The 55,754-nt window shown below is 62.7% G+C and carries 55 protein-coding genes and 1 pseudogene (1 of these 56 running past the window's edge); 28 read left to right on the top strand and 28 right to left on the bottom strand.

Translation table 11 applies throughout. The features are described from left to right. A protein-coding gene (locus NKH23_RS30270) for a BTAD domain-containing putative transcriptional regulator (RefSeq protein WP_353036168.1) crosses the window boundary here: on the bottom strand, positions 1–1,599 show its 5' portion. The gene continues 414 nt to the left of window position 1, outside the view; the window shows 1,599 of its 2,013 coding nt (coding positions 1–1,599); it begins with the start codon at positions 1,597–1,599; its stop codon lies beyond the left edge, outside the window. A gap of 175 nt (positions 1,600–1,774) precedes the next feature. Between NKH23_RS30270 and NKH23_RS30265 the strand changes: the two genes are divergently transcribed. Beyond that, a complete protein-coding gene (locus NKH23_RS30265; RefSeq protein ID WP_352720778.1) occupies positions 1,775–2,017 on the top strand; it encodes a YjiS-like domain-containing protein in 243 nt (80 codons plus the stop codon). Positions 2,018–2,043: 26 nt separating this feature from the next. On the opposite strand, the gene NKH23_RS30260 is transcribed toward NKH23_RS30265, so the two are convergent. Further along, positions 2,044–2,937, bottom strand: coding sequence for a LysR family transcriptional regulator (locus NKH23_RS30260; RefSeq protein ID WP_352915891.1), 894 nt, complete (start codon positions 2,935–2,937; stop codon positions 2,044–2,046). 120 nt (positions 2,938–3,057) lie between these two features. Between NKH23_RS30260 and NKH23_RS30255 the strand changes: the two genes are divergently transcribed. Both NKH23_RS30255 and NKH23_RS30250 read left to right on the top strand, forming a co-directional pair. Further along, positions 3,058–3,942 carry an NmrA/HSCARG family protein gene (locus tag NKH23_RS30255; RefSeq protein WP_353036166.1) on the top strand — a complete coding sequence of 295 codons (885 nt, stop codon included), beginning with the start codon at positions 3,058–3,060 and terminating at the stop codon, positions 3,940–3,942. 48 nt (positions 3,943–3,990) lie between these two features. Next, positions 3,991–4,263, top strand: coding sequence for a DUF2798 domain-containing protein (locus NKH23_RS30250; protein ID WP_023679921.1), 273 nt, complete (start codon positions 3,991–3,993; stop codon positions 4,261–4,263). A 90-nt stretch (positions 4,264–4,353) separates the two neighbouring features. On the opposite strand, the gene NKH23_RS30245 is transcribed toward NKH23_RS30250, so the two are convergent. The 6 genes from NKH23_RS30245 to NKH23_RS30220 all read right to left on the bottom strand — a co-directional run bounded on the left by NKH23_RS30245 (position 4,354) and on the right by NKH23_RS30220 (position 11,770). Beyond that, entirely contained in the window at positions 4,354–5,001 is a 648-nt protein-coding gene (locus NKH23_RS30245; protein ID WP_352720774.1) for a YiaD family glycine zipper/OmpA-like lipoprotein, read from the bottom strand. A 175-nt stretch (positions 5,002–5,176) separates the two neighbouring features. After that, positions 5,177–5,545, bottom strand: a complete 369-nt coding sequence (locus NKH23_RS30240; protein WP_023679923.1) for a GFA family protein — start codon at positions 5,543–5,545, stop codon at positions 5,177–5,179. A 166-nt stretch (positions 5,546–5,711) separates the two neighbouring features. Next, complete coding sequence (locus NKH23_RS30235; RefSeq protein WP_352468780.1) at positions 5,712–6,098, bottom strand: hypothetical protein; 387 nt, start codon at positions 6,096–6,098, stop codon at positions 5,712–5,714. A gap of 457 nt (positions 6,099–6,555) precedes the next feature. After that, positions 6,556–7,687 (bottom strand): peptide chain release factor 2 gene (gene prfB / locus NKH23_RS30230; protein WP_352451084.1). Its coding sequence is split into 2 segments (ribosomal slippage): positions 6,556–7,620 and positions 7,622–7,687, totalling 1,131 coding nucleotides; the frame shifts between segments, so codons are not numbered across the junction. A 150-nt stretch (positions 7,688–7,837) separates the two neighbouring features. Next, positions 7,838–10,294 carry a penicillin-binding protein 1A gene (locus tag NKH23_RS30225; protein WP_352720772.1) on the bottom strand — a complete coding sequence of 819 codons (2,457 nt, stop codon included), beginning with the start codon at positions 10,292–10,294 and terminating at the stop codon, positions 7,838–7,840. Positions 10,295–10,507: 213 nt separating this feature from the next. Then, positions 10,508–11,770: an N-acetylmuramoyl-L-alanine amidase gene (locus NKH23_RS30220; RefSeq protein WP_352720770.1), complete on the bottom strand. Its 1,263-nt coding sequence runs from the start codon at positions 11,768–11,770 to the stop codon at positions 10,508–10,510. Between the two features lie 664 nt (positions 11,771–12,434). Between NKH23_RS30220 and NKH23_RS30215 the strand changes: the two genes are divergently transcribed. Further along, complete coding sequence (locus NKH23_RS30215) at positions 12,435–15,419, top strand: Rne/Rng family ribonuclease (protein WP_352979165.1); 2,985 nt, start codon at positions 12,435–12,437, stop codon at positions 15,417–15,419. 96 nt (positions 15,420–15,515) lie between these two features. Here the strand turns inward: NKH23_RS30215 and NKH23_RS30210 are convergent, their stop codons facing one another. Both NKH23_RS30210 and NKH23_RS30205 read right to left on the bottom strand, forming a co-directional pair. Then, complete coding sequence (locus NKH23_RS30210) at positions 15,516–16,463, bottom strand: glutaminase (protein ID WP_352720767.1); 948 nt, start codon at positions 16,461–16,463, stop codon at positions 15,516–15,518. Between the two features lie 11 nt (positions 16,464–16,474). Next, a complete protein-coding gene (locus NKH23_RS30205) occupies positions 16,475–17,623 on the bottom strand; it encodes a pyridoxal phosphate-dependent aminotransferase (protein WP_352720766.1) in 1,149 nt (382 codons plus the stop codon). A 144-nt stretch (positions 17,624–17,767) separates the two neighbouring features. On the opposite strand from NKH23_RS30205, the gene NKH23_RS30200 reads away from it, so the two are divergent. The 6 genes from NKH23_RS30200 to aat all read left to right on the top strand — a co-directional run bounded on the left by NKH23_RS30200 (position 17,768) and on the right by aat (position 23,115). Further along, positions 17,768–19,162, top strand: a complete 1,395-nt coding sequence (locus tag NKH23_RS30200; protein WP_353036163.1) for a M48 family metalloprotease — start codon at positions 17,768–17,770, stop codon at positions 19,160–19,162. A 71-nt stretch (positions 19,163–19,233) separates the two neighbouring features. Continuing rightward, on the top strand, positions 19,234–20,037 hold the full coding sequence (locus tag NKH23_RS30195) for a DsbA family protein (protein ID WP_352915897.1): 804 nt from the start codon (positions 19,234–19,236) through the stop codon (positions 20,035–20,037). A 163-nt stretch (positions 20,038–20,200) separates the two neighbouring features. Further along, on the top strand, positions 20,201–20,635 hold the full coding sequence (gene aroQ / locus NKH23_RS30190; protein ID WP_031211260.1) for a type II 3-dehydroquinate dehydratase: 435 nt from the start codon (positions 20,201–20,203) through the stop codon (positions 20,633–20,635). 26 nt (positions 20,636–20,661) lie between these two features. Then, the gene (accB, locus tag NKH23_RS30185) at positions 20,662–21,120 is read left to right on the top strand and encodes an acetyl-CoA carboxylase biotin carboxyl carrier protein (RefSeq protein WP_292662508.1); all 459 of its coding nucleotides are present in this window, start codon (positions 20,662–20,664) and stop codon (positions 21,118–21,120) included. A 19-nt stretch (positions 21,121–21,139) separates the two neighbouring features. Continuing rightward, positions 21,140–22,483, top strand: a complete 1,344-nt coding sequence (accC, locus tag NKH23_RS30180; protein ID WP_023674822.1) for an acetyl-CoA carboxylase biotin carboxylase subunit — start codon at positions 21,140–21,142, stop codon at positions 22,481–22,483. 14 nt (positions 22,484–22,497) lie between these two features. After that, the gene (aat, locus tag NKH23_RS30175; RefSeq protein WP_352720763.1) at positions 22,498–23,115 is read left to right on the top strand and encodes a leucyl/phenylalanyl-tRNA--protein transferase; all 618 of its coding nucleotides are present in this window, start codon (positions 22,498–22,500) and stop codon (positions 23,113–23,115) included. 83 nt (positions 23,116–23,198) lie between these two features. Here the strand turns inward: aat and NKH23_RS30170 are convergent, their stop codons facing one another. The 3 genes from NKH23_RS30170 to NKH23_RS30160 all read right to left on the bottom strand — a co-directional run bounded on the left by NKH23_RS30170 (position 23,199) and on the right by NKH23_RS30160 (position 24,693). Then, positions 23,199–23,567 carry a hypothetical protein gene (locus tag NKH23_RS30170; protein ID WP_352467351.1) on the bottom strand — a complete coding sequence of 123 codons (369 nt, stop codon included), beginning with the start codon at positions 23,565–23,567 and terminating at the stop codon, positions 23,199–23,201. A gap of 89 nt (positions 23,568–23,656) precedes the next feature. Continuing rightward, positions 23,657–24,139 carry a DUF2155 domain-containing protein gene (locus tag NKH23_RS30165; RefSeq protein WP_352467340.1) on the bottom strand — a complete coding sequence of 161 codons (483 nt, stop codon included), beginning with the start codon at positions 24,137–24,139 and terminating at the stop codon, positions 23,657–23,659. Positions 24,140–24,294: 155 nt separating this feature from the next. Then, entirely contained in the window at positions 24,295–24,693 is a 399-nt protein-coding gene (locus NKH23_RS30160; protein WP_023674818.1) for an NADH:ubiquinone oxidoreductase subunit NDUFA12, read from the bottom strand. Positions 24,694–24,951: 258 nt separating this feature from the next. Here NKH23_RS30160 and NKH23_RS30155 point away from each other — a divergent pair, with 258 nt between their 5' ends. The 5 genes from NKH23_RS30155 to NKH23_RS30135 all read left to right on the top strand — a co-directional run bounded on the left by NKH23_RS30155 (position 24,952) and on the right by NKH23_RS30135 (position 29,959). Continuing rightward, positions 24,952–26,112 (top strand): helix-turn-helix transcriptional regulator, encoded by a 1,161-nt coding sequence (locus tag NKH23_RS30155; RefSeq protein ID WP_353036161.1) that lies wholly within the window; start codon positions 24,952–24,954, stop codon positions 26,110–26,112. Positions 26,113–26,319: 207 nt separating this feature from the next. Further along, positions 26,320–27,720 (top strand): ArnT family glycosyltransferase, encoded by a 1,401-nt coding sequence (locus tag NKH23_RS30150; RefSeq protein ID WP_353036159.1) that lies wholly within the window; start codon positions 26,320–26,322, stop codon positions 27,718–27,720. Between the two features lie 94 nt (positions 27,721–27,814). Further along, positions 27,815–28,114 (top strand): hypothetical protein, encoded by a 300-nt coding sequence (locus NKH23_RS30145; RefSeq protein ID WP_352720755.1) that lies wholly within the window; start codon positions 27,815–27,817, stop codon positions 28,112–28,114. Between the two features lie 152 nt (positions 28,115–28,266). Next, positions 28,267–29,475: a hypothetical protein gene (locus NKH23_RS30140; RefSeq protein ID WP_353036156.1), complete on the top strand. Its 1,209-nt coding sequence runs from the start codon at positions 28,267–28,269 to the stop codon at positions 29,473–29,475. Between the two features lie 142 nt (positions 29,476–29,617). Next, positions 29,618–29,959 (top strand): hypothetical protein, encoded by a 342-nt coding sequence (locus tag NKH23_RS30135; protein WP_352720751.1) that lies wholly within the window; start codon positions 29,618–29,620, stop codon positions 29,957–29,959. A 16-nt stretch (positions 29,960–29,975) separates the two neighbouring features. Here NKH23_RS30135 and NKH23_RS30130 read toward each other — a convergent pair whose 3' ends face one another. The 4 genes from NKH23_RS30130 to NKH23_RS30115 all read right to left on the bottom strand — a co-directional run bounded on the left by NKH23_RS30130 (position 29,976) and on the right by NKH23_RS30115 (position 33,461). Then, the gene (locus tag NKH23_RS30130; protein WP_352720749.1) at positions 29,976–30,464 is read right to left on the bottom strand and encodes a GNAT family N-acetyltransferase; all 489 of its coding nucleotides are present in this window, start codon (positions 30,462–30,464) and stop codon (positions 29,976–29,978) included. 1 nt (position 30,465) lies between these two features. Continuing rightward, positions 30,466–31,965: an Asp-tRNA(Asn)/Glu-tRNA(Gln) amidotransferase subunit GatB gene (gatB, locus tag NKH23_RS30125; protein WP_352720746.1), complete on the bottom strand. Its 1,500-nt coding sequence runs from the start codon at positions 31,963–31,965 to the stop codon at positions 30,466–30,468. Between the two features lie 191 nt (positions 31,966–32,156). Further along, positions 32,157–32,588, bottom strand: a complete 432-nt coding sequence (locus NKH23_RS30120) for a CBS domain-containing protein (RefSeq protein WP_023717464.1) — start codon at positions 32,586–32,588, stop codon at positions 32,157–32,159. 102 nt (positions 32,589–32,690) lie between these two features. Next, entirely contained in the window at positions 32,691–33,461 is a 771-nt protein-coding gene (locus NKH23_RS30115; RefSeq protein ID WP_352720744.1) for a rhomboid family intramembrane serine protease, read from the bottom strand. 391 nt (positions 33,462–33,852) lie between these two features. On the opposite strand from NKH23_RS30115, the gene NKH23_RS30110 reads away from it, so the two are divergent. The 3 genes from NKH23_RS30110 to NKH23_RS30100 all read left to right on the top strand — a co-directional run bounded on the left by NKH23_RS30110 (position 33,853) and on the right by NKH23_RS30100 (position 36,088). Next, positions 33,853–34,491: a PAS domain-containing protein gene (locus NKH23_RS30110; protein WP_352720741.1), complete on the top strand. Its 639-nt coding sequence runs from the start codon at positions 33,853–33,855 to the stop codon at positions 34,489–34,491. A 117-nt stretch (positions 34,492–34,608) separates the two neighbouring features. Continuing rightward, positions 34,609–35,226, top strand: a complete 618-nt coding sequence (locus NKH23_RS30105; RefSeq protein WP_352720739.1) for a PilZ domain-containing protein — start codon at positions 34,609–34,611, stop codon at positions 35,224–35,226. A 262-nt stretch (positions 35,227–35,488) separates the two neighbouring features. Continuing rightward, entirely contained in the window at positions 35,489–36,088 is a 600-nt protein-coding gene (locus tag NKH23_RS30100) for a transglutaminase-like cysteine peptidase (protein ID WP_352720823.1), read from the top strand. 214 nt (positions 36,089–36,302) lie between these two features. On the opposite strand, the gene NKH23_RS30095 is transcribed toward NKH23_RS30100, so the two are convergent. Continuing rightward, on the bottom strand, positions 36,303–37,199 hold the full coding sequence (locus NKH23_RS30095; RefSeq protein ID WP_352720737.1) for a LysR family transcriptional regulator: 897 nt from the start codon (positions 37,197–37,199) through the stop codon (positions 36,303–36,305). Positions 37,200–37,295: 96 nt separating this feature from the next. On the opposite strand from NKH23_RS30095, the gene NKH23_RS30090 reads away from it, so the two are divergent. Both NKH23_RS30090 and NKH23_RS30085 read left to right on the top strand, forming a co-directional pair. Further along, on the top strand, positions 37,296–38,483 hold the full coding sequence (locus NKH23_RS30090) for an MFS transporter (RefSeq protein WP_352979177.1): 1,188 nt from the start codon (positions 37,296–37,298) through the stop codon (positions 38,481–38,483). Between the two features lie 30 nt (positions 38,484–38,513). Further along, complete coding sequence (locus NKH23_RS30085; RefSeq protein WP_352915909.1) at positions 38,514–39,260, top strand: SDR family oxidoreductase; 747 nt, start codon at positions 38,514–38,516, stop codon at positions 39,258–39,260. 42 nt (positions 39,261–39,302) lie between these two features. On the opposite strand, the gene NKH23_RS30080 is transcribed toward NKH23_RS30085, so the two are convergent. Further along, positions 39,303–39,851: a gamma carbonic anhydrase family protein gene (locus NKH23_RS30080; protein WP_352720730.1), complete on the bottom strand. Its 549-nt coding sequence runs from the start codon at positions 39,849–39,851 to the stop codon at positions 39,303–39,305. Between the two features lie 18 nt (positions 39,852–39,869). Continuing rightward, positions 39,870–40,214 carry a DUF6949 family protein gene (locus tag NKH23_RS30075; RefSeq protein ID WP_352720728.1) on the bottom strand — a complete coding sequence of 115 codons (345 nt, stop codon included), beginning with the start codon at positions 40,212–40,214 and terminating at the stop codon, positions 39,870–39,872. A 120-nt stretch (positions 40,215–40,334) separates the two neighbouring features. Here NKH23_RS30075 and NKH23_RS30070 point away from each other — a divergent pair. Beyond that, positions 40,335–41,064, top strand: a pseudogene (locus tag NKH23_RS30070) (hypothetical protein). 235 nt (positions 41,065–41,299) lie between these two features. Beyond that, on the top strand, positions 41,300–41,587 hold the full coding sequence (locus NKH23_RS30065) for a GIY-YIG nuclease family protein (protein WP_352915922.1): 288 nt from the start codon (positions 41,300–41,302) through the stop codon (positions 41,585–41,587). Positions 41,588–41,805: 218 nt separating this feature from the next. Here NKH23_RS30065 and NKH23_RS30060 read toward each other — a convergent pair whose 3' ends face one another. Continuing rightward, on the bottom strand, positions 41,806–42,009 hold the full coding sequence (locus NKH23_RS30060) for a DUF3126 family protein (RefSeq protein WP_023674799.1): 204 nt from the start codon (positions 42,007–42,009) through the stop codon (positions 41,806–41,808). A gap of 342 nt (positions 42,010–42,351) precedes the next feature. Then, a complete protein-coding gene (cysE, locus tag NKH23_RS30055; RefSeq protein ID WP_023717455.1) occupies positions 42,352–43,200 on the bottom strand; it encodes a serine O-acetyltransferase in 849 nt (282 codons plus the stop codon). Between the two features lie 159 nt (positions 43,201–43,359). On the opposite strand from cysE, the gene NKH23_RS30050 reads away from it, so the two are divergent. After that, positions 43,360–43,959, top strand: coding sequence for an HD domain-containing protein (locus tag NKH23_RS30050; protein ID WP_352720724.1), 600 nt, complete (start codon positions 43,360–43,362; stop codon positions 43,957–43,959). A gap of 506 nt (positions 43,960–44,465) precedes the next feature. On the opposite strand, the gene NKH23_RS30045 is transcribed toward NKH23_RS30050, so the two are convergent. The 3 genes from NKH23_RS30045 to NKH23_RS30035 are packed head-to-tail and all read right to left on the bottom strand — an operon-like array spanning position 44,466 to position 46,433. Beyond that, positions 44,466–45,233, bottom strand: a complete 768-nt coding sequence (locus NKH23_RS30045; RefSeq protein WP_352720722.1) for an alpha/beta fold hydrolase — start codon at positions 45,231–45,233, stop codon at positions 44,466–44,468. 20 nt (positions 45,234–45,253) lie between these two features. Beyond that, positions 45,254–45,817 (bottom strand): DUF192 domain-containing protein, encoded by a 564-nt coding sequence (locus NKH23_RS30040; protein ID WP_352720720.1) that lies wholly within the window; start codon positions 45,815–45,817, stop codon positions 45,254–45,256. A gap of 19 nt (positions 45,818–45,836) precedes the next feature. Further along, the gene (locus tag NKH23_RS30035; RefSeq protein WP_502903730.1) at positions 45,837–46,433 is read right to left on the bottom strand and encodes a cold-shock protein; all 597 of its coding nucleotides are present in this window, start codon (positions 46,431–46,433) and stop codon (positions 45,837–45,839) included. A gap of 214 nt (positions 46,434–46,647) precedes the next feature. Between NKH23_RS30035 and gloA the strand changes: the two genes are divergently transcribed. Together gloA and NKH23_RS30025 are read left to right on the top strand one after the other, a co-directional pair. Next, a complete protein-coding gene (gloA, locus tag NKH23_RS30030) occupies positions 46,648–47,088 on the top strand; it encodes a lactoylglutathione lyase (protein ID WP_352720717.1) in 441 nt (146 codons plus the stop codon). Between the two features lie 78 nt (positions 47,089–47,166). Beyond that, entirely contained in the window at positions 47,167–47,460 is a 294-nt protein-coding gene (locus NKH23_RS30025) for a DUF2218 domain-containing protein (protein WP_292664826.1), read from the top strand. An 8-nt stretch (positions 47,461–47,468) separates the two neighbouring features. Here NKH23_RS30025 and NKH23_RS30020 read toward each other — a convergent pair whose 3' ends face one another. Both NKH23_RS30020 and ilvA read right to left on the bottom strand, forming a co-directional pair. Then, a complete protein-coding gene (locus NKH23_RS30020) occupies positions 47,469–48,041 on the bottom strand; it encodes a DUF1697 domain-containing protein (RefSeq protein ID WP_352720714.1) in 573 nt (190 codons plus the stop codon). Next, positions 48,038–49,294, bottom strand: coding sequence for a threonine ammonia-lyase IlvA (gene ilvA / locus NKH23_RS30015; RefSeq protein WP_352720712.1), 1,257 nt, complete (start codon positions 49,292–49,294; stop codon positions 48,038–48,040). The genes NKH23_RS30020 and ilvA overlap by 4 nt, the downstream gene beginning before the upstream one ends. A 127-nt stretch (positions 49,295–49,421) precedes the next feature. Between ilvA and NKH23_RS30010 the strand changes: the two genes are divergently transcribed. The 3 genes from NKH23_RS30010 (at position 49,422) to NKH23_RS30000 (ending at position 53,289) form a co-directional block, all read left to right on the top strand. Next, positions 49,422–50,816 carry a hypothetical protein gene (locus NKH23_RS30010; protein WP_352720710.1) on the top strand — a complete coding sequence of 465 codons (1,395 nt, stop codon included), beginning with the start codon at positions 49,422–49,424 and terminating at the stop codon, positions 50,814–50,816. Positions 50,817–50,919: 103 nt separating this feature from the next. After that, positions 50,920–51,993, top strand: coding sequence for an alpha/beta hydrolase (locus tag NKH23_RS30005; RefSeq protein WP_352451120.1), 1,074 nt, complete (start codon positions 50,920–50,922; stop codon positions 51,991–51,993). A gap of 132 nt (positions 51,994–52,125) precedes the next feature. Beyond that, a complete protein-coding gene (locus NKH23_RS30000; RefSeq protein ID WP_352720709.1) occupies positions 52,126–53,289 on the top strand; it encodes an alpha/beta hydrolase in 1,164 nt (387 codons plus the stop codon). A 401-nt stretch (positions 53,290–53,690) separates the two neighbouring features. Here NKH23_RS30000 and ade read toward each other — a convergent pair whose 3' ends face one another. Further along, on the bottom strand, positions 53,691–55,502 hold the full coding sequence (gene ade, locus NKH23_RS29995; RefSeq protein ID WP_353027315.1) for an adenine deaminase: 1,812 nt from the start codon (positions 55,500–55,502) through the stop codon (positions 53,691–53,693). Positions 55,503–55,754: the final 252 nt, after the last annotated feature.

Raw genomic sequence — 55,754 nt, 5'->3', positions numbered from 1 at the left:
CAAGTTCGGGTTGAGCGCGAGCGCGCGATCGATGCAAGCCGCACTGTCATCAAGGTCGCCACCTACGTAGCCGAGGACGTATCCACCGAAGGTAAGCGCAATCGCATCGTCCCTTCCGAGTTCGACCGCTCTCCTGGCCAGTCGAGTAGCCTCGGCATTCTCTTTCGCGCGGTCGACCATCCAGCCGTTGCTTTTTCGGGTGGCGTAGCACCGCGCCGCCCGCGCATGGGCTATCGCGAACTCCGGGTCACGGTCGATCGCCTTCATGAAGAGGCGCAAGGCATCGTCAATGGCCGATCTGCTAGTGATCGTCCGGTCAAAGGCCGCCACCCCGCGGAGATAGTAGTCGTAAGCGTCGAGGCTCTCCGTCGGCTTGCTCTTGGCACGCTCGATCTCGGCCTCCTCCACTTTCGGCGTTATTGCGCCCACTATGCTTGAGGCGACCTGATCCTGCAGATCGAAGACTTCGGCGAGCGTTCCGTCAAAACGGTCGGCCCAGAGATAGGCCCCTGTCGAGGTGTCGATGAGTTGCCCGGCGATGCGCAGGCGATCACCCGTCCGGCGTACACTTCCCTCAACCACATAGCGCACGTCCAACTCGCGCCCGACCTGCTTTAAGTCTACGGCCTGGCCCTTGTAGGTGAAGCTCGAATTCCGGGCGATGGCGTACAGGTGGCGGAAGTGAGTTAAGGCTATGATGATGTCCTCGACTATGCCGTCGGCAAAATACTCCTGCTCCGCATCGCCGCTTAAATTCTGAACTGGCAACACCGCTACCGACGGTCGATCGTGATGTTTCGTCGGGACCGGCAAGACTTGCGGCTGCGGTACCACATCAGATCTAGGTGCGGTCCGCTGATATTCGGCTCCCTTCCGTGATTGCAGCGAAGCCGCCAAGGAGACCGTCTGTGCCTCAGGTTCCGCGCCCAGATGCTTCTTCAAGAGAGCCCGACAGGACTCGAACTGTCGCAAAGCCGCGTTTTCGTGGCCCGTGAGGGTATGGATCCGCATCAACGCCCGATGGGCCGCCTCCACGGTCGGATCCGAAGCGAGCAGCCTCTCCGCGAGCCCTTCGCAGGCCGATTCTTCTGCGGAGCCGGGCTCGGAGAGAGCGAGGCTCAGCCGCTCCACCAGCTGCTGTGCCTTCCGTTGATACTGGCTCTGATAAGGTCCAAACCACTCGTCCAGTTCGTCAGGAATGGCTTGCCCGGCAAGCAGCTCACCGCGGTAGAGATCGGCGGCGACGGCGAGATCGGCGGTTCGGCCCTGCTCTAATTTCCGGTCGAAGATCGAGATGTCCGCCTCATCCGGACCGGCAAAAAGCGCGACGGTTTCCTGATCACCATCGATATAGACGGTTGCATCCGAGCTGGCGGGGAACGTGCGCCTGATGTCGACCAGCGCTTGCCGCAGACTATTGCGGGCCTGCCCGTTGCTTCGCCCCGGCCAAAAAGTTTCGGAAAGCTGCTCGCGACGATGGCCGCGGCGGCCTGCGAGAACCAGAGCAGCAAAAAGAAGCGAAGTCTTGCGTGTGGCGAACCGGACAGGCCGGTGCTCCGGGGAAGTAACCTCCAGGCCACCAAGCAACCGGATGCGCACAAATCCTCTCCAGACTTCGACCGCAGCGACAGAATAGCATCTCGGTGGATCGATTTAACACCGATTTAACGGCCGATCGCCGGACTTCTCCCAGTTGTTCACGCCCAGCCGAACAGCCCGAAAACGCCTGCGTGGCACGCTCCCATCCGCAAACTCGAAATGGGAGACCAAAACAATGGCTCACACGGAACCTCGCGCCGCCCGCAGCATGGCCAAACGCTTGCTTGGGTCTAGCCTTAAAGACGCAGCAATGATGATCGCTGCCTTCAGCGGTTGGCGGCGGACCGTCGCAAGACGCAGGGCACTGGCAGATTTGACGACCGATCAGCTGAAGGACATCGGTCATTCGGAGGTCCATCAGCCCGCACTCGACGCCGTCACAGCTGTTCTGATCACGAACTTGATGTCGATGAGGTAAGATCGGCGTTCAGTTTGGTCTGGGCCCTAAAGGTTCTTGAGCTCCAGGCGGGATGCCAGCAGGTCCAGAAAAGCGCGGACTTTGGCCGAGGATGATCTGCCTTCCGGCCACACGGCGTGTATCGGCACCGGCACTGGCTCGAATTCGGTCAGAACCAGTTCCAAACGGCCATCGTCCACCAAGTGCCTTACCTGCCAAAGCGGCGAGTAGCCCAGACCCAATCCGTGAACCGCGGCTGCATAGATCGATATCATCAAATTCGACCGGAAGGTGCCCGCGACCTTCACCGGCCGGGGCTTGCCTTCAATCTGAAACATCCATTCCCCTGGGCGGCCGTCGACAGTTCGTACGATGCATTCATGCTCACGCAATTCAAGCGGATGGGCCGGTCGGCCGTGTTGCTGGAAGTAGGCAGGTGCGCCGAACACCACGCGCCGCAGCGCCCCCAGGCGCTTCGCACGTAAATTGGAATCCGGCAAATTGCCGATCCTTACCGCCAGATCGAGACCCTCGGCATCAAGATCGACAAATTCATCGGAAAGCTGGAGGTCAACCCCGACCCGGGGATATGTCCGCATATAGTCGGCGATAACCGGCACGAGGAAGTCCGGGCCGAACAGAACCGGGGCACTCATGCGCAGGATGCCGGACGGCTCGGATCGTCGATTGGCCGCTTGAAGCCTGGCTTCGTTAATTTCCTCGACGGCGGGTTTGATGCGCTGGAAAAAGGCCGCTCCGGCTTCGCTCGGCGTCGAGCGGCGCGTCGTCCTGTGCAGAAGCTCGACCCCGATTGATTCCTCCAATGTCGCCAGAGACCGACTGACCGACTGCAGCGAGCGGTTCAGCCGGCGTGCGGCAGCCGTCAGGCTGCCATGCTCGACAATGGCAATGAAGGCTTCGAAATCCTCTATCCGGCTCATTGCCTATTTCTCCCGAAAACCGGGAGAAACTATCGCAAAATCGGTGAATTGTAACGCAGTTCGCTAGATTTTATCTTCCCTGCACAGGCCGAAAGGCAGACTCGAGGGAAGGAGATCGTCATGCGAACACCCAGTCCAACCGTCCTGGTCGTAGGCGCCGCAGGCCGCGTTGCCGGTTTGGTGGTGCCTGAACTCGTCCGCCGCAACGCCAGGGTTCGGGCGCTTGTTCGTGACGCCGCGAGTGCCGAAAAAGCCCGGAAAGCCGGCGCATCAGAGATCGCGATCGGAGATCTGCGCAACCATCAGAGCCTTGAGCAGGCCGTGAAAGGTGTCGACGGTGTCTTTCACATCGGACCGGCCTTTGCTCCCGATGAAGCCGCCATGGGGGTTGCCATGGTTGAGGCGGCGGCGCGAGCGGGCGTTCGGAAATTCGTCTTTTCGTCGGTGATCCAGCCCACAAATACGAGGCTGGAAAACCATGCAAGCAAGATACCCGTCGAAGCTGCCCTCTATTCGACGAACATGGAATACACCATTCTGCACCCGGCCAATTTCATGCAAAATATCGCGGCCGCCTGGCCGTCCGTCGTCGAGCATGGCGTTTTCTCGGAGCCGTTTCCAAAGACGGCGAAGCTTGCCCGCGTCGACTACCGCGATGTGGCTGAAGTGGCGGCGATCGCACTGACCGAAGCGCGTTTGTCCTATGCGACCCTCGAACTGTGCGCCGACGGTATGCACAGCCGCGAAGAGCTCGTTGCCATGATGAGCCAAGCGCTTGGCCGGCCGGTTTCGGCGGGCGAGCCGACATTTCAGGACTGGGCGGCGAAAGCCCGCCTTCCCTATACCGACCGCCAGTTGCAGATGCTGGCCAAAGTACACAGCCACTACGCCAAATACGGCCTCGGCGGGAACAGCCTGGCGTTGCGCGCCGCGCTTGGCCGCGAGCCGCGTTCGCTGCGAAGCTTCATTCGGGAATTGGCGCTGCAGGCGGCATATGCCGCCTGATCGTCCTCACAATAATACTTACGCACATTTTCTGATGGGGAGATTTCGATGCAAGCATCACCGGACCGAGCCTTCAAGTTGAGAAAGCTGCCGCCCTCCTACGGCGCGGTGGTGATGCCGTTGGTTCTTTCGATTCTGATGTCCTCGATTGTCTCGGCGGTTTCGACGGCAATCGGCGCAGGCTGGACGAACGGGTTTATTGCGGCCTGGAGCTATGCATGGGGTGCTTCATGGCTTGTCGCGTTTCCCAGTCTGCTGATTGTGCTTCCGATCGTACGCCGGATCGTTGCCGCGATTGTCGATCAGCCGGCCCGGTCCTGACATCACGAACAAAGGGCGCCGGCGGCCGGCGGTCCGGCATAACCATTAGAGCGGCCCCTTGCGGGGCCGCTCCCGGTTCATGCGCTTGCCTCAGGTGAGCGGCGACAGCTGGATCTCGACGCGGCGGTTCTGTGCCCGGCCGGCAGCGGTCGCATTGGAGACGATCGGACGCGTCTTGCCGAAGCCGGTGACGGCGAAGCGGCGGGAATCGACGCCCTGTCCGGACAGGTAGTTGGCGACCGCCAAAGCGCGGCGCTGCGACAGGTCGAAATTGTGCTCGTCGCTGCCGGTCGAGTCGGTGTGGCCGAACACGTCGACCGTGGTCTGGCGGAATTTTTTCAGCACAAGGGCCACTGAATTCAGCACCGGATAGAAACCGGCCTTCACCGCATCCTGGTCGACGTTGAAGGTTATGTCGGACGGCATGTTGAGGATGATCTGGTCGCCGGTGCGCGTAACGCTGACGCCGGTGCCCTGAAGCTGCCGGCGCAGTTCGGCCTCGTTCTGGTCCATGGTGGCGCCGATGGCACCACCGGCAAGCGCACCGATGCCCGCGCCGATCAGCGCGTTGCGGCGGTCGTTGCCGCCGGCAAGCATACCGAGCCCGGCACCCGCCAAAGCACCGAGACCGGCGCCGGCAGCGGTGTTGGAAACCTTCTGCTCCCCGGTGTAGGGATCGGTGGTGCATGCGCTCACGAGCACAGCCGTCGCCACGACGGCGAGCACAATCTTTTTCATTTGGTGGTCCCTCTCCATTCAACGGCCGCGCAACGGCGCACCGCATCAGCCCTTCCAGCGACTTGTAACATGAAATGCGGCGAAAAGCGGACCAGCAAAAGCCGCTGCCGCGGCTTTCCCCGGCTCAATTCCACACGCCTGCAGCGGCTCGCGCGACCACCGCAATTCGACCCGGCTACCAGAGATTCTTGCCGTCGATGACCACCACTTCGACCTTGTCGAGATCGAAATCGTCGAACAGCCGCGAGTTCACGCTGATTTTCGGATTGTCGAAATTCGGCTCGCCCGTCGACCAGTCCGGCGTCTCGGTGAAGGTGCCGCAGCCGCAGGTGGCGCAAAAACCATGTTTTATGGTTTTCGATCCCCACTGGTAGAACGAAACATTCTCCGGCGGGCTGGTGAGTCTGAATTGCGATGGGGTGTAATAGGCCCACAACGACCCGCGTTTCGAACAGAAGGAACAGGTGCACCGGGTCACTGTCTGCGGCGCTTGCGAAACCTCGAACGTCGTCGCCTTGCAGTGGCAGCTTGCCTTGATGGTCATGAACCAGTCCCTCATAATGCCCGCCGCCCCTACGGCAAGGCACCATAAAGTAACGCTCCTGACAACTCCCCGTCAGCAGACCTGTGGGCCTGCGATGGAGCGCGTCAATCCAAAACCGCTGCACTCCCTGGGGTCAAGCCGTGGGCAAAACTTTGGGTGACATGCACTAATAGGACGAAGGTGGCACGAACAGGCAGATGGTCTTTCCGTCATTGGCGCCGGCGACGGAGCACCAATGATATTCGCCGTCGGGCGAATTCTTGATCCGCTTGTCGCTATAGGCCACGACTTCCCCGGTTCCTTTGATGACATAGCCCTCGGGACGTTCGCTGATCGACGTCTGAGAGACCTCGCGGCAATCATAGCCCGAGCAGCAGGAGAACGGGTAGCTCCAGCCTTGAGGCATGGCCGCGGTCGGCGTGGCATCATGCGCCAGAGCAGGCGCCGCGAATGGAATGGCGGCAGCTATCAAAACCACTGCCGCGACAAGTGAATTCAGGAGTCGGCGCGCCGTGCGGGCGATTGGGGCCGGTCTGGGTGCGAGAGCAGGCATGAGCGCAGTTCCTATCAACGGTTGTCAAGCATTTCGCTTGCCCGTTCCCGGAACGTGTCTTCCCAGTGGCCGGATCGTCAGGTCGCAGATACGCCGCGTCCGGCCATAAATGCTTTTTCCTCCCCAGCGCATGAATGCTGAGCTGATTCGTTGGTTGGCGCAAGGAATTGCTGTTGCAACCGAACGCCGACCTCTGCAGTCGGAACCAACCTGCCGCCCTGATTGACGAAATTTGGTCAACCCCGGCAGCGGGATCGCCAATAACGGGATTTGGCTCGCGCTGGTTCCAGGCTTGGCACCGGCAGGCCCGAGGCATCCACGTCAAAAGCGGAATTCGATTTTGAAAAACTCTACGAAAAACAAAGTTGTAGAACGACAGGTAAGTGCAAATTGAGAGCTCGTCACTCTCGCGCGATGGCCGTAACTCTCGCGTGATGAACTCACATTCCCGGCAGCCTCAGTCGATATCGGCCACCGTTTCACCGGCGCCACCCTCGATCCGCTGCGACAGCGAGGCTTCCATGAAATCGTCGAGGTCGCCGTCGAGCACGCTCGACGGGCTGGTGCTCTCGACACCGGTGCGCAGATCTTTCACCAGCTGATAGGGCTGCAGCACGTAGGACCGTATCTGGTGGCCCCAGCCGATATCGCTCTTCGACGCTTCCGTGGCGTTCGCCACCGCTTCGCGCTTCTTCAGCTCTTCCTCGTAAAGCCGCGAGCGCAGCATTTCCCAAGCCTTGGCCTTGTTCTTGTGCTGGGAGCGCTCCGCCTGGCAGGCGACCGCGATGCCGGTGGCGAGATGGGTTATGCGCACCGCCGAATCGGTGGTGTTGACGTGCTGGCCGCCCGATCCCGAAGAACGGTAAGTGTCGATACGGACGTCGGATTCGGAAACGTCGATGTCGATCGTATCGTCGATGACGGGATAGACCCAGACGCTGGCGAAGGAGGTGTGGCGGCGCGCATTGCTGTCATAGGGCGAAATCCGCACGAGACGATGCACACCGGATTCCGTCTTCAGCCAGCCATAGGCGTTGTGGCCCTTGATCAGCAGCGTGGCGGACTTGATGCCGGCTTCTTCGCCGTCATGCACTTCCAGCACCTCGACCTTGAAGCGGCGGCGCTCGGCCCAGCGCGTATACATGCGCAGAAGCATCGAGGCCCAGTCCTGGCTTTCGGTGCCGCCGGCGCCGGCATGGACTTCCAGATAGCTATCGTTGGCGTCAGCCTCGCCCGACAGCAGCGTTTCGATCTGGCGCGCCTTGGCCTCGCCGCGCATCGAGCGGATCGCCGCTTCGGCCTCCGCGATGACGCCCTCGTCGCCCTCTTCCTCGCCAAGCTCGATCAGGCCGATATTGTCTTCCAGGGCCTGGGTGAGGCCTTTGACCGCGGCAATGCCTTCCTCGAGGCCCTGACGCTCGCGCATCAGCTTTTGCGCTTCCAACGGCTCGTTCCAGAGGCTTGAATCCTCGGCACGCACATTCAGGTACTCAAGCCGCTTTATGGCTTGGTCCCAGTCAAAGATGCCTCCTCAGCAGGGTGATCGCCTGCCTGATCTCGTCGACAATATTTTGCGTTTCCGCGCGCATGGCTGGCTGTTCTGTCCTGTTGTTGGATGGCGGTTTGGTGGCGCGATACATAGGGACGGCACGGTCTCCTGTAAAGCGCCGGCCCCTGTAAAGCGGAGTGGGCCGGGTCGACCATGATCGTCAAGCCGGCCCGACCCGATGTAGTGATTGTCAGTAGAGCCCGCCGCCGCCCGACTGGATGGCCTGGTTGGCCTGCGGCGATAGCGCCCCGCCGGTGGCGTTCGAGCCGTCCGCACCCATGCCGATCACCCAATAGCTGTCGGCGGGACCGGTACCCGGCTTGAAGGCTTCGATGATGGTTCCGGCGTCGCCCGCGTTAGCCCGCATGCCGGTCTTGCGATTGATCGCAATCAGCTTCATGCCTTCCGGAACCTTGAAGTCGACATTGGGCGTGCCGTCCAGCGCCACGCGCATGAAATCCTTGAAGATCGGCGCGGCAAGGCCGCCGCCGGTCGCGCCCTTGCCGAGACCTTTCGGCTGATCGTAGCCCATGTAGAGGCCGACAACGAGGTTCGGCGTATAGCCGATGAACCAGGCATCCTTTTCGTCGTTGGTCGTTCCGGTCTTGCCGGCGATGTGACGACCGAGTTCGTTGATGGTGGCGCCGGTACCGCGTTGCACGACGCCCTCCATCATCGATGTGATCTGGTAGGCCGTCATCGGATCGAGCACCTGCTCGGAATTGTCGACCAGCTCCGGCTCTGGCTGGTTCTGCCATTCTGCGGCGTTGCAGTTCGAGCAGCCGCGTTCGTCCTGCCTAAAGACGGTCTTGCCGTAGCGGTCCTGGATGCGGTCGATCAGCGACGGCTTGATCGACTTGCCGCCATTGGCCATGATCGAATAGGCCGACACCATGCGCATCACCGTCGTCTCGCCTGATCCCAGCGCCATCGGCAGATACGGCGCCAGGTGGTCGTAGACGCCGAAACGCTCGGCATATTCCACGACCAGCTTCATGCCCATGTCGTTGGCAAGCCGCACCGTCATCAGGTTGCGCGATTTCTCGATGCCGGAGCGCAACGTCGCCGGGCCGGCCACCGTTCCGTCGTAGTTCTTGGGCGTCCAGGTCGTGTTGCCGCTCTGGATGGTGATCGGCCCGTCCATGATCACGGAGGCGGGCGTATAGCCATTGTCGAGGGCGGCCGAATAGACGATCGGCTTGAACGACGATCCCGGCTGGCGCATGGCCTGCGTCGCCCGGTTGAACTCCGACTGCGCGTAGGAGAAACCGCCGACCATGGCCAGGACGCGTCCGGTATGCGGGTCCATGGCGATCAGGCCGCCCTCCACTTCGGGAACCTGGCGCAAGCTGTAGCTGTTGTCCGAGCCGTCGTTCTTCTGCACGAAAATCACGTCGCCCGGCTTCAGCACGTCGGCCGGCGACTTCGCCTTGACGGTTCTACCGTCGACGACGTGGCGCATGGCGAAGCTCATGTCCTCCCGGCTGACGGTGCCTTCGACACGGTCCTTGACGATTTCGCCGGAGATCTGGCGCGTCGGCTGCAGGCCGATCGACAGGCCGGTGGCCGAGCTGTCGAGCACGACGGCGAGCGACCATTCCGGCACGTCTTCCAACCGCTTGACGTTGCCCAGCGGCACGCCCCAATCGCCGGAAATGTCGATGCTCGTGACCGGCCCGCGATAGCCGCGCAGTGTGTCGAACTTCATGAGACCATTCTGCATGGCCTTGCGGGCAATCAGCTGCATCTTCGGATCGAGCGTCGTGCGGACGGAAAGGCCGCCCTCGTAGAGCGCATTCTCACCATAGCGCGCGATGATCTGGCGACGCACTTCCTCGGTGAAATACTCCCCGGCGAAGAGATAGTTGCCGGTGCGGCGCGGCGAGACGCCGAGCGGCTCGGCCTTGGCCTTCTCGCCTTCTTCATGCGTGACGTAAGCGTTCTCGACCATCTGGTCGATGACCCAGTTGCGGCGCTCCAAGGCGCGATCGGCATGCTTGAAGGGATGATAGTTGTTCGGCCCCTTCGGCAGAGAGGCAAGATAGGCAGCCTCGGCCACGGTGAGCTCGTTCACCGATTTGTCGAAATAGGTGAGCGCAGCACCGGCGACGCCATAGGCACCGAAACCGAAGAAAATCTCGTTGAGATAGAGCTCGAGAATGCGATCCTTCGAATAGGCCTGCTCGATGCGGAAGGCGAGGATCATCTCCTTGATCTTGCGCTCGTAGGTCTGGTCTGAAGACAACAGGAAGTTCTTCGCCACCTGCTGGGTAATCGTCGAGGCGCCGACCTGGCGCTTTCCCGAGCCAACATTCTGCAGGTTGACGACAATGGCGCGACCAAGGCCGGTCACGTCGATACCGGGGTGGTTGTAAAAGTTCTTGTCCTCGGCCGACAGGAAGGCCGCCTTGACACGATCCGGGATCGCCTGAATCGGCAGATAAAGCCGCCGCTCACGCGCATATTCGGCCATCAGCGCGCCATCCGACGCGTGGATGCGGGTCGTCACCGGCGGCTCATATTTGGCCAGCACCTCGTAATCGGGCAGGTCCTTCGACAAATGGCCGATATAGATCGCCACGCCCGCCGCGACCAAAAGGGCCAGCGTCGTGCCGATGCCGAAGAAATAGCCAATGAGACGAATCATACCCGCTCCAGTCCTTGGTTCGGGAATTTCCTAAACGAAGCCGCCCTTCACGCAAGCTTTCGGGACGATCCCAAACCGTAATCGCAAACCCATGTCGCGACCATGTGGGCAAAATACGGCAGCGTGGAATTTCGGTTTCGAATGCCGGAAATAAAAGCACAGGGTGTTGTCGCCGTGCAACGCTGCTTCAGGTTGTGGGCGCCGGCGGGCATTTCAGCCTCCGGCCCCCGTTCCGCTCTTGGCCGAAGCAAACAGTGCAACGGCGTTGGTTATGCTCTGGGTCGCCTTGTTGCGCCAATCGGCGCTGAGCAACTGCGCTTCGTCCTTGGCGTTCGACAGATAGCCGAGTTCGACCAGCACGGATGGAACGTCCGGCGCCTTCAGCACCTTGAAGCCGGCAGAGCGCTGCGGGTTGTTTATCAGACCGACGCTGGTGGAAAGCTGGCCGACGAGTGTATGGGCAAAGCTCATCGAAAAATTATGCGTCTCGCGGCGGATCAGGTCGATCAGGATATCGGTCACTTCCTTGCTGTCGTCCTTGATCTCCATGCCGGCGAACTGGTCGGAAAGATTTTCACGGTCGGCAAGCGCCTGCGCCTCGGGATCGGAAGCCTTGTCGGACACGGTGTAGACGGTTGCGCCGCGAATGCCCTTGAGGCTGATCGTGTCGGCATGGATCGAGATGAGCAGGTCGGCCTCATGCTGGCGGGCAATGCGGACGCGGTCGTCGAGCCGCAGGAACACGTCGGTCTCACGCGTCAGGAACACGTCGTATTTGCCGCTGGCGGCGAGCTTGTCGCGCAGTTCCATGGCAAAGGCGAGCGTCACGTTCTTTTCGACCGTACCGTTCAGGCCCCCGGCACCGCCGTCGATGCCGCCATGGCCGGGATCGATGACGACGGTGAATCGATGGCCCGGATTAGAGACCGGCCCGGTACCGACCCTGCCGGCCTTGTCGGCGGAGACCGTCGAACCGGTGGTCAGCGCCTGATTGGCGAGCGCCGCATCGAATTCCCGCTGCGACGCCGCCGACATGTCGATGGCGATGCGGTAGCCGTTGCCGTCATCGTTCTTGAGCACGTCGAGATTGTTGACGGCGAACGGTCCCTTGCCGGTGAGAATCAGCCGCGATTTCCCCTCGCCGAGTCCACCGTAACGCACGGCGCGGACAAGCCCGCGCGGCTTCACATCCTTGGCATTGAGGGCGAATCTCGTGGCCGGCAGATCGACGACCAGACGATTTGGGCCGCGCAGCAGGAACCATTTGATGTCGGGCTCGCGGTCGAAATTGATGACGATACGCATCTTGGTGGCATCGCCGGCCATCTTGTAGCTTGTGGCACCGAGCGGTGCGTCGGCAGCACGCGAAAGCGGCGAAAGGAGCAGGCAAGCCAGGATCAGCGGCAGCAGGCAGGCGGTGCGGAAGAACCGGCCTCCATTATGACGGCCCTTGTCTGCGAAGCCTGCCAGTCCCATCTTTCTACCAGTCGCTCCCTTTTTGGCGTCATGCGATCGCTTGTCGAAGCGCCTTATTGCTTGTCAAAGTTCTGGCAGGCCGCGAACTCGATTAACGATTGGTATCCAGAGAAGGTTAACCAAGCCTTCATGGAAGGCTTGGGACCTGTGCTTCCGCTGCGGAACGGCTTTTTGCCGGCATCGGGAATCGGGGTTGCCTTCCAACCCGCCAAATCATAAAAGCGATGGTGGATCACTGCAATCCTGGAACCGTCCTCCTCCGCAGCTTACTGCTACAGGTCAGACGCAAGACGGCTCCTTTCGCTTCAGGCGAAGAAGGCATCGGTGATCGCGACGATTTTCGCAGGCGTGCTCCCGTGGCGGGGGAATCGCCTGCGTGAGCAAAACGGCCGGGATTGTCCCGTGCCGGCTCTGTATGAGCAAACAAGCTGGTCCGGTTTTTCCCGGGCTTTGGTTCAAAAGGTTCTGCTGGTGACGATGGCTTCAAGCGCAATCATGGAAAGGTCCGCAACAAACCGCGCCACTACGGCTGCGGGCGGCACCGCCATGGCGCTCAGGCAGCGGCCGGCGGACGTTCAATTGTCCGGCACCCATGTCCCGGGTCCACGGCAGCGGGCATTGCCCCGCAAGCCGCGGCCGACGGCTGCCGGGAGGAAACGAAATAATGCCCAACAAAATGCTGATAGACGCCTCCCACCCGGAGGAAACACGCGTTGTCGTCGTTCGCGGTAACCGTATTGAAGAATTCGACTTTGAATCCCAGGACAAGAAGCAGCTCAAAGGAAATATCTATCTCGCCCGCGTAACGCGCGTCGAACCTTCCCTTCAGGCAGCCTTCGTCGAATATGGCGGCAACCGTCACGGTTTCCTCGCCTTCAGTGAAATACACCCCGACTACTACCAGATTCCGGTCGCCGACCGTCAGGCGCTGCTGCGTGCGGAAGCACAGGAGGCCCAGGACGAAGAGGACGAGGAAGCCGCCGAAGGCGAGGACCGCCAGAGCCGCGACCGTGGCAAGCGCGGACGCCGGCGTGGCGGCAAGAGCCGCGACCGCGGCGAGCACAGGCGCGAGGCAGGCGCGGCCGACGGTGAGAATGGCGAGAACGGCGAAGATGCCGTCGCAGAAAACCTGGATGCCGCTGCCGACGACACCATGTCCGACATTGCCGGACAGAGCGAGGATGCCGCCGGACAGAGCGATGAGGTCGCCGATCGCGGCGAGACCGAGCCATCCGAAGGCGGATCCAGTTCCATCGCTGCCAGCGTCGATGCCGACGTAATCTCGGAAGCCGTCCCGCAAGTCGAGACAAGCGGGGCCGAGACAAGCGGGGCCGAGACAAGCGGCGAAGCAACCTCCGAAGACAATGATCGCGGCATGCTGGAAGAGGTGCAATCCTCGCATCCGGACGATCACGAGGTCGAATCGGTCGGCGCCGAAGACGCGCTGGAAGAAGTGCGCAACCGGCGCAAGCCGGTGCGCCGCCAGTACAAGATCCAGGAAGTGATCAAGCGCCGGCAGATCCTGCTGGTGCAGGTCGTCAAGGAAGAGCGCGGCAACAAGGGTGCAGCGCTGACCACTTATCTGTCGCTGGCCGGCCGCTATTCGGTGCTGATGCCGAATACGGCACGCGGCGGCGGTATTTCGCGCAAGATCACCAATGCGCAGGACCGCAAGCGGCTGAAGGAAGTGGTCGCCGATCTCGAAGTGCCGCAGGGCATGGGTGTCATCCTGCGTACGGCCGGCGAAAGCCGCACCAAGGCAGAGATCAAGCGCGATTACGAATATTTGATGCGGCTTTGGGAAAACGTCCGCAATCTGACGCTGCAATCCACGGCCCCTGCCCTGGTTTACGAGGAAGGCAGCCTGATCAAGCGCTCGGTGCGCGACCTTTACAACAAGGATATCGACGAGATCCTGGTTTCCGGCGAAGAAGGCTACCGCGAGGCCAAGGACTTCATGCGCATGCTGATGCCGAGCCACGCCAAGGTGGTTCAGCCGTTCCGCGACACGACGCCGATCTTTGTGCGCAACGGCATCGAAGCGCAGCTCGACCGCATGCTGCAGCCGCAGGTGACGCTGAAGAGCGGCGGCTACATCATCATCAACCAGACGGAAGCGCTGGTCGCCATCGACGTCAATTCGGGCCGTTCCACCAAGGAGCACTCGATCGAGGACACCGCACTTCACACCAATCTGGAAGCCGCCGAGGAAGTCGCCCGGCAATTAAGGCTGCGCGATCTCGCCGGCCTCATCGTCATCGACTTCATCGACATGGAGGAGAACCGCAACAACCGCTCCGTCGAGAAGCGGCTGAAGGATCACCTCAAGAACGACCGCGCCCGCATTCAGGTCGGCCGCATCTCGCATTTCGGCCTGATGGAGATGTCGCGCCAGCGCATCCGTGCCAGCGTGCTGGAATCGACGATGAAGCCTTGCCCGCATTGCGGCGGCACCGGCCATGTGCGCTCCGATTCGTCGGTTGCGCTGATGGTGGTGCGGGCAATCGAGGAATTCCTGCTCAAGGATTCGCGCAGCCACATCACGGTGCGGACGCCGGCAGCGACCGCGCTCTATGTGCTCAATCACAAGCGCGGCACGCTGGTGGAATTCGAGCACCGCTTCGGCGTGACCATCACCATCGAAGCCGATGACGCGGTCGGTGCACAACACTATGCCATCTTCCGCGGTGCGTTGGCCGAAAAGCCTGAAGGCTTTGTCGAGGCGCGCACGTTCCCGGCCTATGTCGAGCCGGAAGAACCCGAGGACGAGATCGTCATCGAGCAGGAAGACGAGGCACCGGTGCAGGCCGAGCAGCCACGTCCTGTCCAGCAGCCGCAGCAGCCAAGGTCCGGCGAGGACGGCGAAGGCCGCGATCGCAAGCGCCGCAAGCGCCGCAGACGGCGCGGCGGCAAGGATCGTGAACACGGGGAACGCGAGCACGGGGACCGCGAACATGGGGACCGCGAGCATGGCGCTGCTGTGGAAGGTGCTTCCGTTTCGGCGCCGGCAGACGACGCCTTCGTAGCCGCGGGCGACCAAGCCGCCGAAGCGGACCGTGAAGCGCCGGCCGGTGTTGCCGAAACGGCGGAAGCGGCGGACGACGGTCACGGCAAGAAGCGCCGGCGCGGCAAGCGCGGCGGCAAACGCAATCGCCGTGAAGACGGCGAGGACGGCGTCGAAGCCGGCGCCGGCGAGCCAGCCGCCATGACGGAAGATGCCGTGTCGGAAGCAGAGCCCGTGACCGGCGAGCCGGAAGGTGCGCCGCCGGCCGAAGAGCTTGCGGTGCTTGCTCCGGCGAACGACGACATGCCGAGCGCCGAAAAGCCGAAGAAGCCGCGCCGCGCCGCCAAGCCGAAGAAGGTTGCGGCGGAAGCAGTTGCCGAGATTGCGGGCGCCGAGACATCGGCTGCCGAGGCCGCCTCCGTGGCTTCCGGCGAGACCCCCGCGCCGGTGTCGCAGGAGACCGAAGTGGCGGCTGCCGAGGAAACGCCGAAGGTCCGGCCGTCGCGGCGCAAGCCCGTACCGGTGGATGCTCCGGTCGTGCCGGTCGTCTCCTCGATCGTCCCCGACGAGGCAAAGACCGAGGAAGCAAAGGCCGAGGACAAGCCGAAACGTGCCGGCTGGTGGCAGCGGAAGGGCTTTTTCTAAGCCTTTCCGTGCATTAGCCAGACTTTCTGATTAAAAAAGTCCCGCGTGGCCGATCGGCTGCGCGGGATTTTTTTGCCCCAATTCCAGGCGACAACACTATGGTGCGAAGATCGACCAGTTCATTATCTTCGCCAGTTTTTCCAGCGCGATCGAGCCCAGCCTGGAATTGCCGTTGGCATTGAGGCCAGGCGACCAGACGGCAAGCGAGGCGATGCCCGGCACGATCCCCAATATGCCGCCGCCAACGCCGCTCTTGCCGGGAATGCCGACGCGGAAAGCGAAGTCGCCGGAGCCGTCATAGTGGCCGCAGGTCAGCATCATCGCGCCGATGCGGCGGGCGCGCTCGGCCGAGACGACGGAATGCCCGGTCGCCGGGTTGTTGCCGCCATTGGCGAGGAAGCGGCCGGCCAGGGCCAGTTGCCGGCAGCTCATGGCGATAGCGCAATGGTGGAAGTAAACGCCCAGCGCCAGTTCCGGCGCATGGTGGAGATTGCCGAACGATTTCATGTAATTGGCAAGCGCGAAATTGCGAAAGCCGGTGGCGCGTTCGGACGCCGCGACCTCGCGGTCGATGATGATCGTGTCGTCATCGGCCAGGAACTGGACGAAGCGCAGGATCTCGCCGATCGCCTCGCGCGGCTGATGGCCGGCGAGCAGGATGTCGGAGACGACGATGGCGCCGGCATTGATGAACGGATTGCGCGGAATGCCGTTCTCGTGCTCGAGCTGGACGATCGAGTTGAACGGATTGCCCGACGGCTCGCGCCCAACCCGCTGCCATAGCGCATCGCCGACATTGCCAAGCGCCAGCGTCAGCGTGAACACCTTTGAGATACTCTGGATCGAAAACGCCTCGTCGGCATCGCCCGCGGTCAGCACGCGGCCGTCATTGGTCACCGCGGAAATGCCGAATTTTTTCGGGTCGATCTTGCCGAGCTGGGGAATATAGCTGGCGACGTCGCCGCGATCGGTACGCTCCGCCATTTCGGCGGCGACCTCGCGCAACGCATGTTCGAGTTGGGGCGCCTGATCAAACTCCGGCATGGTCGCCCCCGCTACTTCAGCCAGCGTTCGATGCGCGCCATCGCCTCGACCATATCGTCGTGGCTGCCGGCATAGGAAAAGCGCATCGTGCGATGGCCTTGCAGCGGATCGAAATCGCGGCCCGGCGTCGCCGCCACATGCGCCTCGGCCAACATCCTGCGCGCAAACGCCATGCTGTCATTGGTATGCCTGGTGACGTCGCAGAAAGCGTAGAAGGCGCCGTCCATGGGCGCGGCCAAAGCAAAGCCGAGCTCCGGCAGGCGTTGCATCAGGATCTCGCGGTTCCAGGCATAGCGCGCCTTCACCGCTTCCAGTTCTGGCGTCGCCTTGAATGCCTCGATCGCGGCAATCTGGGACAGCTCGGGCGGCGAGATGTAGAGGCTCTGGGCGATGCGCTCGACCGGCCGCACCAATTCCTGCGGCAGCACCATCCAGCCGATGCGCCAGCCGGTCATGCAATAATATTTCGAGAAGGAATTGATCACCGTCACATCCGCGCCGAAAGAAAGCGCGGTCGTGTCGGGCGCCGCATAGGCCAGCCGGTGGTAGATTTCGTCCGAGATGACGGCGATGCCGAGCTCTTGCGCCGTCTTGACCAGCGCCTCGAGATCGCCGGCGGGAATGACCGCGCCGGTCGGGTTGGCCGGGCTGGCGAACAGCACGCCCTTCAGCGGTTTTTCGCGATGCGCGGCTTGCAGGTGCTCGGCATGGAGATAGGCGGCGCCGTCCAACTCGATCTCGGCGATGTCGATGCCGAGCGCGGCCATGATGTTGCGATAGGCAGGATAGCCGGGCGCCGCGATGGCGACGCGGTCGCCTGGATCGAACATTGCCAGGAAAGCGAGGTTGAAGGCAGCCGACGATCCGGTGGTGACGGCTATCCGCTCGGGCGAAACGTCAAGCCCGTAATGCTCGCCATAATGGGCCGCGATCGCCTTGCGGAGGCCGGTGAGGCCCAGCGCGTCGGTATAGCCGATGCGGCCTGCTTTCAAGGCGATCGTCGCCGCTTCGCGAACGCCGGCCGGCGCCGGATCGGAAGGCTGGCCGACGGCCATGGAAACGACCGGCAGGCCCTTGGCCTTCAGCCGATTCGCCTCGGCCAGGATGTCCATGGCATGGAACGGTTCGACCGCGCCGCGGCGCGAAAGCGAAACAACCATTTTTCAATCCACCACACTTGTCCGCACGTGCCGCCATGCTGGCTGCGCCGCACAAATGCCCGATTGGTGTGGGGATCACAAGTTCGGTAAGTTTAAGCTGCCGACTTTTCATCCTTCGCCCACTCGTCTACCAGTGGACCTGCCATGTTGAGCCGACCCAAATCGACGATCGCCAGGACAGCGCGCGCCTTCGCGACGCTTTCGCTTGCCGCGGTGGTCGCCATGGCCGGCTCGGTCAATGCGTTTGCGCAGAATGTGCCGGTGGTGCGCGATGCCGAGATCGAGGCGCTGGTACGCGATTACGCGCGGCCGATCTTCAAGGCGGCGGGCTTGTCGGGCGACGCCATCAACATCGTGCTGGTCAATGACCAGAGCTTCAACGCCTTTGTTGCCGGCCGCCGCATGTTCATCAATACCGGCGCGCTGATGACGGCCGAAACGCCCAACGAGATCATCGGCGTCATCGCCCACGAGGCCGGCCATATCGCCGGCGGGCACCAGCAGAAATTGCGCGAACAGCTCGAGCGCGCCAAGACGATGGCGATCCTGGCGACGCTGTTGGGCGCCGGCGCCATGGTGGCCGGCGCCACCAGCAACAGCCGCGGCCTCGCCGGCGCCGGCATGGGCGTGATGGCCGGCGGCGGCGAGATGGCGCAACGCAGTATCCTCGCCTATCAGCGCACCGAAGAGATGACCGCCGACCGCTCGGCAATCGCTTATCTCAATGCTACCGGCCAGTCCGGCATGGGCATGCTGAAGACGTTCAGCCGTTTCCAGAACGCATTGTCGCTCTCGGGCGCCCAAGTCGATCCCTACAGGATCAGCCATCCGATGCCGCAGGAGCGTATCGCCAATCTCGAAGTGTTGGTGAAGCAGAGCCCTTACGTCGACAAGGTCGACCCCCCTGCACTGCAGCAGCGCCACGATATGATGCGCATCAAGATCGCCGCCTATATGCAAGGCCAGGCCGCGGCGTCGCGATTGATGCGCAAGAACCCCGGCAGCCTCGCCTCACGCTATGGCGACGCGCAGATGACCTATCTTTTCGGCAATCTGGCCTCGGCGCTCACCAAAACCAACGCGCTGATCAAGGAACAGCCGAAAAATCCCTATTTCCAGGAATTACGCGGCGACATCCTGATGAAGGCGAACCGGCCGAAGGATGCGGCGGACGCCTATGCCAAGTCGGTCAGTCTCGATCCGGCGCGATCCGGGCTGCTGCCGGTCTCTTACGGCCAGGCGCTGATGGCCATCGGCACGGCGGATTCGCTGAAGAAGGCGGTGGCGCAGATCAACACCGGCCTCGGGCGGGACCGCGAAAACGCCGCCGGATACCGTTATCTGGCACAGGCCTACGGGGAACTCGGCAACATCCCGGCCGCCGAGCTTGCAACCGCCGAAGGGCATTTCTATTCCGGCGACTACAAGAATGCGAAAATCTTCGCCATGCGGGCGCAGCAGAGCATGAAGCCGGGCGAGCCGGGCTGGCTTCGCGCGCAGGACATTATAAACTACGCACCATCAGGTAAGAAGAAGTGAACCTTTTCGGACGCACGCTGCGACGCAGCCAAACCGAGCGGACCCGAACACAGGCAAGAGGATCGAGGATCATGACCAAGGCAATTCTGCTGGGCACTACCGGAGTGGCAGCGGCTCTCGCCATGCTGGCTTTCGGCTTCGTCGCCGGAAATCCGCAGACGGCGAAGGCCGGCACGGCACAGCTTGCCCAGACGGCGTCCTCGGGTACCAAGCTCGACCGTGCCGAAGTCGAAGGCATCGTCCGCGACTATCTGCTGAAGAACCCGGAAGTGCTTCTGGAGGCCCAGCAGGCACTCGAGGCCAAGCAGAAGGAAGAACAGCGCGTCGCCAGTCTCGGCGTCATCAAAGACGCCAAGGACCAGATCTTCAATTCCTCATTCGACGGCGTTGTCGGCAATCCGAACGGCAAGGTCACCATCGTCGAGTTCTACGATTACAATTGCGGCTACTGCAAACGCGCCATCGACGACATGCGCGCGCTGACCAAGGCCGATCCGGACCTGCGTTTCATGCTCAAGGAGTTCCCGATCCTCGGCCCGGATTCGCAGAAGGCGAGCGTCGTCTCGATGGCCTTCCATTTGATGAAGCCGGAGAAATACGGCGAATTCCACAATGCGCTGCTCGGCGGCCAGGGGCGCGCCACCGAGGCGGCGGCAATCAAGGTGGCGCTGTCGCTCGGCGCCGACGAGGCGGCGCTGCGCGAAAAGATGAAAGACCCGAGCATCACCGAGGCCTTCTCCAAGACCTATGACCTCGCCACCAAGCTCGCCATCACCGGAACGCCGTCCTATGTCGTCGGCAACGAGGTGGTGTTCGGCGCGCTTGGCCAGGAAGTGCTGGCCGAAAAGATCGAGGCGGCGAAGGCCGCGCTCTGATTAGCGTTCGGGTTTCGATTAGGCTGCGGGTTTCCGGCACGGGCCGTTTTCCGGCTGTTGTGGACGGCGAAAGAACGCACTTGCGCTCTTTTCGCCAGCGTCTATGCCCATTATAGAGGGTCCGGCGCGCCGGCTTAGCCGCGCCGGGAAAGGTCGGCATTTTTTGAAAACGGTTTTCGTCCTGAACGGCCCCAATCTCAACGCGCTCGGCAAGCGCGAGCCGGGCATCTATGGCGGCAAGACGCTTGCCGCGATCGCCGACGACTGCAAGCAGGCGGGTGCCGCACTTGGGCTGGAGATCGATTTCCGCCAGTCGAACCATGAGGGCGACCTCGTCGACTGGATCCAGGAGGCCGCCGACAAGGCCGCCGCAATCGTCATCAATCCGGGCGCCTACGGCCATACGTCGATCGCCATTCACGATGCCATCCGCGCTGTCGCGCCGCTGCCGGTCGCTGAGGTGCATCTTTCCAACATCCACGCGCGGGAACCATTCCGCCACGTTTCCATGGTCGCGCCGGTCGCCGTCGGCATGATCTGCGGGTTCGGGCCGCTCGGCTACACGCTGGCGCTGCAGGCGCTGGCTGCACGCCTATGACCGGCCAACAAACAGAAGGCTCGAAAATGTCGATAAAGAAGAACGGTGTTGACCAGCAGCTGATCCGCGATCTGGCGGGCATACTGAACGACACCAACCTGACCGAGATCGAGGTCGAGCTGGGCGATCTGAAGGTGCGCGTCTCGCGGCAGGCGCCGGCCGTCCATGCGGTCGCCGCAGCCCAGCCGGCCTATGCGCCGGCAGCCGCGCAGCCCGCGGCAGCGGCCGCCCCGGCGACGCCCGATGTGTCGAAGAACGCCGTCGCCTCGCCAATGGTCGGCACCGCCTATCTGGCACCGTCGCCCGACGCCAGGCCGTTCATCGAAATCGGCCAGAAGGTCAAGGAAGGCCAGACGCTGCTGATCATCGAAGCAATGAAGACGATGAACCAGATCCCCTCGCCGCGCGCCGGCACGGTGACGGCGATCCTGTTTGAAGATGCGCAGCCGGTCGAATATGGCATGCCGCTCGTCGTGATCGAGTAGAGCCGGGAACAGGCGAAAGATGTTCCAGAAAATCCTCATCGCCAATCGCGGCGAAATCGCCCTCAGGGTGCTGCGCGCCTGTAAGGAGCTGGGCATCCAGACGGTGGTGGTGCATTCGACCGCCGACGCCGACGCCATGCATGTGCGTCTCGCCGACGAGAGCGTCTGCATCGGCCCGCCGCCGTCGCGCGACAGCTATCTCAACATCCACCAGATCGTCGCCGCCTGCGAGATCACCGGCGCCGACGCGGTGCATCCCGGCTACGGTTTTCTGTCGGAGAACGCCAAGTTCGCCGACATCCTCGCCGCGCACAACATCACCTTCATCGGCCCGACGGGCGACCATATCCGCATCATGGGTGACAAGATCGAGGCCAAGCGCACCGCAAAACGCCTCGGCATTCCCGTGGTGCCCGGCTCCGACGGCGCGGTCACCGAGGACAAGGAAGCCAAGCGCATTGCCGCCGCGATCGGCTACCCCGTGATCATCAAGGCGTCGGCCGGCGGCGGCGGGCGCGGCATGAAAGTGGCGCGTAGCGAGGCCGACCTCGAGGTGGCGCTGCAGACGGCACGCTCGGAGGCGGGTGCGGCCTTCGGCGACGACGCCGTCTATATCGAGAAATATCTGCAGAAGCCGCGCCATATCGAAGTGCAGGTGTTCGGCGACGGCGCCGGGCGCGGCGTGCATTTCGGCGAGCGCGACTGCTCGCTGCAGCGCCGTCACCAGAAGGTCTGGGAAGAAGCGCCCTCGCCGGCGCTCAATGCGGAGGAGCGCGCGCATATTGGCGGCGTCTGCGCCAGGGCGATCGCCGATCTCGGCTATTCCGGCGCCGGCACCATCGAATTCCTCTATGAGGACGGCGAGTTCTATTTCATCGAAATGAACACGCGCCTGCAGGTCGAACATCCGGTGACCGAGGCGATTACCGGCATCGACCTCGTGCACGAGCAGATCCGCGTCGCCTCGGGCGGCGGGCTTTCGGTGCGCCAGGAAGATATCCGCTTCCATGGCCATGCCATCGAATGCCGCATCAATGCAGAGGATCCGCGCACCTTCACCCCGTCGCCGGGCACCATTACCCATTTCCACACGCCGGGCGGCCTCGGCATCCGCGTCGATTCCGGCGTCTATTCCGGCTACAAGATCCCGCCCTACTACGACAGCCTGATCGGCAAGCTGATCGTGCATGGCCGCAACCGCGTCGAATGCATGATGCGACTGCGGCGCGCGCTCGACGAGTTCGTCGTCGACGGCATCAAGACGACGCTGCCGCTGTTTCGCGACCTCGTCGGCAACGCCGACATCGCCAATGGCGACTACGACATCCACTGGCTGGAAAAATACCTGGCCGAAGGCGAGTGATACAGGGCGAAGCGATGACCCGTCCCTACGCACCCGGTTATCGCATCCCGACCGACCTTTTGCTCAAAGCCTATGCCTCCGGCGTCTTCCCGATGGCCGAAAGCGCCAATGACCCCGAAGTGTTCTGGGTGCGGCCGGAGACGCGCGGCATCATTCCGCTCGACGGGTTCCACATACCGAAAAGCCTGAGAAAGACGATCCGCAAGAACCTGTTCGAGTTCCGCATCGATTTCGACTTCGAGGCGACGATCGAGGCCTGCGCCGAAAGGCGCGAGGAACGGCGGTCGACCTGGATCAACGCACCGATCCGCGAAGCCTATATCGAGCTGCATCGGATGGGCCATTGCCATTCGGTCGAGGCCTGGCACGACGACCGGATGGTCGGCGGCCTCTACGGCGTATCGCTCGGCCGCGTGTTCTTCGGCGAGAGCATGTTCGCCAGGGAGACCGACGCGTCAAAGGCCTGCCTGGTTCACCTCGTCGAACGCCTGAAGGCGCGCGGCTTTGCGCTGCTCGATACGCAGTTCACCACCGAGCATCTCAAACGCTTCGGCGCAATCGACGTGCCGCGCGGCAAGTACGAGAAGATGCTGGCCGGGGCGCTGAAGGGCGAGGCCGTGTTTTTTCCATAACCTGGAATGGTTCATCGTTTCACAGAAACGCAATTCCGGACGGAAACCGTTCACACTTTTCCTGGAATTGCTCCAGCGGCCGGTCAGCCTTTTGATGCCGTCACCAGCGGCGTCTGTGCGTGGAACATCATTTTCCAGCCATTGACGCGGTGGACATAGCCGGTGCTGACCAGCGCCGCATAGGCTTCGCCATCTTGCCGCGTCGCACGCGCCTCGTAGGTCAGCATGACGATGTCGCTGCCAGGCTCGATGATGCCTTTGAGGTCGATGTCGAGATCGCGCCAGCGGTTCGGGTCCGTCGCAGTTGCGGCCAGATCGGTATTGCTCATCACCCGCGCCATCTGCGGGAAGGCCACCAGGCATTCGGTATCGGCGTTGGCCTTGAAATAGTCGGCACCGCCGCTCCAGAATCCCCTTTCGATATCGAGAAGTTCGTTCTTGTTGGCCATCATCATGGCAACCTCCACCGTAGAGAGGCACCAACGCTCGGGCAACACGGCGGTTCCGCAAGGCGCGGTATCCGCCGCCGCGCTGACAGATTCTAGTTGGTTTTGGGGGCAGTGGGTGCCGGCACGTCGGACTTCTGCTTGCAGCCCTTCAGCCAGATATCATAGACGGCATGCTCGACGGCGTTGATCCCGGGGCTTTCGGCGAACATCCAGCCGGTGAAGATACGGCGTATTTTCCGGTCGAGCGTGATCTCGTCGACCTCGACGAACGAATCCGTCTTCGGCTCTTCGTTCTCCGGCCGCGAATAGCAGATGCGCGGCGTCACCTGCAAAGCGCCGAACTGCACCGTCTCGTCGATATAGACATCGAAGGTGATGATACGGCCGGTGATCTTGTCGATGCCGGCGAATTCAGCGACGGGATTGGTGATGCGCTCGGATACTGCGGGTGCTGCAGGCGCCACGGACGCGTCCGGTGCAGGCGGCGCCAATTCCTGCGCAGCAGCAAGCGCCACCATAGAAGCGAGAACGACCGCGGTTAATCCGCCCGTCAAAATTCGGCTGAACATGCTCATGCAAGGTCCGGTGGTTTGCGCCCGGGTGATTCTCTTAACGCCAAGGCTAGTTGCTGCTGTCGGATCAGCAAACAGCTAAACAGCAATTGTGGCGACAAAGGACCGCCCCGTGGGGACCGCGCCCGTGGAGACCGCGCGCGTGTCGCGGCGATCGATCACGAACCAGGCGTCCAGGCGTCGTAGTCGCCCGTCACCTGCGGACGATGCTGGTTGGTCAGCACCGAGCCTTTCGGCCGATAGGCTGCGGGGCTGCCGGTGAGGTTCGGCACATGCGGCTTTTGCCAGTCGCGTGGCTTGTAGTCTTCGCTTGGCGGCGCAACGTCGACACGGTGATGGATCCAGCCATGCCAGCCGGGCGGAATCGCCGAGGCTTCCGAATAGTCGCGGTAGATGACCCAGCGGCGCGTGCGGCCTTCCGAATCGACGCCGCCCTCATAGTAGACGTTGCCGACCTCGTCCTGCCCGACCTTCTTGCCATGCCGCCAGGTGTGGAAGCGCGTTCCCAATGTCTGGCTGTTCCACCAGGTGAAAAACTGCAGAAGGAAAGTTTTCATCCAAATCCTCGTGGCAAGTCCTTGTAGCAAGTCCTCGCGGCGGCTGCGGCGGCGCCTGTTCCTGCTTATGGCGTCACGGCATTGCGAAGGCAAGGGTCTTGCCGCAACCGGCGAGCAAATGGCTGGCGGGAAAGCGAAACGTTCATGCGATTTTCGCGTCCGCCCGAAGCAGATGAAATGGGTTGTTGGCGACCTTACGCAGCGTTATTCTAGGAGTTGATGCTTCGTTGCCTCAAGGACGGCAAATGAGAGGGGCTCATGTCATCGCTGGCGGGCACGGCCGGTCGCGCATTGCCGCAGGTCGTTGAGGCGATCTACGATTCGATTGCCGACGTCGACCGCTGGCAGGCGACACTCGAGGCCATCTGCAGCCTGGCGGAAGGCCAGCTTGCCATGCTCGCCGTCATCGACACGATCAGCAGTTCCGCGCGGTTTTCGGTGTCCTGCGGCGATCCCGCAGTTCTTGAGCCGTTGAAGCATGACTACGGCTCGCAAGTGCCGTTCTATGCGGCGGTTCCCAAGATGGAGATCGACGTGCCGTTCACCGTCGATTCGATCTACGCCCTGCAAGGCCCGGATACGCGACAGAGATGGCTCGAAAGCCGCATCGTGCGCGAATGGGTGCAACCCAACCGCCTGGACGATTTCTTCTGGGTGGCGTTGATGAAGCGGCCGACCCGGATCGGCACGCTAATGGTGGTGACCGACAAGGACAGGCGCCAGATTTCCCGCGAGGATCTCGAGCTTGTCTGCCTGCTGGCGCCGCATGTGCGGCGCGCGGTGACCATCGGCGACCTGTTCGAGGCCGAGCGGCGGAAGGCCGAAATCTTCCGCTCCATCATCGAAAGCCTCGACCATCCGGTGCTGATCGTCGCCGAAGACATGACCATCATCTTCGCCAACCCGTCAGCCGAAGCGCTGCTCGCCGAAAACATTTCGGTTGCTTGCGTGCGCGGCCAGCTTTCCTTCACCTATGCCAACGCCAATGCCGCGATCGGCCGCGCCGTCCAGCTCGGCACGCGCGACGAATTCGCGCTCGGACCTTGCGGCATCAACATTCCCCTGGCCAAGACGGCCGTTCCGGCGGTGGCCCATGTGATGCCGCTGGCGCGGCGTGAAATCTCGGCGCGCATCTCGCAGCGCGCCGCCGCAGCAATCTTCATCGCTGCGGCCGGTTCGGCACCAATCCCGGCGCTGGACGCCATTGCGGCGCTGTTCGGACTGACCGCGGCAGAAAGGCGCGTTGCCGATCACGTTGCCGCCGGCCTGATCCGAAAGGAAATCGCCGCGGCCGGCGGCGTCTCGGACGGCACCGTCAAGTCGCAGCTGGCGACGATCTTCGACAAGACCGGTACCGGCGATCAGCGCGAGCTCGAACTCTTGATGCGGGAATTGTCGCCGCCGTTGCGCTCCAGTTAATTTGCGCAGATTCCCCGGACCGGCGGCGGTCCAAAAGGCTCGGCCGGTCAGTTTTCCAAGCCTTTAAGACCATCGTCCGCAAAATCTGCGAAACGAAACCGGCAACGTTGCAATTCGGCCAAAATCATGGTGCGGTCGTTCGCGGTCCAGAAACGCGGCACTATGCTCGGCTGGAAAGAAAATGGTTTCTGGCGCGGATCTCGACCTTTGACACCGACATCTACCGAGCGGCTGCTCCCCTACCTCTTTTTGCTTGGGCTGATCGTAATCGCGGTCGCTTTCCGGCCACTGCTGCCCGTCGACGAAACGCGATATCTCAGCGTCACCTGGGAAATGTATCTGAGCGGACAGATCTTCGTCCCGACGATGAATTTCGCGCCCTATCTGCAGAAGCCGCCACTGCTGTTTTGGCTTATCGACCTTGTCTGGACCGTTTTCGGCGCCAGCCGGCCGGCGGCGATGTTGGTCATCTTCGCCGCCTCCTCGCTCGTCATCTGGCTGACCACGGCGTTGGCAAAGACCCTGTTTCCGGGCCGCGACGACATCGCGCGGCGCATCCCCTGGCTGGTCGCCGGAAGCAGCGTGTTCGTCATCTATTCGACGCTGATCCTGTTCGACCTGTTGCTGACGGTCTTTGTGCTCGCCGCGCTGTTGTCGCTGATTGCCTTTGCCCGGAGCGGCAACCGCTGGCAGACCGTTCTGGCCGGGCTGTTCATCGGCATGGGCGTGCTGACGAAAGGCCCGGTGGTGCTGATCCATATCGGCGCGCCCATCCTGTTCTACCCGTTCTGGCGCGACCGGCGGGCGGGACTGGCGACACCGAACTTCCTCGCTGGAGTGGGCCTGGCATTGCTCGCCGCGCTGATTCCGGTTGCGATCTGGCTGGTGCCGGCGACGATCCTGACAAAAGGCAATTTCGTCTATGATCTCGTCTGGAACCAGTCGGCGGGGCGCGTCACCGGCAATTTGCGCAATTCGCACGGCCGGCCGTTCTATTTCTATCTGCTGCTGCTGCCGGTCATGTTCATACCGTGGATCTTCATACCCGAGGTCTGGCGGTTGAAGCTGCGCACGCGGATACGCAGCCTGATCGACGCGAAGTCGCCGGATCTGCGCGCCTTGCGCCTGCTGTCGTTCTCGTTCGTTGCCGTGTTCTTGGTGTTCAGCGCGATATCTGGCAAGCAGCCCCACTATGTCGTGCCGATGTTGCCGTTCGTGGTCATCCTGTTCGGCTATTTCATGGCGGAGATCCCGCTCGCCAGGCTGAAGAGCTCGGCCGTCGTCATGCTTGTCATTTTCGGCATCGGCCACGCGGTGGCATCGGCAACCGCGTTCAAACGCTATGACCTGACGCCGCTCGCCAACTTCATCGACGAGCGAAAGGATGCGGACTGGGCCGTGGCTTTCGACTATCAAGGCGAAGTCGGCTTCCTGGCCCGGTTGCAAAGGCCGTTCGAAAGCACCGACAAACCGGAAGAATGGCTTGGTTCGCATCCCAGCGGCTATGTCATCGACAAAGTTTCCAAGGATCCCGGCACTGCAGGGCAAATCGCGTTCCGGCTTCGCGTCGAACGCGGTTATCTCGTCGTGCTGAAGGGACAGCATTGACGATCGTCACCGGTATGCGAGTTCGTCCCCCACGCGGGAGATGAAGGCGTTGCTGCTTCGTGGTTCCATCGCTCGATAGAACCGGGAGGTATTCATGTGCAAGCTTATCTCGACGATGCTTTTTGTCCTATCGCTCGCCGTGGCCGGCCTTGCCGCCGATCCGGCATGGAGCTTCAAATGTCAGTCCGGAACGATTGGGCAAGGCAGTTGCTCCTGCTCCGGGACCGCCGACTGCACCGACATGCGGCATTCCAAAATGTGCAAGGGCGACCTGAACTGCGGTTCGGGCAAATGCTCCTGCACGGCCGCACTGGTAGTCGACCCAGGCCCGAAAACCCCCAAGCCGAAGGTCGTCGCGCCGAAGGCGACAACCGAAGGCGCCGTGAAGCAGTAGCCATCCGATCCGAAAGGACGGCGGCGGCTCAACGTCGCTGGGCCCGCCCGACGTTTCGCGGTTCATCCCCCGTGCGGGCGATGAACCGCCATCGAAGAAATGCTGCTGTCTAGGCGGAGGGTGGTTTCCAACGACAGAGCGAGGATACCATGTTGAAAACCTGCACGATGCTGTTCTTCTGCCTGATGGCGGCCACCGCGGCCGCCCAGCCGCCGCCTTCGGGGCCGCCGGTTCCCAGTGCGGCACTTGCCCCATGCAACCCCACACAATCGAACAGGCCCTGCAAAGCTGAACTCGGCGTGTTCCTGATCACCAACACCGTCCGCAACCTGGCGCAAGCCAAGGTCGACGCCACCAACGCACAGCTGGCCGCCCAGGGACGATCGTCGCGCGCATCGATCGAATCGCTGAAGCAATGGCGGCCGTCGCGCTTTGCGACGCAGATGCTGAACCAGCCGAACAGCTGGTTTGTCAAAGTTCCTTACATCCTGACCATCAAAGTCTCGATCCCGGTGACCTCCGACCGCCACATCGGCATTCCCATAGACGTCAACGTCTTCTGCAGCGGCTGGCAGACCGATTCCAGCCAGGTCATCATCCGCTCGCAACCCGGCCCGGCGAGCTTCGAAGGTGGCAACATCCTCGAAGACGTTTTCAACGTCGGCAATTACATCGACGCCCAGGTACGCAGCTCGTTTTCGGCACCCCTGCCGGTGACGACGCCGGTTCCGAATTCGAAATGCTGGGCCATAGACGGCTCCGATGCCGGCACGCAGGCCACCGACGATGATCTCATCTTCTGGACGGTGCCGCGACGCAACCTGGTGGTGACGGACGCCATAGCCAAGCCGACGATAGAAGTGACCTTCGACAGCCTCACACGCCTGGCAGCCCGCGACTTCCACAACAATGTCGTCTATGCGGAATCCGAGGCCATAAACCTCAACGTCTATGCCAATGAGGATGGCCTTCAGAAGGCGCTGACGATGCGCGAAGGCGACGTGGCTGCGCTGAACCTTCCCGCAGTACAGCTCGACGCGCGAAAATACGATTCGCTGGTCGTCATCGGCAATGTCGATCAGCCGCCGAACGATCCCAGAGACAGCGCCTTCGCAGTAGCGGCCAAGACTGCGGGATTCGGTGCCGGTTCCAAGATCATGCAGATCCCGAAGTGGTATTCGAGGCCTCCGGACCAGTTCAATCACAAGCCTACATGGATCAGAGTTCCGGGCTATGAGCTGCACTATACGGTACGCTATCTCAACAGCGGCGGGCTGGCCGTCGACGGTGGGGCCAGTACGGTCCGGCCACCAAAAGTCGCTGTTCCGATAAAGACGCTCATCAAGCCGAAAACGCCCTGACGCGGCCGCTCGCGGATGACGGCGGCGGTTCCCGCCATCTCCCGCGCGGCCGATGCGGCAGCGCCGGCTTCATGGCCTGATCTTGCGGGAACAAACGCGCCGCTGCGCCACGAGCGAGCGGCGCCATCGATGGAGACAAACGATGCTGCACTTTCCCCACACCATGCCCGCCGTCCGGATCATTGCGGCAATCTCGCTGCTTGCCTTCCCGAACTTCCTGCCGCCGGTCACGAGCCCGGCGAACGCGCTGCCGGTCAGCCAATCCTGCAGGATCACCACGTATTTCAAGACTGCGGCAAAGGCGACGGAGGTTGGCCTGCGCTCGACGTGCCAGGGCGTCAAAAAATGGGGCGTCACCTCGAAATATTACGAGGTGGAAAAAATCGAAGCCGCCACGCCCCCGCACACGTCGGGTGGCGGCGGCAGCCTGCCGTGCGAGTTTCTCGCTGCCGGCTGCTCCAACCTGCCCGTGAAACGCAACTGAGCGCCAGGCGAACGAGCTAGCCGATCGCCTTCTCCAAAACCAGCGCCGGCAATCCTGAGGCGCCGCCGCAATCGGCCGTGTTGCCGGCGGGCAAGAACCCTCTCGAGCGGTAAAAGGCGATGGCCGGAGCATTTGCTTCCTCGACCTCGACGCGCAGCGTCCGGGCCTCCGGAAAGCTGGCCTCGATCTCGTCCAGCAGCGCCTGGCCGATGCCTTGCCTCTGCCAGGCCGGATGCACGTAAAGCTGGTTCAGCATGACGATCCCGGGATCCGTGGTGGCGGCGGCGAAGGCCATGCCGCCGATGCTCTTGCCGTCGTCGGCGAGCAGGAACTCCGAGTTCGGCCGCGTCAGCCGTGCTTTGAGTGCGGCAATCGAATGCCATTCATCGGTGATTTCGGTGACCCGCGCCGCGCCGTAGATGGCGTCATAGGTGGCATGCCAGGTCTCGATCAGCAATGCGCGTACCGCCGCAAGATCGCGCTCGCCGGCGGTACGGACGAACATCCTACTCGATCCCGAGCCTGGCCTTGACCAGCTCGTTGACCGCCTGCGGATTGGCCTTGCCGCCGGTCGCCTTCATCACCTGGCCGACGAACCAGCCGGCCATGGTCGGCTTGGCGCGCGCCTGTTCGACCTTGTCTGGGTTGGCTGCGATCACCTCGTCCACCGCCTTTTCGATGGCGCCGGTATCGGTGACCTGCTTCATGCCGCGGCTTTCGACCAGCTGACGCGGATCGCCGCCCTCGTTCCAGACGATCTCGAACAGATCCTTGGCGATTTTGCCGGAGATGGTGCCTTCCTTGATCAGGTCGATGACGGCACCAAGCTGGTTGGGCGAAACAGGAGCGTTTTCAATATCCTTGCCGGCTTTGTTCAAGGCCCCCAGGAGGTCGTTGATGACCCAGTTGGCGGCGAGCTTGCCGTCGCGCCCGGCCGCCACCTTCTCGAAATAATCGGCAATCGCCTTTTCAGAAACCAGGATCGAGGCATCGTAGGTCGACAGGCCGAGCGAGGTGATCAGCCGCGCCTTCTTGGCGTCCGGAAGTTCCGGCAGGTCCTTTGCCAGCGCGTCGACATAGGCCTGGTCGAATTCCAGCGGCAGAAGGTCGGGATCGGGGAAATAGCGATAGTCGTGCGCTTCTTCCTTGGAGCGCATCGAGCGCGTCTCGCCCTTGTTGGGGTCGAACAGCCGCGTTTCCTGTTCGATCCTGCCGCCGTCCTCGAGGATGGCAATCTGGCGGCGCGCCTCATAGTCGATGGCCTGGCCGATGAAACGGATCGAGTTGACGTTCTTGATCTCGCAGCGCGTGCCGAATTCACCGCCGAGCCGGCGTACCGAGACGTTGACGTCGGCGCGCAACGAGCCTTCGTCCATATTGCCGTCGCACGTGCCGAGATAGCGCACGATCGTGCGCAGCTTGGTGACATAGGCCTTGGCTTCATCGGCGGAGCGCATATCCGGCTTGGAGACGATCTCCATCAGCGCCACGCCGGAGCGGTTGAGATCGACATAGGACATCGTCGCATGCTGGTCGTGCATCGACTTGCCGGCATCCTGCTCAAGGTGCAGGCGCTCGATGCCGACCTCGATGTCCTCGAACTCGCCCTGCCGGTCCGGGCCGACCGAGACGATCACCTTGCCCTCGCCGACGATCGGCTGCTTGAACTGCGAGATCTGGTAGCCCTGCGGCAGATCAGGATAGAAATAGTTTTTCCTGTCGAAGACCGATTTGAAATTGATCTCAGCCTTCAGGCCCAGCCCGGTACGGATCGCCTGCTTGACGCATTCTTCGTTGATGACCGGCAGCATGCCGGGCATCGCCGCGTCGACCAGGCTGACATTGGCATTGGGCGCGGCGCCGAAAATGGTCGAGGCGCCGGAAAACAGCTTTGCCTGTGAGGTCACCTGCGCATGGACCTCGAGGCCGATGATGATCTCCCAGTCGCCGGTGGCGCCGGGAACCAGGCGCTTGGCGTCGGGCGTGCGGGTATCGATGATGCTCATAAGGGCCTGCATATTGAAATTGCGGATATGCGAGAACGCATATTTTGATGTGCAACTTCGCTAGTGCAAACCGCCAAAAGAGACAAGCGCAAAGCCGCAGGCGCCGACGCGGCACAGGCCCGCACCTGCCGCGATGGACTGCTATAGCGGCTTGAAAAGATTCAATGGCCGGCAACCCGGCCGCCGTCGCCTCATGCCGTGGCGATGTAGGCCCTGATCTCCTCGGCCTCGCGCTCGACATCCTCGATGCGCCGCTTGACCACGTCGCCGATCGACACGATGCCGTCGAGCAGCCCGTTCTTTTCCACCGGCAGATGGCGGAAGCGGCCCTTGGTCATGATCTCCATGACCTCGTTGACGGTGTGGTTCTCATTGCAGATCTTCACCTTGGGCGTCATCGCCGAGCGGATGGCGAGGTCGAGCGCCGCGGCCCCCTCTTTGGCGAGAACCCGCACCACATCGCGCTCGGAAAGAATGCCGACGATCTTGTGATCGCCGTTGGTGATGACCAGCGCGCCGATCCTGTGTTCGGAAAGCATGCGGATGGCTTCGCTGAGCTTTTCGTTCGGCCCGAGCGTCACCACGTCGTGGCCTTTTGCCTCGAGAATTGCCTTAACAGTCATGGCGTCCTCCTCTGCATTTCCTTGCCGGCTCCTGCCCTGGCCGGCTTTTCCCTGGGATGAACATGGTGCGCCGCGATCGGTTGCTTTTCAAGTGCGGAGGTCTCAGGTCTCCGGCTCGTCCGCCTGCCGGGGCACCTGCTCTCGCCGATCAAAAAACCGCAGGCCGAAGAAGCCGGCAAGAAAGCCGCCAATATGGGCTTCCCAGGCGATCTGGCCGTCAATGCCGGGCGCCAGGCCGAAGAGGCCGGTCGCGAGGTTGATCACCATCCACATGGCGAGAAAGGTGACGACGCCGCGCGAGCGCAGCACCGCCGCCATCGGCAAAGGCTGGCCGGCGAAGGCGGCCTTGCCCGACGAGCGATCGATACGGAAGCCGTAGCGTGCCGCCGCGCCCATCATGCCGGAAATCGCGCCGGAGGCACCGACCAGCGGCGCCTCGCCAAGCGGATGCATGGCCCAGAACAGCGCCACCGCCGCCAATCCGGTCGCGGCGAAGAACAGGCTGAAGCGCAGCGCGCCGAAGCGGTTGGCCAGCGGTGAGCCGAAGGCCGCAAGCCACACCATGTTGATGGCAAGATGGGCAAAGCCGCCATGCAGGAAGGCATACGTAAAGGGCCGAGAAAACAGGAACCAGTCGAAGCCGTATTGGCCAGTATAGAGAACAGGAATGAAGGCCCCGTCGTACAATAGTGTCAGCTGCTGGTCTTGGCTAAGCACATACTGCTGCATCAGAAAGACGAGGACGCAGATGCCGATCACCGCCAGCACGACGGGCGGCAGGTTGAACACCGGTTCGCGGCGCTGCTCCGGTTCGCGGGCGACAGGCTCACCCTGGCCCTGCTCGATCTCCGGTGGGCTTTCTGGGTCGCTCATATGGCTTGCACTCAGTCGCTGGATTGGACTTCGCGAGCATGTAGATCACGGCCAACCGAATCACAAACGACGAATCAGCAGCCCCGAATCAAAAAAGAAGCCGTCCAAGGTTTCCCTTGAACGGCTGGTCGAGCCCCCTTGCTCCCCCGAACTCTTGACTGAAGTGCTGCCGATCGTCGCAAAACGACTGCTTCTGGAGTGGTTTTGGTGTGCCACAGGCCTGGCAGGCACGCAACGTAAACCAGTTGTTAACCTTAACCGCCCCGACCCGTGAACAAGTATTAACGATGCTGGCACGCATCCTGCTCCGCAACGCATGTAGGTCTTCGGAGGGCGCCCTTCTGTTCACCGATGGGACATCAGAAGACAGAATGCGCGGAGCAGCATTAGCATGAACCAGACCGGATCGATCACGCTGTTCCATTATTGGAACCGGTTGCGTGACGGACGCCCTGCCCCGAAGCGCTCGGAAGTCGAACCGGCCGATATCAAGTCGCTGCTGGCCGACACGTTCATCCTGGAAAAGGACACGCGCGGCGAAGCGGTGTTCCGGCTCGCCGGCACCAGGCTCTGCGCGGTCTATGGCCGCGAACTCAAGGGGTTTTCATTCCCTTCGCTGTGGCGCGAGAAGGACCAGCGGCTGATTTCGAAGCTGACCGACGGCGTCTTCGACCTGAAATCGGTGGCCCTCATCACCTATGAGGGTTTCAGCCGCACTGGTCGCTCCAACAGGTTCGAGCTGCTCGCGCTGCCGCTCGACGGCGGGGTCGAGAGCCCGCGCTGCCTCGGCGTGATAAGCGCCGTCGAAAAGCCTTTCTGGCTGGGTGCCGACCCGGTCCTCGACGCCTTGATCGATTCGATCCGTGTCGTCGATCCCGACAAGGAGCCGATGTTCCTGAAGAACCGGCCGGCGATAGAGGTTCCCTCGCTCGCCCCATCGGAATTCGACCCGCCCGAGACGATTTCGGCGCTCGGCCAGGCCCGCCGCATCCGTCACCTGGTCGTCTTCGACGGCGGACGCGAGGAATGATGCCCAAAGATTAAAGCAACAGCGCCGGGCTTTCCCCTTTGTTAACCTGCTTTGTTGTAGTTTTCCGCTGAAATTCCCCGCATCCATGCGCGGAATGCCGAACGGGGTATGGCAGTGATGAGGTCAGCGGCGGTCGACCATGCGCCGTCCCAAGCTGAAAGGCGTAACTTTCAGCGCGTCCGCGTGAAGATTTACGGACGCTTCATGCTGGAAGACCGCACCGAACATCCCTGCCAGGTGGTCGACATGTCGCCTGGCAACGTTGCGCTGCGCACCGAGCGCGCCGGCCTGGCTGGCGAAAAGGTCATTGCCTATATCGATCACATCGGCCGCATCGAAGGCGTCATCACCCGCACCCTGCAGGATGGCTTTGCGATGACCGTCATCGCGTCGGAGCGCAAGAGGGACAAGCTCGCCGCGCAACTGACCTGGCTTGCCAACAAGCACGAGCTCGACCTGCCGGAAGACCGCCGCCATGAACGCGTCGCACCGCGCAACCCGACGAGCGTGCTGCAGCTTGCCGACGGACGGCAGTACCAGTGCCGCATCATCGACCTGTCGCTGTCGGGCGCGGCGATCGAGATCGACGTCAAGCCGGCCATCGGCGTCCAGGTGACGCTGGGCACCATGCGCGGCCAGGTGGTGCGTCATTTCGAAGATGGCGTCGCCATCGAGTTCGCCGTCATCCAGCGGCCGGAAACGCTCGATACCGAATTCAGCTCGCCGCGCGGCTGACGCGGAAGCGTTAGCGCCATCGGGAAGAGAGGCTGGCGATCCTTCGCGCCCCCCGTCTGTCCTGCCATCCTAGCTGTTCGAACGATGCGACGAAGCATGGGAACGCACCGGCTGGAATCCTTAAACAATTCTATACTCAATTGCATCAAATTTTATGTTTATTCTATTGGCGTTTTACTTAATGTCTACTTCGCGCTTTTGCGTCAAATAAATCCAGCCCTGTCATTGTCTCCTCAAACGGGGAGACTGAATAATGAACAGGATGAGGGGCAAGCTGTTGCTGGCGGCAATAGCGATGCAGCTTTTCGGCTGGGGGACTGCAAACGCGGCGGAGCCGGCCTTCATGCACACCGGCGGCCGCACCACACAGCCGGTCGGTCACTACGAATTGTGCCAGCAGCTTCCGCAGGAATGCAATCAGAGGACGCCTGGCCGGGCACCCGTCGAGCTCACCCGCAAGCTGTGGGCGATGATCGTCAAGGTCAATAATTCGGTCAACAGCAAGGTCGCGCCGCGCACCGACATGGAAATGTGGGGCAAGGAGGAAGTCTGGTCCTTTCCCAATAACGGCTTCGGCGACTGCGAGGACTATGCGCTGGAAAAGCGCCGCGAGCTGATGAGCATCGGCGTGCCGGCCGGCGATCTGCTGATGACGGTGGTGCGCCAGCGCAATGGCGACGGCCATGCGGTGCTGACCGTGCGCACTAGCCTTGGAGAGTTCATCCTCGACAATCTCCAGCCCAAGGTGCTGTCCTGGACCAATACCAGCTACACCTACCTGAAGCGCCAGTCCGAGCGGAATTCCGGCGCCTGGGTGACGATCAACGACGGCCGCTCCGACGCGGTCGCCAGCGTCCGCTGAGGACGCGACGCAAAACCCGGTCGAGTCCCCACCCTCCCCGTCCCCAACGACCGGGTTTAAGGAGCCGGCCCCGTCCCCGGGCCGGCTCCACCATTTCCGGCGGAACACATCTCGATACAGTTATCTCGGCTTTGCCTCCAACCGCGCTTCGTCATCCAAGCTGTCGCACGACCGTTTGTGCGATACCTAGCTGTCGTTCGCCGTCGAAACGCTGTTACTTGCCCCTGATACGGAACGCGTCGACAAAGGCGGAAAACGCCGGAGAGGGATGGCGTCGGCTTGGATAGTACAGGTGGTAACCCTGGAACGTCGGGCACCATTTGGTCAGGACTTCCTGGAGAAGGCCACTCTCAATGTGTAGAAGGACGAGTTCGCGCGGTAGATAGGCCAAGCCCACACCGTCAAGCGCGGCCTGGATCGCCGGCCCCATGTTGTTAAGCGTCAGTTGCCCCTCGACCCGAGCGCTGAACTCGCGCGCGCCTTCCCGCAATTCCCACGCATAGACCGATCCTGACGTCGGCAGCCTGTAGTTGATGCAGTTATGGTCGGTCAGCTGCTGCGGCGTCTCCGGCGGTGTCCGGTGGGCGAAGTAATGGGGTGAGCCGACCACAGTGTAGGTCACGTCCGCTCCGATGCGCACGGCTACCATATCCCGGGCAATGGACTCGCCCAGCCGCACGCCGGCATCGAACTGGCGCTCGACGATGTTGGTGAAGGCGTTATCGACCACCAGCTCGACATTGATATCGGGGAAGTCGCTCAGGAACTTTGGCAGCCGGGCGCGGAAGACAATGTCGACCGAATCGTCGGTGCACACCAGGCGAATGTTGCCGGACGGCCTGTCGCGCAGGACGCCGAGAGCGCTGACCTCAGCCGCGATCCCTTCGAAATGCGGTTCGATGCCTTCCTTGAGGCGTTGACCGGCCGCCGTCGGGGCCACGTCGCGCGTGGTGCGAGACAGAAGACGAACGCCAAGCCGCGACTCCAGCGACTTGATGGTGTGGCTAAGAGCCGAAGGAGTGACGCCGAGCTTGGCGGCTGCTCGGGTGAAGCTCCGCGTCCGGGTGATCTCCAGGAACGCGCGCATTTCGGCGAACTCGTCGCGTGGCATTGATGAGCCTCATTCACAACCACATCAAAATTATACCCGCTAGTCGCATTTGACCAGCCCGACTACTTAGTTCGCGAACGGACAGGAGACTGCCTTATGACTTTTGAACTCGCGCTGGACGAGGCCGCCGCTGCTGACGGCGGGACGACCCCATGGTCTGCGGTGGTCTGCCTGTCGCTGCTGACCTTCCTTCTGGTCGGACTGGAGTTCCTGCCGGTCAGCCTGCTCACCCCGATCGCTCAGGATCTGGCCGTCTCAGAGGGTCAGGCAGGCCAGGCAATCGCGGTGTCCGGATTCTTCGCCGTGGTTACCAGCCTCTTCGGCAACTCGCTCTTGCGAAACGTCGATCGACGGACGGTGGTTCTGCTCTATACGGCAGTGCTGGCGGTATCGAGCCTGGCGGTGGCGCTTGCTCCCAACTTCCTGGTCTTCCTGGCCGGGCGGGCGTTGGTCGGCATCGCGATCGGCGGTTTCTGGTCACTGTCGACGGCCATTCTGGCCCGCCTGGCCGCGGGACCCGACCTGCCCAAGGCCATTGCCTTGCTCCAGGGTGGCACTGCCTTCGCATTGGTGATCGCCGCGCCTGTCGGCAGCTTCCTCGGATCGCTGATCGGATGGCGGGGGACCTTTTTCGTCACTGTCCCCATCGGCTTTGCGGCGCTCGTGTGGCAGTTGGCCGTTCTCCCGAAGATGCCACCGATGGAGGCCGCCTCGGTGTCGAGCATGTTCGGCCTGCTGCGGAATCGCAGATTCGCCATCGGCATGGGCGCGACCGGGCTCGCTTTCATCGGGCAGAACGCGCTCTCGATCTATCTGCGGCCGTTTCTGGAAAACGTGACGGGCCTTGAGGTGAACACCCTCTCAATGGCTCTATTGGGCGTCGGCCTCGGTGGCCTGGCGGGACTGTCGATCGTCGGCCTCATACTCCGGCGGCACCTCACAGCCGTGCTGATCGGGCTGCCGAGTGCAATCGCGGTCTTCGCTCTACTGCTGATTGCCTTTGGACCGTATGCACGCGCTACGGCCGGCCTGCTGGTTCTTTGGGGACTGTTCGCGACCCCGATCCCGGTGGCGTGGAACACCTGGATGACCACGCTCATCCCTGAAGACCTGGAGGCCGGGGGCGGACTCCAGGTCGCCCTGATCCAGTTCGCGATCGCGGGCGGCGCTATTGCAGGAGGCCTGCTGTTCGACGTGGCCGGCTGGTGGAGCGCCTTCCTTCTCGCCGCGGTCCTGCTCACGGGCTCGGCCTTGCTCGCCGCCTCGGCCGGCCCCCGCACCTGAACTCTTTCAATTCTTGTCTAGGAGAATCTCATGTCCGAAGGAATCGAGAACAAGGTCGTCGTCATCACCGGTGCCAGCAGTGGCCTCGGTGAAGCGACGGCACGCCATCTTGCCGCACGAGGCGCTTCCGTGGTGCTGGGTGCACGCCGGTCACACCGCATCGACGCCCTTGTCCAGGAACTGACCGCCGCTGGGCTCAAGGCCAAGGCCGTTACAACGGACGTCACCGACGCCGGCCAGGTCCAGAACCTGGTGAACACGGCGGTCCGGGAATTCGGCCGCATCGACGTGATGCTGAACAATGCGGGCCTCATGCCGTTAGCCCCGCTCGAACGGCTCAAGGTCGACGAATGGGACCGGATGATCGACGTCAACATCAAGGGCGTCCTTTACGGCATCGCGGCCGCGCTTCCGTACATGAAGGAGCAGCGATCGGGGCACATTATCAATGTCTCGTCCGTCTACGGCCATGTGGTCGACCCGGGTGCGGCAGTCTATTGCGCCACCAAGTTCGCCGTGCGTGCGCTGTCCGAGGGTCTGCGGAAAGAGGTGAAGCCCTACAATATCCGGACTACGGTGATCTCGCCGGGCGCTGTCAGCACAGAGTTGCTCGAGCATATCAGCGAGCAGGATATCCAACAGGGCACCAGGGACTTCGTGAGCAAGATCGCCGTGGGGCCAGATACGTTTGCCCGCACGGTCGCCTTCGCGATCAACGAGCCCGACGACGTCGATATCAACGAGATCTTGTTCCGGCCGACCGCCCAGCCGGTTTGACTTGGAGGGGCTATGCTTTCGGTATCCTAAGGCCCGGCTCCGTTATTTCATGGGCATCGCCGATTGTTCTTCCTTCAACCCCGCCCTGAACCGCCTGCCGTTTGCCACATAGTGCGCGGCCGAGGCGCGCAGCCTGGCGATTGCGGCCTCGTCGAGCATCCTGACGACGCGCGCGGGCGAGCCGACGATCAGCGAATTGTCGGGAAATTTCTTGCCTTCGGTGACCAGCGCACCGGCGCCGACCATCGAGTTGTTGCCGATCTTCGCGCCGTTCAGAACGATGGCGCCCATGCCGATCAGGCTGTTGTCGCCGATCGTGCAGCCATGCAGCAGGGCACGGTGGCCGATCGTGCAGCCTTGGCCGACGGTCAGCGGAAAGCCGGCGTCGGTGTGCATGATTGTGTGCTCCTGCACGTTTGTGTCGGCGCCGATGACGATCGGCTCGTCGTCGCCGCGGACGACGACGCTGAACCAGAAGCCGGCATTGCGGCCGATCCTGATATTGCCGATCAGAGTGGCGTCGGGCGCGATCCAGTTGCTGTCGGGGTCCTCGAAGGCGGGCGCTTTTCCGTCAATCGCGTAGATCGGCATTGCTGTCTCCAGATCGTCTCACACCGACAAGCTGCCAGACCCTAGAAGCGAAGCCGCCCAGGACGCAATGGCGATCACCACCATGCCCAGCGCCAGCGCCCAGATGGTTGCGGTACAGCCGCAGGAGATCAGCCCCAGCACCGAGATGCGACGCTCGCGCCAGGCGTCCAGCGCCTCGTTGACGAACATCAGCGGCCCGGCGCAAGCCGTCGCGGCGAGCGAGCGCAGCATGTGCTTCGACGATACATAGGGCTGGACGAAGGCAAGCCTACGGCCGGCGATCAGCTCCATCGCCGATCCGGCCAGGCCGCAAGCCGTCAGCCCAGCCATAAAACTGAAGATGATTTGTTCGACCGGGCCCATCTTTACCTTCCGTTTACCATGAAATCGCACAGTCGCCTGCAAAAGCTGCGAAGCAAGAGCCGTGCCGCGCCGAGATGTGCCGCCCAGGCACACCCGGCGGGACGGCAAACGAGGATCGCGATGAAGCAGGCAGCCGCCACAGAGGGCCCGCAACTCAGCGTCGTCGATTCGACGCTGATGAAGCGGGTGTTTTATGCGTTCGCGACGCTGGCGCTGCTTTCGGTGGCGATCAGCCTCGGCGGCAAATGGTTCGGCCGCTCGATCGCCATGGCCGGGTACACCGACGACACCACGGTCTACGAGGTCGTCATCGGCAACAACATCATCGCCGTGCCGGCCAATGTCATCCGCTTTGCCCAGGCCCGGCGCGACGGCATCGCCTCGCGGCTCGACCTCTACCTGCGCTATCCCGAGATGGACGGCTACAGCGAGGCTGCCCGCAACGACTTCAATCACACCGGACCCAGCAAGGACATCGTCTTCCTGTCGTTCGAGCCGCAGATGATGTCGCGCGACATGAGCGGCCGCTTCGCGCCGATTTACAGCGCGCTGATCGCCAAGCCGGGTACGCCCGGCCCTGGCGGCACCACGCTTTACGCCTTCAGCGAAAAATCAGGCTATCTCAACGAAGTGCTGGCGGTCGCCGACCGCCCCGGCAGGGATCCGTTCGTCGCCCGCTGCCTGAGCGGCCCGAGCGCGGACGAATCGCTGGCGCCCTGCGAGCGCGACATCCTGGTCGGCGACAATCTCAGCCTCACCTACCGCCCCCCGGGAATTCCTCGGCGACTGGCAGGCGCTCGACGCGGCGATTTCGGGCGAGGCAGCGCGTGTGCTGAAGACTGGGCGTTAGGGCTTGGTCCTTTGACCGGCCCTGAAGGGCTTTGGGCTGGAGCCCCGCCAATCGGGCTACCAATCTCCAGGGTTTGCGATTAGCTGTAGGCCCACCACGCCTTCGTCATCCTAGGGCGGAGCAGGAGCGAAGCGACGTCGCGGAGACCCTAGGATCCATGCCGTTACGCCAGTCGAAGAATGCAGCGGCTCAGAACGGTGCTTGCGTACGCAACAATGCCTACTACCCTTCAGCCATGACCGGCTATGCCTACATGACTGCAAGCCAGAAGCGCGGCACGATCTACATCGGTGTCACCAACGACCTCGGCCGCCGCATGCCGGAGCACAAATCTGGCGAAGGCTCGCGCTTCACCAGCCGCTACGGCGTACAGCGTCTGGTCTGGTACGAGGAACATTTCGACATTCGCAACGCCATCCAGCGCGAGAAGTCGCTGAAGCGCTGGCCACGCCGGTGGAAGATCGAGCTGATCGAGAAGACCAATCCAGAGTGGTTCGAACTTTTTCGCGGGACTGGTTGGTAGAGGACGCTCAGCCGGTGCCAAGAAGCATTCGATTCTGGTCAGAACGGAGCACTGCCGCGAGGTAACGGCATGGATCCCAGGGTCTGCGCCGCGTCGCTTCGCTCGTTGCTCCGCCCTGGGATGACGAAGGGAGGGATGCTCCAGCCAGTCTCCGAGGTTTGCGCTCCGTCAGGCGGTCCCGCCTGCAACAAGCAGGTCCGGCCAGCTAAATTCCCGGCTCAGGCCAGATCGATGTCGAGGATCGCCATCGAGAAATTATAGTCGCCGTCGTCCTCGTCCTTGAAGACGATGCCGAGGAACTCGTCGCCGACATAGACCTCGGCCGAATCTTCCTTGCGCGGCCGCGCCTTCACTTCGAGTTTGGGGTTCTGGAAGGTGCGCTTGAAATAGGCGTCCAGCTTTCTGATTTCGTCCGGCTTCAACAGTCTTCTCCGATCGTCGCTTGCTCGTTTGAGCGCGCTTCTGACACGTCGACAATGACCATGTAAAGGCAAAGCCGACGAGAGAAGACGGGCAATCGCCTCAAGTCGGCGCCGCCCCTCATCGCCCTGCCGGGCACTTCTCCCCGTATAGTGACGGGGAGAAGGAACGCCTTCACAAAGGATTTCGCCAATCTCCAGCGTTGCTGAAAGGGCGCCGACGCTACGGTCAGCCCCTTCTCCCCGTCACTATACGGGGAGAAGATGCCGGCAGGCAGATGAGGGGCGGCGCCGACATCGTTGGTCCGACGCGACAAGCCCTTGCCCAAGCCCCTGCCCGAGCGCTCAGATGTCGAAGCTGACGACGTGGTCCATCGTCTGCGATGGCAACAGCTGGTCCATCTGCCGCGAAGGCTGGTCGCAGCCGGTCTCGCCGACGACGCGGGCCGGCACGCCGGCAACCGTCTTGTTGTGCGGCACCGGCGACAGCACCACCGAGCCGGCCGCGATCTTCGAGCAATGGCCGATCTCGATGTTGCCGAGGATCTTGGCGCCGGCGCCGATCAGCACGCCGTAGCGGATCTTGGGATGGCGGTCGCCGCCGGCCTTGCCGGTGCCGCCCAGCGTCACGCCGTGCAGGATCGACACGTCGTCCTCGATCACCGCCGTCTGGCCGACGACGAGGCCGGTGGCGTGGTCGAGGAAGATGCCCTTGCCGATGCGGGCGGCCGGGTTGATGTCGGTCTGGAACACCGAGGACGACCGGCTCTGCAGATACAGTGCGAAATCCTGGCGGCCCTGGTTCCACAGCCAATGCGCCAGCCGGTGCGTCTGGATGGCATGAAAACCCTTGAAGTAGAGCACCGGCATGATGAAGCGGTCGCAGGCCGGATCGCGGTCGTAATAGGCCTGGATGTCGACGCGCACCGTCGTCGACCAGTCCTTGTCGTCGGCCGCCATCGCCTTGAACGTCTGGCGAATGAGGTCGGAGCCGATGTCCTGGTGGGCGAGGCGCTCGGCCAGCCGGTGAATGACCGCTTCTTCCAGATTTTCCTGATTGAGGATGGTCGAATAGAGGAACGCCGCCAGCAGCGGATCGCGGTTGACCGCTTCCATCGCTTCGTCGCGGATCGAACGCCAGATCGGATCTACCGGCTGCACCCTGGTGGGACGGGAAATCGTAACGCTGTTCATCTGATGTCTCCGGCCATCCAATGTCTCGGCCATCCAATGTCTCGGTTGGCGGCTTGCCTATTCTCCGGCCGCACCTATAAGCCAGATCATAGCACGGGTGAACTCAATTTTCCTTAGTGCTTCGTCAAATGGATTTGGTTGGCGGAATTTCAAGCAGCCATGGAAAACGCAACCTTGATCGACGAGACGCTGAAGCGCGAGCTTTCCGCGCTCTATGAGGCCGAAGATCGCCACTACCACGACCTTGGCCACATCGAGGCGATGCTGGCGCTGGCCAATGATTACAAGGCGTTGCTGCATGATCCTGAAGCAGTCGAAGCAGCGATCTGGTTTCACGACGCGATCTACGACAGCCGCGCCAAGGACAACGAAGCCAAGAGCGCCGCCCTTGCCGAGAAAAAGCTCGCCGGCCGCACGGATGAGCAGCGCGTCGGCCGCATTACGGCGATGATCATCGCCACCGCCACGCATGAGTTGCCGCACTTTGGCGACGGCAATGCCGTCCGCGACGCAGCGCTGTTCCTCGACATGGACCTGGCGATCCTGGGTGCGACGCCTGACGCCTTCGATGCCTATGAACAGGCGGTTCGCCGTGAATATGGCTGGGTGGAAGAGCCGATGTGGCGTGCCGGCCGCAGTGCTGTTCTGAAGAGTTTCCTCGCCCGCCCGCATATCTTTCACACCGAGGAGTTCCGGCAGCGGTTCGAAGCACAGGCCAGGCAGAACATGGCGCGGTCGATCGAAGCGCTTGAGGCATGACTCGGACAGGTTCTAGTGGCAGGGTTCGACCCTTTGCGGACCCTCAAGGCTTGCGTGTTGCGCGCCCGCTATGTTTTCGCATGTTCCGGGCCGCACTGACCATTAGTATTACAACGGCCACGAACCAGAATGCCGAAATGACATAGGCGGTAGCTGTTGCGCCAACGCACTCGCTCTCGTCGATGAGGCAGCTTTGATTAACACCCCCACGAAGAACATATCCGCCCACAGCCAGAACAATCCCGGTCATGGAGAGGGCGATCCAGAGGGGAAGCCCAAACCGCAAACCAATAGCGGAGCCGACGATTAGGACCGCTGGCGCAATGAGGGTGATCAGTAGTGGGTCGAACGTCATGCCTTAACCCTAACGAAGCGAATATCAGCTTTCCACCCTGAGCGGTAGTTGAGTTTCTGGTACCATGCGTCAGGCTTTCACCACTAGCTGCCTGTTGCGATCGCGCCCGACAGCGCGCTTTCCCAATGGTGGCAATGCACCTGTCGCCAGTTCACAGCGGATTTTCGGCATAAAACTCCAACACACGCTGCTTGAAGGTCTTGTCGCCGACGGCCAGCATATGGTCGCGGCCCTCGATGTGAAAAGCCCTGGCGTTGGGCATCAAGGCGGCAAGCTCATCCGGCGAGCCACCGATGTCGTCCTTGGTGCCGACGGCGATCAGCGTCGGCTGGGCAATGCGGGCAATGTCGGCCTCGCTCAGCAATTCGCGCGAGGTGGCGATGCAGGCGGCGAGCGCCCGGCGATCGCTGCGGGTCTGGTCGGCGAAGGCACGGAACGAGCGGCCGCGCGGGTCGCTGGTGCCTGCCGGGTCCTCGGCCAGAAGGGCGTCGGCTATCGGATCCCAGTCGCCGACGCCGTCGACCATGCCGATGCCGAGACCGCCGAAGACCAGCGTCGCCACCTTGTCCGGGTCGGAGAGCGCCAGGAACGCCGATATGCGCGCGCCCATCGAGTAACCCATGACATGGGCGCGTTCGATGCCGAGATGGTTCAAAAGCGCTGCCGCGTCGGACGCCATTTTTGCCGGCGTGTAGTCCGCTTCGTCATAGCTTTTCGACGACGAGCCATGGCCGCGATTGTCAAAGGCGATCGCGCGGTAGCCGGCGTCGTTCAGCGTCTTGAACCAGCCGGGCGACACCCAGTTGACGTAATGGCTCGAGGCAAAGCCGTGGATCATCAGCACCGGATCGCCCTGCCCCGATGCCGGCTGGCGGTCAAGGAAAGCAAGGTCGAAACCGTCATGGGAGAAGAACTGCATCGGCCGAAGATCCTGCCCGTTCAGTCGGAATCGACATTCGGCGCATCGCCCTTGTGGAGCGGCGGCACGGCCGGCCCGGGCGCCGTGCCGATGGCAGGATGGCGCAGCAGGTCGCCGTCCTTAAGGCCCTTTTTGGCGGCGGTGCCTGCCTTGAGCTCGAGTACGAAGCGCACTGGCTCGTCCGGCGAGATGATCGCCTCCGACTGCGGCTCGCCTTGCCTGATCGCCCGGATCCGGCCGTCCTGGCCGACGAAGATCAGGTCGAGCGGCAACGGCGTGTTCTTCATCCAGAAGCTCACATCCTGCGGCATACCAAACACGAACAGCATGCCGTGATTGTCCGCCATGTGGCGGCGGAACATCAGGCCGGCCTCGCGCTCGGCGGGCGTGTCGGCAATTTCGACGGAAAAAGAACGCTCGCCGGCCTTCGTCACCGCGACAAGCGGCGCCGGGTCGATGGGAAGGATCATCGCCTTGCCGTCGGCCGAACTCGGTTGCTGAAAATAGAAGAACGCACTTGTGGCGACGATGAGGAAAATCCCGGCGCAGAGCGCGCCCGCCGTCAGCCGGTTCCTGTGAGCCATATGAAATCCTCGGCCGGAACTAATGCGAGACCGGCAAGGTACCCATATCGGGATGAATTTCGGCAGCCATAAGGCCTTTGTCGCCGCGTCCGAAGCGGACCAGCACCACCTGGCCCGGCCGGAGTTCGGTGATGCCGTAGCGGCGCAGCGTCTCCATGTGGACGAAAATGTCCTCGGTGCCCTCGCCCCGGGTCAGAAAGCCGAACCCCTTGGTGCGGTTGAACCATTTCACCAGCGCCCGTTCGAGGCCGCTTTCCGGCGTTACCGCGACATGGGTGCGCTGCTCCTGCATCTCCGCCGGATGCACCGCCGTGGAGACATCCATCGAGAGCACGCGGAAGGCCTGCAGCCCGCGCTCGCCCTGCTTGACCAGGCAGACGACGCGGGCGCCTTCCAGGGCGGTCTGAAAACCGTCCTTTCGAAGGCACGTCACATGGAGGAGGATGTCGCCCGAAGAACCATCATCGGGAAGGATGAAACCGTAGCCCTTGGCCACGTCGAACCATTTGATGGCGCCGGCGATTTCGACGAGATCGGCCGTATCGGCGCTCTCATCCCGCTTCAACGCATCGTTACCGGCCCCGTCCCGCCCCATGAAAGAGGCCTTTTCCCCCATAAGAACGCCCCCTTTTTCAAGAAACACTGCAACTGATTCTTGGTATCAGATTAACACCGCGGCTTCCGGTGTGTGCAAGACCTGACGTGCCTTTTTTCACGGTTCCGTACAGGAATAGCGGATTTGCCGTTTGCCGGCGCCGGCAAGCGTGGCCAATTGCCCTTTGGCCGGGCCGCCCCTATGTTGCGCCGCAACGCAACATAAGGAGGAAATCATGCGCTATCTGCACACCATGGTCCGCGTCGCCGACATCGATGCCTCGCTCGATTTCTACTGCAACAAGCTTGGCCTCAAGGAAGTGCGCCGCCATGAAAACGAGCAAGGCCGCTACACGCTGATCTTCCTCGCCGCGCCTGAAGACGAGCGAAGCGGCATCTCCGAGAAGGCGCCGCTGGTCGAGCTGACCTACAATTGGGATCCGGAAGACTACAAGGGCGGCCGCAATTTCGGCCATCTCGCCTATGAGGTCGACGACATCTACGCCACCTGCCAGCGGCTGATGGACAATGGCGTTACCATTAACCGGCCGCCGCGCGACGGCAACATGGCGTTCGTCAAATCGCCGGACGGCATCTCGATCGAGCTGTTGCAGAAAGGTCCGGCAAAGCCGAAGGCCGAGCCGTGGGCGTCGATGCCGAACACGGGCAGCTGGTAGCCGATCACGCCATTTTGAACGGACGTAGGAGGGCCCTGGTTCGGTTTTCGCGTCCGCATTCCCAGGGAGAATTCATTCATGCCGAGCAGCCATGTCGACGTCGCCACCGAACATGCCAGCCGCTATCTGCAGCAGCTGTGCAAACATTGGGCGCACAAGTTTCCCGTCGAATTCGACCCGAACCACGGCACCATCGATCTGACACTCGGCCGCACGGTTCTCGATGCCGACCCGGCAGCGCTGCACATTGCAGTGACGACCGATGAAGCCGGCTCGCTCGAGCGCCTGGAAACGGTCGTCGCCGAGCACATCAAGCGCTTCGCCTTCCGTGAAGAGCTGGCATTCGACTGGAAACGCGCTCCGGCCGCGTAGAAGACCTATCAACGGCCGGCGTTGGCCATCTCCAGCAGCATCAGCACGGTGCGCCAGTTTCGCGCCGTGCCGGGCACCTTCAGAACGCGCGGAATGAGATTGGCAAAGACCGATTTGCCGAGCCCGTCGGGCGCATGCAGGTAGAGCACGTCGCCCCTGATCTCGAAGCGTTCAGGCCCGGTGCATTTTTCCGCCAGCCGGGCGATCTCTTCGGCGGTCGGCTGGTGCTCCAGCGCATAGGCGTGCAGCTTGGTCGGCTCGCCGGCCACTTCCGGATAGGGATTGTCCGCCGCCAGCCGCTCGAGCCAGCCGAGATCGCGCACCATGATGCGCGAATGGAACCCCCATTTCTTCTCGAATTCCGCTTCGAGCTGCCTGGTCAGCGTGACTGCATCGCCTTCTGGCGACCGGAAGACGGCGTTGCCGCTCTGCACATAGGTGGCGACATCGGAGAAGCCGAGCTGCTCGAAGAATGACCTGAGTTCCGCCATTTTGACGATGCGGTTGCCGCCGACATTGATGCCGGAGAACAGCGCGATAAAAACCTTCGCCGGAGTGTTCGGAAGATCGTTGCTGCTCATATGATGAACCCGGCGAGCGTCTCGTTGTCGGTGATGTCCTGGTAATGGACGCTCTCGGCATCGAAATTCGCCTTGAGCAGGTCGAAGTTGCGGCGGTCCTTGGTTTCGATGCCGATCAGCACCGAACCGAAATTGCGCGCCGATTTCTTCAGATATTCGAAGCGGGCGATGTCGTCGTCAGGGCCAAGCAATTCGAGGAAATCGCGCAACGCGCCGGGCCGCTGCGGAAAGCGGATGATGAAGTATTTCTTCAAGCCCTCGAAGCGCAGCGCCCGTTCCTTCACATCCGGCAGCCGCTCGAAATCGAAATTGCCGCCGGACACCACAGCAACGATGGTCTTGCCCCTGATTTCCTTCCTGGAAAAATCCTTGAGTGCATCGATCGCCAGCGCGCCCGCCGGCTCGAGCACGACGCCTTCGACATTGAGCATTTCGATCATGGTTGCGCAGAGCCGGTTTTCCGGGATCAGCCGCACGGTGTCGGCGGCAAATTCCCTGAGGTGGCGCAGCGGCTCGCGGCCGATCTCGGCCACCGCTGCGCCGTCGACGAAATTGTCGACCTTGGCGAGCTTGATCCGCTTTCCGGCGGCAAGGCTCTCGCTCAGGCTCGGGGCGCCGGCCGGCTCGCAAAAGACGAAACGTGTCTCGCGGTGCTGGTCGGCGAAATAATGGGTGACGCCAGCGGCCAGGCCACCGCCGCCGACCGGCAGCATGACGATATCAGCCATGCGCGCGCCGGGCATCTGGCCTGATATCTCGTAGGCGACGGTCGCCTGCCCTTCGATGATGTCCTTGTGGTCGAAAGGCGGCACCATGTGTGCGCCGGCAGTTTCGGTGAATTCGAGTGCCGCGTGGTAGCAGTCGTCGAAGAAATCGCCGACCAGCCTGATCTCGACGAATTCGCCGCCGAACAGCCGCGTCTTGTCGATCTTCTGCTGCGGCGTCGTCACCGGCATGAAGACAACGCCCTTTTTGCCGAAATGGCGGCAGACGAAGGCAAAGCCCTGCGCGTGATTGCCGGCCGAAGCGCAGACGAACAGCTCGGCAGCGTTGCCGGCGGCGAGCGTCTTGCGGAAGAAGTTGAAGGCGCCGCGGATCTTGTAGGAGCGCACCGGCGTCAGGTCCTCGCGCTTCAGAAGCACCCGCGCGCCGGTCTTCTTCGACAGATAGTCGTTTTCCTGCAGCGGCGTTTCCGGAAAGATCTCGCGGATCGCGGCAGCGGCGGCAGCGACGCGAGAGGAGAAACTGGTCATGGCAAGAGCACCCCACAGGCTAGCCGAATTCGGTCCCGCTATTGCATATCCGGCCTCGCGAAGCCATTGTCCGGCCACCCCGAAAGGGTGTTCCCAAAACTTCGTTGGCCGCTAGGAGCGCCTGTTCATGCCTGTCGCATCGGTGGCCCAGAAAACCGTGTCGCTGCCGGAGTTCGGCGAGCCGACGGTGATGCCGCTGGTTACGCGCGCCACCTATGAGGCCCGCATCGCGGCACTAGTCGCGCGCGGCGGATTCGATGCCTTCGTCGTCTATGGCGACCGCGAACATGCGGCCAATGTCGCCTATCTCTGCGGCTACGATCCGCGCTTCGAGGAGACGCTGCTGGTCATCGTTCCCGGCAAGTCGCCGAAACTGCTGGTCGGCAATGAGGGCTGGGGCTATGCCGAGATCTGCGACGGGCCGTATGAGCGCGTGCTCTACCAGACGTTTTCGCTGCCGGCGCAGCCGCGCGACCGCTCGCAAGCGCTGGCCGACATCCTCGTCGATTGCGGCCTGAAGGCCGGCCAGCGCATCGGCGCCATCGGCTGGAAGCCGTTCGGCTCCGGCGATGCCGGTTTTGGCGAAACGACGCTCGACCTGCCGTCCTTCATCGCCGACACTTTGCGCAGCCTTGCCGGCGATAGGGGCGTGATCGTCAACGCGGCGAACCTTTTGATGAACCCTGCCGACGGCCTGCGCGCCATCAACGAGGCCGACCAGCTGGCCGCGTTCGAATTCGCCGCGACCTATTCCTCGCAAGGCCTGCGCAATGTGCTGCAAAGCATCGAACCCGGAATGACCGAATTGCAGGCGGCGCGGCTGATGGGCATCAACGGCCTGCCGCAATGCTGCCACCCGATGCTGTCGGCCGGCAGGCGCGCGGCCTATGGCTTGCCAAGCCCGCGCCTCGAAATCATCAAGCGCGGCGACCCGATCACCATGGCCTACGGCATCCGGGGCTCGCTCAACGCCCGCGCCGGTTTTCTGGTCGAGGACGCGGCCGAGCTTCCAAGGGGCATCCAGGACTATGTCGAGAGACTGGTCGCGCCCTATTTCTGCGCCGTCGTCGACTGGTACGAGACGGTCGGCATCGGTGTTCCCGGCGGCGCGTTGTGGCAAGCGGTGCACGACCGCATCGGCGATCCGTTCTTCGGCGTATCGCTCAATCCCGGCCATCTCATCCATATCGACGAATGGATGCATTCGCCGGTATTTTCCGGCTCCGACATCAGATTGAAGTCGGGCATGGCCTTGCAGGTCGACATCATTCCGGCGACCGGCACCGATTACTTCACCACCAACATCGAGGACGGCATCGCGCTGGCCGACGAGGCGCTGCGCGAAGAGATCGCCGCGCGCTATCCCGAAGCCTGGCGCCGCATCGAGGCGCGCCGCGCCTTCATGACCGACGTGCTCGGCATAAGGCTGAAGCCGGAAGTGCTGCCGTTTTCCAACATCCCGGCCTTCCTGCCGCCGTTCTGGCTTTCGCGCAACACTGCGATGGCCGTCGCTAGGCGCTGAGCGCATTTCGGCGCCTGCGACTTACTTCTGCCGCACTTCGCCTGTCCGGGAGGTGCGGCGGAGGTGGATGGGCCTTTGGTTAGGCCGGAGTGGAATTGCTTAAGTGCCCTTGAAGACGATTTGCATCATTGTTCTTGCCGCGCTGCTCGCCGGCTGCGGCGGCCGCCAAACCGAGGAACTGCTCGGCAGCGCCATGATGGCGGTGCCGGTGACGGAAATCGCCGGCAATCACTCGATCTTCATCGCCACCACGCGCAAGCGCTCCGACGACCCCAACAAGGTCTTCGACGGCGAGCGCTCGGCGACGCTGAACTATGCCCGCGTCAACGTCACCGTCCCCGGCATCCACAAGACAGGCCAGATCGAGCGCCGCTCGCGCGGCAAGTCGGACGATCCGGCCAAATACTTCATGGCTTCCGAGGTCGTCGGCTACGACACCCAGCCGAAATTCTCCAGTGCGCTCAGTGCCGACATCGCGGCGCGCGGCGGCCGCGTCATGGTCTTCGTCCACGGCTACAACACCGGCTTCGACGACGCGGTCTACCGCGTCACCCAGATCACCCATGATTCCGGCTATCCGGGCACACCGGTGCTGTTTTCCTGGGCGTCGGGCGCCAAGACCACTGACTACGTCTACGACAAGGAAAGCGCCAGCGTTGCCCGCGACCAGCTCGAAGTGACGCTGAGAATGCTGGCGCAGACCGGCGCGCGGCGCATCGACATCGTCGCCCATTCGCTGGGGACCTGGGTCACCATGGAGGCGCTGCGCCAACTCGCCATCACCGGCGACCGCGATCTCGGCGGCAAGCTCGGCGACGTCGTGCTGGCCTCGCCCGACATCGACGTCGACGTGTTCAAGAGCCAGATGCGCCGCTACGGCAAGCCGGACAAGCCGTTCATCCTGCTGCTCTCCGACGACGACCGGGCGCTGCGGCTCTCCGGCCTGATCGCCGGCGCACGGCCGCGCGTCGGCGACTACAAGAACGCCGCGGACCTCGCCAGCTATGGCGTGTCGGTCGTCGATCTCTCCAGCGTCAAGGGAACCGACCGCTTCAACCACACCAAATTCGCCGACAATCCGGAATTGGTGCAGTTGATCGGCCAGAAGCTGCGCGAGGATGACGGGTTTGCCAGCGACCGCGAGGTGACAGACCGCATCGCCTCGGTCGGACAATAGCTGCATTGCGCAGCAGTCATTGTTGACCCTTGCCGCACCATCGGAACAGTTTGAACTGGACCGTACCGGCCTCTGCCTCTATCGAATAGGCCAAGACGTCTCCGGCTCGACGTCGCCTTTGCGGGAGCCCGCGTGATCGTGCCTTCGAAGATCTTTCTCGTCGTTGCGTTCGCGCTCGCGCTGGCAGGCTGCGCCGGCCAGAACACGCACGACTTGCTCAACAAGACGACGATCACCGTGCCTGCTTCGGATATCGCGGCGACGCACAAGATCTTCGTCGCTACAACCCGGCAAAGGGCAACGAAGGAGCCCCGGCAGGTGTTCGACGGCGACCGTTCGCCGACCACCAGCTTTGCCAGCGTCGAGGTGACGGTGCCCAAAATCCACCAGCTCGGCGCCATCGAGCGGGTCAAGGGCTCGGCCAACAGCAATCCGGCGAAGGATTTCACGGCGACCGGCGTCACCTTCTACGAAGGCGCGCCGCAATTCGCCAAGGCGGTCGGCGCCGACATCGCGATGCGCGGCGACCGCGCGCTGGTTTTCGTGCACGGCTTCAACAACGGCTTCGACGACGGCATCTACCGGCTGACGCAGATCGCGCACGACACCAAATACCCGGGAACGCCGGTGCTGTTTTCTTGGGCGTCGAGCGGCAAGACCACCGGCTACATCTACGACAAGGAAAGCGCCAATGCGGCGCGCGACGATCTCGAAGCGACGCTGCGCATGCTCGCCAAGAGCCGCGCCAAGAGCATCGATATCATCGCCCACTCGATGGGAACCTGGGTGACCATGGAAGCATTGCGCCAGCTTGCCATCACCGGCGAGCGCGACCTCGGCGGCAAGCTCGGCTATGTCATCCTTGCCTCGCCCGACATCGACGTCGACGTGTTCAAGAAGCAGATGATCCGCTACGGCAAGCCAGACAAGCCGTTCGCCGTGCTGCTTTCGGGCGACGACCGGGCGCTCAGGCTGTCGACCCTGATCTCCGGCGACAAGCCGCGCGTCGGCGACTATGGCGACGCGGCCGACCTCGCCAGCTATGGCGTCTCGGTGGTCGACCTGACCAAGACCAAGGGCGGCGACCGGCTGAACCACGCCAAATTCGCCGACAACCCGTTCCTGGTGCAGCTGCTCGGCGACCGCCTGCGCGCCCCGGCGGGCCTCGCCTCCGAAGAGACCGCGCCGGCCCAGCTCGACAATCTCGGCCAGGGCCTTGGCAAGGCCGTCGGCTCGGTCGCCGAAATCGTCATCACCACGCCGTTCAAGGTGCTGACCATCGCCACCGGCGGGTGAAGCCGCCGCCGACGCTGGCGATTAAGCATAAGCCTTCGTCATCCCAGGGCGGAGCGAACGCGAAGCGGAGCGCAGACCCTGGGATCCATGCCATTACACCTGCCGAAGATTGCTGCGGTCGGAATAGCTTGTATCAGCAACAGCGCGTTGCCCTTCGCACGTCATCATCGCTGGAATGTCTGCCGGTGCCACAAGGCGCTCGAATTCTGGTCCGCTTTCGTGTGCCACAGATGTAACGGCATGGATCCCAGGGTCTCCGCGACGTCGCTTCGCTCCTGCTCCGCCCTGGGATGACGAAGCGAGGGATGTTTCGGCTAATCTTCAGAGTACGCGATTTGCCCCTGAAAGGGATCGCGGGAAGCTGAGAAATTGCGACTTGTCGAGCCAGCATTTCGACGGCGCTAAACGAACAGATCGACCTTCTGAAAAGTCGTCACGTCGATCAGGCCGACATCGGAAATCCGCAGCTCCGGGATGACGACCAGCGCCAGCAGCGAGTGCTGCATATAGGCGTTGTTGAGCGAGCAGCCCATCTGGCGCATGGCGTCGCTGAGTTGGTCCGCCTTTGCGGCGACGATTTCCGCCCGCTCGTCCGACATCAGCCCGGCGATCGGCATTTCGACCAGCGCCAGCTCCTTGCCCTTGGAGAACAGCACGACGCCGCCGCCGACCTCGCCCAGCCGGTTCACGGCCAGAGCCATGTCCTGCTTGTTGGTGCCGACGACGATGATGTGATGGGCATCGTGCGCCACGCTGGAGGCCATGGCGCAGTCGCCGATATAGCCGAAGCCGGAGACGAAGGCGTTGGTGACGCCGCCGGTGCCCTTGTGACGCTCGACCAGTGCGATCTGACAAACGTCGTTGCGGCGGTCCATGGCGACCAGCCCGTCCTCGACCGCAAGATCGGCCTCGAGCGCCCGCGTCGGCGCCTGGTTCTCGATGACGCCGATGACGCGCACCCGGACCTCGTTGGCGCCCATGGGTGCCGCGATGTCGAAATCGCCTGCCTTGAGTTTCTTGCCGAGCTTGACGGTGTTCTTCGCCGTCTTTGGATAATCATAGGCCGGAATGTCGATTTCGAGCTTGCCGCCCTTGGCCAGCCTGACCCCGCGGCCATAGACCTCGTCGATGGTCATTTCGGCCAGGTCGGAGACGATCAGCAGATCGGCGAGCCGACCCGGCGCGATCGAGCCGATCTCGCGCTCCAGCCGGAAATGCTGGGCGGTGTTGAGCGTCGCCATCTGGATCGCGGTCACCGGCTTCAAGCCCTGGCTGATGGCGTGGCGCACGACCCGGTCCATGTGGCCTTCATGCACCAGCGTGCCGGAATGGCTGTCGTCGGTGCACAGGATGAAGTTGCGCGGGTCGAGCCCGCTCTCGGTCACCGCCTTGATCTGCGAGGCCACGTCGTACCAGGCCGAGCCCAGCCGCAGCATCGCCTTCATGCCTTGGCGGACGCGGGCGATGGCGTCCTCGGCGCGCGTGCCTTCGTGGTCGTCCTCCGGGCCGCCGGCGACGTAGCCGTGGAACGGCAGGCCGAGATCGCGCGAGGCATAGTGCCCGCCGACGGTCTTGCCGGCCCTCACCGTCGCGGCGATCTCGCCCGACATCACCGGATCATTGGCGGCGACGCCGGGAAAATTCATCACCTCGCCGAGCCCGATAATGTTCTCCCAGGTCATCGCCTCGGCAACATCGGCGACGGTCAGCTCGGCGCCGGCATGCTCCAGCCCCGGGGCGGAGGGCACGCAGGACGGCATCTGCACGAGCACGTTGACCGGCATGGCGACCGCCTCGTCATGCATCAGCCGGACACCCGGCAGGCCGAGCACGTTGGCGATCTCATGCGGGTCGATGAACATCGATGTGGTGCCATGGGGAATCACCGCGCGGCAGAATTCCGTCACTGTCACCATGCCGCTCTCGACATGCATATGCGCGTCGCAAAGCCCCGGCACCAAATAGCGGCCGCCGGCATCGACCACCTTGGTGCCCTGGCCGATGGCGTGGCCGGCATTCGGCCCGCAATAGGCAAAGCGGCCGCCGGCGATGACGACGTCGGTGCCGGCGATGATCTCGCCCGAATGAACGTTGACCCAGCGCCCGTTGCGGATGACGAGATCGGCGGGCTTGCGGCCCATGGCGACATCGACCAGATGCGTCGCCATTTCGGCCCAGGGTTTTGGTTTCGTCGCATTGGCGGTCTTCGGCATGGACAAGCTCCTCTTTGCCCGACTGTGCCAAGCCGCGAGGATTTTGACCAGCGAGGAAGCGAGGGTCGACGGCGAAACTGCCGATCTCCCCCCCAAAGGGGACCCAAGTGGAGGAGATGTCGCCGAAGGCGACAGAGGGGGTCGCGCGCCGACCTCTCAAGACCTGGGTTCCTCGCCCACCGCGAAGCGGGGGGGCGGTGGGCGCGCAGCGGCCGGGGAGGGGGGCGTTGGTAGGGGGGCGGGCCCCCCGAC

The organism is Mesorhizobium sp. M1328 (assembly GCF_040318075.1).
GTDB lineage: Bacteria > Pseudomonadota > Alphaproteobacteria > Rhizobiales > Rhizobiaceae > Mesorhizobium.
Note: the sequence above shows the minus strand (reverse complement) of the source record. Positions and strands in the feature narration are given on the sequence as shown.

Excerpts from the sequence above, each read along its gene's own strand:
- NKH23_RS30265 (WP_352720778.1), top strand. The coding sequence starts at position 1,775 with ATGGCTCACACGGAACCTCGCGCCGCCCGCAGCATGGCCAAACGCTTG.
- NKH23_RS30260 (WP_352915891.1), bottom strand. The coding sequence starts at position 2,937 with ATGAGCCGGATAGAGGATTTCGAAGCCTTCATTGCCATTGTCGAGCAT.
- NKH23_RS30255 (WP_353036166.1), top strand. The coding sequence starts at position 3,058 with ATGCGAACACCCAGTCCAACCGTCCTGGTCGTAGGCGCCGCAGGCCGC.
- NKH23_RS30250 (WP_023679921.1), top strand. The coding sequence starts at position 3,991 with ATGCAAGCATCACCGGACCGAGCCTTCAAGTTGAGAAAGCTGCCGCCC.
- NKH23_RS30245 (WP_352720774.1), bottom strand. The coding sequence starts at position 5,001 with ATGAAAAAGATTGTGCTCGCCGTCGTGGCGACGGCTGTGCTCGTGAGC.
- NKH23_RS30240 (WP_023679923.1), bottom strand. The coding sequence starts at position 5,545 with ATGACCATCAAGGCAAGCTGCCACTGCAAGGCGACGACGTTCGAGGTT.
- NKH23_RS30235 (WP_352468780.1), bottom strand. The coding sequence starts at position 6,098 with ATGCCTGCTCTCGCACCCAGACCGGCCCCAATCGCCCGCACGGCGCGC.
- NKH23_RS30225 (WP_352720772.1), bottom strand. The coding sequence starts at position 10,294 with ATGATTCGTCTCATTGGCTATTTCTTCGGCATCGGCACGACGCTGGCC.
- NKH23_RS30220 (WP_352720770.1), bottom strand. The coding sequence starts at position 11,770 with ATGGGACTGGCAGGCTTCGCAGACAAGGGCCGTCATAATGGAGGCCGG.
- NKH23_RS30215 (WP_352979165.1), top strand. The coding sequence starts at position 12,435 with ATGCCCAACAAAATGCTGATAGACGCCTCCCACCCGGAGGAAACACGC.
- NKH23_RS30210 (WP_352720767.1), bottom strand. The coding sequence starts at position 16,463 with ATGCCGGAGTTTGATCAGGCGCCCCAACTCGAACATGCGTTGCGCGAG.
- NKH23_RS30205 (WP_352720766.1), bottom strand. The coding sequence starts at position 17,623 with ATGGTTGTTTCGCTTTCGCGCCGCGGCGCGGTCGAACCGTTCCATGCC.
- NKH23_RS30200 (WP_353036163.1), top strand. The coding sequence starts at position 17,768 with ATGTTGAGCCGACCCAAATCGACGATCGCCAGGACAGCGCGCGCCTTC.
- NKH23_RS30195 (WP_352915897.1), top strand. The coding sequence starts at position 19,234 with ATGACCAAGGCAATTCTGCTGGGCACTACCGGAGTGGCAGCGGCTCTC.
- accB (WP_292662508.1), top strand. The coding sequence starts at position 20,662 with ATGTCGATAAAGAAGAACGGTGTTGACCAGCAGCTGATCCGCGATCTG.
- accC (WP_023674822.1), top strand. The coding sequence starts at position 21,140 with ATGTTCCAGAAAATCCTCATCGCCAATCGCGGCGAAATCGCCCTCAGG.
- aat (WP_352720763.1), top strand. The coding sequence starts at position 22,498 with ATGACCCGTCCCTACGCACCCGGTTATCGCATCCCGACCGACCTTTTG.
- NKH23_RS30170 (WP_352467351.1), bottom strand. The coding sequence starts at position 23,567 with ATGATGGCCAACAAGAACGAACTTCTCGATATCGAAAGGGGATTCTGG.
- NKH23_RS30165 (WP_352467340.1), bottom strand. The coding sequence starts at position 24,139 with ATGAGCATGTTCAGCCGAATTTTGACGGGCGGATTAACCGCGGTCGTT.
- NKH23_RS30160 (WP_023674818.1), bottom strand. The coding sequence starts at position 24,693 with ATGAAAACTTTCCTTCTGCAGTTTTTCACCTGGTGGAACAGCCAGACA.
- NKH23_RS30155 (WP_353036161.1), top strand. The coding sequence starts at position 24,952 with ATGTCATCGCTGGCGGGCACGGCCGGTCGCGCATTGCCGCAGGTCGTT.
- NKH23_RS30145 (WP_352720755.1), top strand. The coding sequence starts at position 27,815 with ATGTGCAAGCTTATCTCGACGATGCTTTTTGTCCTATCGCTCGCCGTG.
- NKH23_RS30135 (WP_352720751.1), top strand. The coding sequence starts at position 29,618 with ATGCTGCACTTTCCCCACACCATGCCCGCCGTCCGGATCATTGCGGCA.
- NKH23_RS30130 (WP_352720749.1), bottom strand. The coding sequence starts at position 30,464 with ATGTTCGTCCGTACCGCCGGCGAGCGCGATCTTGCGGCGGTACGCGCA.
- gatB (WP_352720746.1), bottom strand. The coding sequence starts at position 31,965 with ATGAGCATCATCGATACCCGCACGCCCGACGCCAAGCGCCTGGTTCCC.
- NKH23_RS30120 (WP_023717464.1), bottom strand. The coding sequence starts at position 32,588 with ATGACTGTTAAGGCAATTCTCGAGGCAAAAGGCCACGACGTGGTGACG.
- NKH23_RS30115 (WP_352720744.1), bottom strand. The coding sequence starts at position 33,461 with ATGAGCGACCCAGAAAGCCCACCGGAGATCGAGCAGGGCCAGGGTGAG.
- NKH23_RS30110 (WP_352720741.1), top strand. The coding sequence starts at position 33,853 with ATGAACCAGACCGGATCGATCACGCTGTTCCATTATTGGAACCGGTTG.
- NKH23_RS30105 (WP_352720739.1), top strand. The coding sequence starts at position 34,609 with ATGAGGTCAGCGGCGGTCGACCATGCGCCGTCCCAAGCTGAAAGGCGT.
- NKH23_RS30100 (WP_352720823.1), top strand. The coding sequence starts at position 35,489 with ATGAGGGGCAAGCTGTTGCTGGCGGCAATAGCGATGCAGCTTTTCGGC.
- NKH23_RS30095 (WP_352720737.1), bottom strand. The coding sequence starts at position 37,199 with ATGCCACGCGACGAGTTCGCCGAAATGCGCGCGTTCCTGGAGATCACC.
- NKH23_RS30090 (WP_352979177.1), top strand. The coding sequence starts at position 37,296 with ATGACTTTTGAACTCGCGCTGGACGAGGCCGCCGCTGCTGACGGCGGG.
- NKH23_RS30085 (WP_352915909.1), top strand. The coding sequence starts at position 38,514 with ATGTCCGAAGGAATCGAGAACAAGGTCGTCGTCATCACCGGTGCCAGC.
- NKH23_RS30080 (WP_352720730.1), bottom strand. The coding sequence starts at position 39,851 with ATGCCGATCTACGCGATTGACGGAAAAGCGCCCGCCTTCGAGGACCCC.
- NKH23_RS30075 (WP_352720728.1), bottom strand. The coding sequence starts at position 40,214 with ATGGGCCCGGTCGAACAAATCATCTTCAGTTTTATGGCTGGGCTGACG.
- NKH23_RS30065 (WP_352915922.1), top strand. The coding sequence starts at position 41,300 with ATGACCGGCTATGCCTACATGACTGCAAGCCAGAAGCGCGGCACGATC.
- cysE (WP_023717455.1), bottom strand. The coding sequence starts at position 43,200 with ATGAACAGCGTTACGATTTCCCGTCCCACCAGGGTGCAGCCGGTAGAT.
- NKH23_RS30050 (WP_352720724.1), top strand. The coding sequence starts at position 43,360 with ATGGAAAACGCAACCTTGATCGACGAGACGCTGAAGCGCGAGCTTTCC.
- NKH23_RS30045 (WP_352720722.1), bottom strand. The coding sequence starts at position 45,233 with ATGCAGTTCTTCTCCCATGACGGTTTCGACCTTGCTTTCCTTGACCGC.
- NKH23_RS30040 (WP_352720720.1), bottom strand. The coding sequence starts at position 45,817 with ATGGCTCACAGGAACCGGCTGACGGCGGGCGCGCTCTGCGCCGGGATT.
- NKH23_RS30035 (WP_502903730.1), bottom strand. The coding sequence starts at position 46,433 with ATGGGGGAAAAGGCCTCTTTCATGGGGCGGGACGGGGCCGGTAACGAT.
- gloA (WP_352720717.1), top strand. The coding sequence starts at position 46,648 with ATGCGCTATCTGCACACCATGGTCCGCGTCGCCGACATCGATGCCTCG.
- NKH23_RS30025 (WP_292664826.1), top strand. The coding sequence starts at position 47,167 with ATGCCGAGCAGCCATGTCGACGTCGCCACCGAACATGCCAGCCGCTAT.
- NKH23_RS30020 (WP_352720714.1), bottom strand. The coding sequence starts at position 48,041 with ATGAGCAGCAACGATCTTCCGAACACTCCGGCGAAGGTTTTTATCGCG.
- ilvA (WP_352720712.1), bottom strand. The coding sequence starts at position 49,294 with ATGACCAGTTTCTCCTCTCGCGTCGCTGCCGCCGCTGCCGCGATCCGC.
- NKH23_RS30010 (WP_352720710.1), top strand. The coding sequence starts at position 49,422 with ATGCCTGTCGCATCGGTGGCCCAGAAAACCGTGTCGCTGCCGGAGTTC.
- ade (WP_353027315.1), bottom strand. The coding sequence starts at position 55,502 with ATGCCGAAGACCGCCAATGCGACGAAACCAAAACCCTGGGCCGAAATG.